This window comes from Rubritalea spongiae, from assembly GCF_042652385.1.
Lineage (GTDB): Bacteria > Verrucomicrobiota > Verrucomicrobiia > Verrucomicrobiales > Akkermansiaceae > Rubritalea > Rubritalea spongiae.
In genome coordinates this window covers 2,761,180-2,818,850 of the sequence record NZ_JBHSJM010000001.1, presented here as the reverse complement: position 1 = coordinate 2,818,850, position 57,671 = coordinate 2,761,180, and the positions used below count along the sequence as shown (strand labels likewise).

Below are 57,671 nucleotides of genomic sequence, written 5' to 3'. Positions count from 1 at the left end.
CAACCGACCAAACAACTTTTCCAAGGAACCGACAAAAAATACACCTCCGACGGCTTCGCCCTCACTCCAGCCGGCGCGAGCAAAGTTGGACAAATCCTTGCATCCAAGCTCTCAGAACAGCCAGATAGCCTAGACCAACTCACTACTCAAAAAGGCTTTGCTTCACTCAAAAAACTTGTTTCACGCAAAGCCCGAGAAATCGCCCAAGCCTACCATCCGCAAAACGGTATCAGCTACTACGGCATCCGCGCACGCACCTACGAATACCTACCGGAAATTCCTCACTACCTCAAGCTAGGTAATACTCTTGATCAATCCATCTGGAAACAAGCTGCCAATCTTACTAAGGCTCAACCCATGCCAGAACTCGAAGTCCTCCGCATTGACGTGCCCGACAAAAAGCCGAAGAGAGGTTTAGGTACGATCAAAAGCTCAAATGAAGACCTCAAGGACTTCACCCTCGCTGATGGCTTTGAAGTAAACTGCTACGCTTCTAGTGAAGACTACCCGGAACTCATCAACCCACTCCAGATCAATTTCGATACCCATGGACGACTCTGGGTCACCTGCTTCGCTTCGTACCCGCACCCACTCCCTGGTGAATTACCCAAGGGCAAAATCCTCATCTTTGAAGACACCAACGGCGATGGCAAAGCAGATAAGAAAAGCATCTTCGCAGACGGACTCGATCTACCAGATGGATTTACGTTTTACAAAAATGGTATCATTGCCTCTGTTTCACGTAAGATTATCTACCTCGAAGATTCCACAGGAGATAACAAAGCTGACTATATGGAAGAAATCGTCCGTGGCCTCGACAACACCGACACCCACCATGGTGGTTACCTCTCCAGAACTCCACAAGGAGACCTCCTCATTTCTGAGGCGCTCTTTCACCGCGGCCAATTCGAAACTCCACATGGCGTCTTCCACACCATCGATACCGCCGTCGTTTCCTATGATTTAGATACTCGCAAAATGACCACCGAGCGTCTCAGTGCCGATCCCAACCCTTGGAAAATAACCTTCAATAAATGGGGGGAATCCATGCACTACTTCGGCGGCGGCCAACTCCAAGATGCTGACATTTATAATATCTGGATTCCCATGGCCAGCACTGCCCCCACTAGCCTAGGAATGCCATTCCGTTACGATAAAGGTTGTGGAGCGCAATATGTCGAAAGCCCACATTTCCCTAAAGAGTGGCAAAATGGTCTCCTAACCACTCACCTACTCAACACGAACGAAGTAAACTACACACCTCTCAAACTCGTCAACGGCACCTACAAGGCTGCCAATAAAAAGACGACACTGATTGCGTCCAACAATAAAGTATTCCGCCCCACCGACCTAGCATTTGGTTTCGACGGAGCACTTTATATTTCAGACTTCTATTATCCGATCATTGGTCACGCTCAACACTCCGTCCGTGACAAACAACGCGACTACGCCAATGGACGCATCTGGCGAGTCACTCATAAAAAGTCTCCACTCGTAACCCCAGTGGTAATAGATGGTCAATCACCAGATAAACTTATCGAACTCCTCGCGCACCCGCATCTCAAAATTAGACAAACTGCTCGTGTCGAACTCGAGAAGCACGATGATGACTCCATTCTAAAAGCCATTGCTCGACATAAAGCAGCTATCGAAAGTAACGAAGAACTCGCCCTCGAAGTACTCTGGCTCTACGAGCGCATGAAGCACTTCCAAGACACTTCGCTTATCAAAAAACTAGTAAATAGTGACAACATAAACGTGGCTCGTGCCGCCACACGATCCCTTCGCTGGTGGAATGATGCTCTCGGTAGTGAAGCCATTTCGATCGCGACTAAACTCGCTTCGCACCCAGACGACCGTCTTAAAATCGCACTGGTAAGCGTAAGTTCACACCTCCAGCTCACCGACGGTAAATGGACTAACATCATCAACTCCATCCAAGACACATCCAGCAAGCAACTGACAACAGTCAAGAAAATGGCGGGATGGAAAGACCGCCCAGGCTTAGCTCCAGAGTTTCCTCTCCTAGACATCGCTAAAGATTCCTTCATTGCAAAAAATCAATGGCTAAAAAGCAAGTCAGCTAAGTCAGGCACCGTATACTTCAAAAGTGAAACGAAAGGTGAGTTAGTCATCGGTCACGACAACAACCCTGGTATGAATCTTACTACCAATGACACTCCCCTAGTCATTGCCACAGGCAGTCCGCACACCAAAGATTCACAGAATACTTTCAAAGTCCAAAAAGGTCTTAACAAGATTGAGTACACCATCACCAAGGCACCACGCGCTAGCGCCTCAGCTAACATCTACCTTTGTGATAAATCAGGAAATAAGCCCAACTCGATCAGTTATGCCTCCAACGCAAAAGAGCAAGAAGTATGGGCGCAAGAATTCGAAAAACAACAGAGCGCCAACTGGAAACAATTCGCCACAAGGACTTTCCAAGCAAACTGTGCAAACTGCCACGCCATCGACACCAAAGCTGTTGGCCCCGCTCTGCGAGGCCTGTTAGGCAAGAAGCAAACAGTGATCTTGGCCGATGGCTCAAAGAAAGAAGTCACCATTGATCATGACTACCTCGTCACTGCGATCAAAAAACCGATGTCGATGTATCCAGAAGGCTTTGCCCCAGCAATGCCCCCGATGCAGCTCTCGGACAAAGAAGTCGACATGCTCGTTAAGTGGCTGGAATCACTCAAGTAAACACTGTGGATAACCATTAAACAACAAGGATAATGAAATTCAAAAAACTCTACTCCGCTATTGCGGCGAGCTTGGCATGCACATGTCTGCTACAGGCTGAAAGCGATAAGAAACACCTCACTATCGTCGTCGGAACCCACCATTACTCACCCCAGCGTACCATGCCTGAGCTCAAAAAAGAGCTTGAGCGACTTGGCTTTGAAGTATCCATCGTCAACCCAGACTGGGATCCGGAAAAGGACAAGCGCGGACTCCCAGGGCTCGAAGTCTTAGCAGACACTGACCTCGCGATCTTCTTCACCCGCTTCCTTAAACTCGAAGGTGAGCAATACAATCAATTCATGGGCTATGTCGAATCTGGGAAACCCGTCGTCGGGCTTCGTACCAGCGGCCATGGATTCAATTACCCAAAAGACAGCCCGAAGTCCGAACTCAACAACGGCTTTGGACGCGACGTGCTAGGCTCCCCCTACCTCATTCACCTAGCTGGAAAAACGCAGCTCAATGTCATCGACAGTGAAAAGAACCACCCCATCCTAACTGGAATCTCAGGCACGTGGTCATCACCGGGGACCCTCTATCTCAGCAAAACTGAGGAAGGAGTCAAACCACTTATCCTCGGTACTGGCAGCCCAAAGGGTGGAAAAGCGCACACCCGCACCAACCAATTCGGCACCCACGAGCTCCAAGCTGAAATGACCGACAAAGTCGCTTGGACATGGAACAATAAGTACGGAGGAAAAACCTTCTACACCTCACTCGGCCACGCAGGAGATTTCTCCGAACCCAATTCCATGCGACTCATCGTCAATGGTATCCACTGGGCAGTTGGAGTACCAGTCCCATCCGCCGAAACCGAAATCAAAACCTTCACGCTCTCCTCTTCGAAGAAAGCTAAGAAATAAAAACACCAGTGTGAGTCTTCTCCCAGCCCAGAGCGAGCATAGCACGCTCTGGGTTCGTAGCTACTTCCTCATCGAAGTCTGTAAAAACAGATGCTACCCTCTACTCACTCTTTTGTGCCATAAACTCAACACACATCGGAGAAGGGATCTTGACCTTGTGCCCAGTGAATTCCAATTGGCCAGTTTCCGTATCGATCGAAAAAACGGTCACTAGATCCGACTTTTGCCCAGCCACAAGCAGCCATTTACCATCTGGGCTAATATTAATATTTCTTGGTATCCACACTTCAGCACCGACTACCTGAACTAACTCCAGCCCACCATTTGTCTTCACTTCAAAGACACTAACACTGTCTCTGTTTTTATTGGCAAGATCACGATTCGCTGCATACACAAATTTACCATCCTCAGAGACACGGATCTCGGAACACGTCATCTGAGATTTATCTTTTCCTTCCTCAAGATTACTCACCGAGTCGCGCGCTGTGAGTTTACCCGTTTCCCGATCGCGATCATAAATCACTGTCTCAAGCGTCAACTCACTCAGCACATAGGCCTGGTTTCCATCTTTACTAAACTTCATATGACGCGGTCCTCCCCCATCTGGATGCTTTGCCTTATCTATTAAATTGAGTTTTCCTGAGCTGAGATCAAAGCGATAGGTCCAGATCTCATCCGTCCCCAAGTCGGGCGCATACGCATACTTATTTTCTGGCCCATGGTACATCGAATGAGGATGAGGCCCCTTCTGCCTACTTTCATGAACACTCGAACCTTCATGCTCGGCCATGCTCACAGTATCACTGAGTGAACCATCTTCCTTGAGTGCTATCGCACCAACACTCCCACCGGAATAATTTGCAAAGAATAAAAGCTTCCCACTCGCATCAAGACTCACATGACAATTCCCTGCAGCGTTCGACGGCTTTTCATTCATCAAACTTAGGCCTCCATCCTCTGCCACTTTCAATGCAGCAATGCCACCCTGCTGCCCAAACTTATTAGAAGTGGAATAGAGCACTCCGTCACCCATCGTGATAAATGAAGGACGAACGACTTCTACCATTTTTTCAGCATCTGTTAGTTTACCTGAATCCGTGTCGAACAACGAGCTATAGATCCATTCAGCCCCTGTCCCGAAGTAAACTCGAACTTGGTCAGCTTGGAGTGGAGATACAGAAAACAAGAGCAGTAGAAGTTTTTTCATCACTCACTACTACCCTCTCTGAGACGTCTATGTCTAGCCCATCTACTGCAAGACCATGTGATTGAAGAGAAACCACATACATTTTATAAATATCTCCAGAACGAAGCTGATGCATTGAGCCAATTAATAACAGAATTTCGATTCTCCGATTTAGTTGGCCTGAGACCGCATTCGCTACACATTTGAAGTCACTCCCCCCCTATTTTAAGGGGATAGTGATGTCGCAATTTCTGTATATAGATGGCGTGCTTCAGTAATGACATTCCTTAGTAGAAAAGAAAGAATCCTGAAAACTTCTTAGCTCGTGGTTTGTAATTAGACTCATCGAGTTTCTATCGGATATACGCATCACAGAAACAACTTTCCTTCGCCTAAAAATTATGACTCGCGCTCTCACTATTCTCAGTTTCACTGGCTCAATGCTATTCTCTAACAGTGAGGTCATAGCCCAATCAGAACAGCAGCCATCACCAAGCTCGGAGCCAATAGCACTCCAGACTCTAAACAAACAGGGCTCCGCCTACTGGGTAAATGGATTCCGCAAAAACCCAGACGACACATCGGCGGACCAACTCGCTTTCGAGACGAACAATTACGGTTTCATCGTCGACATTGGGAACCTTACAAAAGCCCACTTCGGTCGTATCGACAAAGCATCTAACACCAATGTCATGGAGCAGCTTCCTGAAGCGGAACTCCTTATTCAAGTTGCTAGAAACAATCAAATTTTTACCGCCACACACAGTCTCACCGGTGCAGCAGGTAACCCAAGAAGATTACAAGACACATGGATGTGGGAAGCAGGTCGCTATGTCCAACACTATGACCTTCACAATCTCATTTTTGAAGACAAGGAAGGAAACAAGCTTAGCTGTGCAGGCACACTCAAAATCGTGTCCTGGCCAGACTCACTCACTCTCACCAGTGAGATCACACCTGAGCCAGTCTTTAAAGATGGCCCCTCTCTAGGAGTCTCAGGGAATGGTCACACAGTCTCCAAGACTCCACACGCACTGCCTGGGTCTGATGTCCCACTCGGTGAAGCCTTCACCCTCGAGACCTGGGTCAATGTCCCTAACAACCCACAGCAACAGAACAATGGCTGGCTTCTCAGTAAACAGGTAGGTGTGGTAGACGATGGCCAAGTCGGATTCTACATTCGCGGCAACCGTATTGAAGCACGTATGAATATCGGTGCCGGACACCACAAGCTTCACAGACTTTCAGAAACTGGCCATAAACATTTTAACTTCGATGGCTGGCACCACCTCGCGCTCAGCTATGACGGTAAAACCATGCGCTACTATGTCGATGGACACCAACAAGGCAGCAAAGCCGTCAGCGGTGCTCTCAAAGCATTCCCACGAAATTTCCAACTCGGCTCTAACGATAAAAAATCAAAACTCTATTCCTACGGAAGTTTTGACCAAGTACGTCTCTGGAACAAAGCTCTAACAGCTAAAGAGATTAAAGCCCACCATGCGAAACCAGACGCTCTAACAAATAAAGGCGGGCTCGCATTCGAAAAAACATTCGACACCCCCGCTGACCCGAAACCATCAATCGACCAATGGCAAAACTCTTCTGCTCGCATTCAATTAATAGCAGCCGACCAAACCTGGGAAGCTCGAAGCCCTGTGCTCGAACAGTGGAGTATGAACGAGGAGCAAAAACTCACGCTCACTTGCAACCTCAATGAAAAAAAATCAAATCAGCAAGACCTCTCAGTGACTGTACACACCGGCGACGGCCAAGCAATCGAGGCTGATTTCACTCCTGAACTAAATTGTCACTTAGCCGAGGTAAAAAACCTCAAACGCGAGTGGAAGACCGGTTACACTGACATACGTGACTACGATGAATTCACGCTAGAACTGGAGAACAAAAGCGACACCACGCGTGAAATTCCCTTCATGCTCTATCTGCGCAAGGTCGCTAACATCACCGGACTCGTTCCCATCCTCTGTCATCCAGACGGAACCCCAACTGGCATCCATGTCCAGCTCAGTAAAAATTGGCACTATCCCAAACTCGGCTCCTACCTTCGCGCCTACTCACTTCTTCCAGTTGCTCCAGGCAAGCACAGTTATAAACTCAGAATCGCCTATGGATTCTACGGCACACTCCCTTCAGCCTCACACGCTCAGCTCTCACTCATCGGATACGGCGGAAATAATCGCTGGGATCAGCTCGCGATCGGTTGCTGGGGCGAAACCATTTGTTTTGACACCGACCGCAGCCTCGTCGACGTCGCAGTGACCGACGTGCGTATGCTCATGGCACGCAAGGGGAAAGAGGGTCAAAAATGGAGCTGGACCGAAGCTGGTTGGGGGGGGGACTGGATCCGCATCAATAATGCTCAAGGGAAACGCCATCATCCTAATAATTTAAAAACAAGCTACCACGCGCATGGCCCCTGCCTAACAGATGCCCGCTACACTGGCAACTATGGCATCCAAGACGAACTTTCCTTTGACGCCCAAATTCAAACACTACGCACCGACGATTACGCTCGAACCTTTCAGAAGTTCTCATACACCTTCGATAAGGAAGTCTCTGTAAAAGACTCTTGGCTATTCAAAATGGGCCGTAGTTTCCACTACACGGCTCCGAAGCTCGCCTACGGAAATGCCTCTGGCCTCATTCAAGAACTCGAGGTTCCTAACACCTTAAAAAAAGGAGAATCGCTCATCGAAAAAACGGAGCTTCAAGGACAAGCTCCATGGTGGATCAGCTTCCCTGGCTCCCACCCTAGTGACGATCAAATCAATAAAGGCAACGGCTACCGTGCACTCGTCATTCGTAGCTACAGTGCCACACTAGGAGGTAAAACCTACAGCCGACCTTCCATCTCAGCACCAGTTCATCAAGTAAACTCAGATGACACCATCAATCTAGATCTAACTCTCACTGCTCCAGCTGGGGTCACTAGTTTTCAACCAGGTGACACCATTAAAATGGATCTCGAGTGGGTCACGCTCCATCGCAAGGCCGATGACTATTATGGGCCAAACGAGCTCTACCGTAAGCACCTCACTGAAAATCCAAATTCTTGGAAAACGATCTATCGTGAAGCTTTAGGCAATGACCTCACCGTAGACGTCGAAGGTGGGGAGTTACACCGGAATTACCCAATCCAAATCCAATCTCAAGCAAATGAAGTGAAGGTGAAAATCAAAGGCGGCGTAGGCTACGTCCCGATCCATTTCAATGGCCTTAAATCCGCCACCGGCTACACACTCTATCAGATCATCGACGGAAAATCAGTTCCACTCGACCAATCTGTGCACGGCAATGACTTCTGGCAGACTGACTATGACGCAGCTAGCAATAGCTTTAGCCGAGTCTATAACCTGCCACTCGATCAGCTCCCAACTTCCGAGTGGGTGCTGAAGAAGGAAAGCAAACAACTCTCCTTTTCCCCGCTTAACTCAACATCTGAGAAACGACACCACTACTCTCGTTGAACTGGTTTACTTCAACTCCAGCTTCTTGCAGCAGAGTTAACCAATAATTCGATGTGGGCGTCAGCTCCGGAAGCACAATGTGACTACCATGCTTGATGTTAGTCACGCCTCCGCCGGAAAGAATTGTTGGACAGCCACGGAGAGTATGGCCGGTACGCAAGTTCGACCCGTAATTCACAATCGTCGAATCGTAGAGCGTTCCGCCATTCCTATCCTCGGTCGCCTTCAAGCGATCAATAAAATGTGCGAACAGCTCCATCACAGCTTTGTCACGTTTCTCTGAATCTTGTCTCTTGGTCACCGAAGAACTGTAGTGACTCATCACATGCCCAGAAATACTGACCTCGATACTCTTCAATAATGACTCCACTGGGAATCGGTAAGTTGCGACACGCGTAGAATCCGTTTGGAGAGCGAGTATGATCATATCGAGCATGATTTTCACCTCCTCGACACCTGTGAGGTCCTGCGATGGCTCATCGAACGGGGCCTCCGGCTTCGGCACATGCGCCCACTTGGCCTGACGCTCGAGACCAAGTTCGATATCGCGTACACTCTGAAAATATTCTTCAAGTCGTTCTTGGTCGTGCTTGGCTAGTCTGCGCTTCATCGTAGTTCCATTAGAAGCGATTACGTCGAGCACACTGCGCTTTTGTGCTAACATTTTCTCCACCTCCTTCGGCGACTTCTCACCATCGCCAAACAATGTGTAATAAAAATCAATTGGACGCTTAATGCCATCCATCGGTTTCCCCTGAGTACTGCACGAAAGCGTGAGACCACCTTTGCCGTGCCCACTCGTTCCATTATCACCCATCGCGGTCAAAACCAGAGACTGATAGCGAGCCTGACCACTAAAATATTGAGCAGCCACCTGGTCGCACGAAACCTTATTCTTCGCGCCCGCTAAGTAACCTGCAGTGCCCGCGTGAGGATCTGTAATGTTCGGGTTAAAGAGCTTGTCGACCATCGTAATGTCATTGATGTGACGCTCCAGTGGCTTCAAACCTTGGGTCAAACCAATGTCAGCAAATCTCCCAGCTTCTTTCGGGTAAAAGGATTGATGTGTGAATCCGTAACCACCACCTAGAAAAACCAACCGCTTAGGAGCCGCAGAGGCCACTGAAGCACTCGTCCCTTTTGCCATTGCAAATGTCTCTAAAAATGGAAGCGCGAGAATAGAACTTCCCATCTTTAAAATAGAGCGGCGGGTTTTCAGGTTGGTTGCTATTGGGTTCATCACGATTGTCTGATTATTATCATTTACCTTGAACGATCCTTTGGATACTTCAACTACTTATCTTCCAATAGGTTGAATCAGTCACATTTTTACATCTGTAAGAATAGTTACGAATAGAATCCATGCCATTTTTCTTCAAAAATATCCGCATCATTTTTTGCGCAATAGCTGCTTGTACGCTGCAAGCCGCAGAATCCCCCACTGCAACGATCAGCCAACAACACACCGTTCCATTCCTCAAAAAATACTGTATCGATTGCCACGGCCCGAAAAAACAAAAAGGCGACTTCCGTGTCGACACCCTCCATTGGACCATTACCAACGACACTGCAGCTCAAGAATGGCAAGATATCCTAGACGTACTCAACGCTGGAGAAATGCCTCCAGAAGACCGCGCCCAACCTCGCAATGAGGAATTTAAAAATGTCCTCGCCTCACTCTCTAAAGACCTTCACATCGCTAGAAAAACACTCGCATCCACTGGCGGCAAAAATATTATCCGCCGAATCAACAAACGCGAATACGCCCAAACAATTAAGCACCTTTTCGGACTAAATATCGAAGCCGACCTCATACCTGATGATATCAGAAGCGAGCATTTTGATACAGCGGGCAGAGATCAATATTTTGATGGAGCACTGCTAGAACAATACATGCGCATCGGCACTGCGATCGCCAAAGAAGGCTTCAAATGGTCTGGTGAGCCCTACGCTGATCCAGAGACCATCCGAAAAGAAGCAGATCTCAAAGACCCCGAAGTTACCGACAGCTCACTCCCCATGTACGACAGCGGCCAATACCTCTATAGAGGAAGTCGCACCAGCCGCTACGTCGAAATCCCACACGGTGAAGACCCTAGAGCAAGTTATCTCTATCGCGTACGTGGCGGCGCCATCGATCACGACATCCCAGTCCGCAACTTCGTAGCAGTCAGTACTCCTACTGGTATTTTCAGCCACCACACACAAATCGCTTCTCTCATTGGATTTACAGGCACTCCAGAAGAGCCATCGGCTGCAGAATTAAACCTCCCTAGAACGACGCTCGGAACGGATGTCGCAGACCAAAAAACAAAGATCCGTCTCTACGAGCCACTCCCCAGAGGCATCACTAACCCCGGCCGTTGGTACCCGATTTATCTCAAACACATGGGAGCTCCCGTCGAATCTAACATCTGGATCGATTGGGTAGAGCTTGAGGGCCCATTCTATCAATCCAAGTATAATATCTTCGGCGACCTCATCAGCGAAGACGGCCAAAATCTAGCCAAAACAAATACAGTTGGTGAATTCCTCGAAAAATTCTGCTTCGAAGCATTCCGTAGAGTGAATCCCGGGCTAGAGTATCTCAATAATCTAGAAAACTACTTTAAATCAAGAATGGAGGAAGGTCTCGATTACGAAGACGCAATGAGCGAAACTATCGGCCTCGTGCTTTCCTCCCCTGGCTTCCTCTATCTCGAAGAAAACAACTTCGCCCAATCCCAGCACCTCAGCCAGCGCGCCTTCGCCACCCGCCTTTCGTATTTTCTCTGGAGTGCCCCACCAGATGAAGAACTCTACAAAGTGGCAGATTCCAGAAAGCTTTTCCAGCCTGCAGAACTCCGCAAACAGGTCACCCGCATGCTCGCGGACCCACGTGCGGAAGCCTTTTACCATGGCTTCATGAGTCAGTGGGCCGACCTTGACCGACTCGAAGGAATCTCGGTTAATTGGGAAAAATTCGGCCCCTTCAGCCGAGCCAACGAATTTGCCAGCTACCAAGAACCCATCGAGTTCTTCAAAGTCCTCGTCAAAGAAAACCTCGGCGTCGACCAACTCATCGACTCAGACTTTGTTGTCATCAATTCCTACTTGGCTGACTTTTATGGAATCAAGGGCAACAAAACTACCAGCCAATTTGAAAAAATCCCCATTAGCAAGAGCACCCAAAGAGGTGGCCTTATCACCCAATCGGCCTTCCTCACCATTGGCTCTTCTGGCGACCGTACATCTCCAGTAATCCGAGGTACTCTCATCATGGAAAAATTGCTCAACGATCCACCGCCTCCTCCTCCACCAAACGTTCCAGAGCTCGAAGCCGCATCTACCAAACCACTTAGCAATCGCGAAATGGTCGAACTCCATCGCAATCAAAAAGTTTGCGCTTCCTGTCATGATAAAATCGACCCGATCGGTTTCGGGCTCGAAAACTTCAACCCCATCGGTCGTTGGAGAGAAACTGAGCCAGTCGGCAGCGATCAGGTTGACATCGATTCCAGCGCCAAACTCGTCAGCGGAATGCGTTTCAATGGTCTAGCAGAACTCAAACAACTCCTCCAAACCCAGAAGCACAGACTCGCAAGAAACTTAATCGACTCCCTGACCTCCTACGGTATCGGACGCCCAGTAGAGTTTTCTGACGAAGAAGAAATGCTCAAGGTTCTAGAATATGCGAAAACAACTGATTATAAGCTTCAAGATCTCATCTACCTTGTCGCTAATAGTCGCACCTTCCGCTCGAAATAGCCTACTAGAAAAGATCAGACCTTATGGAGAGCTCAGTTGAAGAAAATACTTGTCGCTAGCAGTCGTCACCTTAATCCGCACTCGACTCAAACCGGGCTTACCATCGACAGCAGTTGTTGACTCAATCGTGTAGTCTTCATCGAGTGTCAAGGTGCTAAACTCGGTGCCGAGCGTGGTGTTTCCTTTCACGAGGTAGTCCACATCAGCAAGCAGTGAATCACGCATCACCCACTCAAAGTAATAACCATCATTGGGTTTAGAATCGACTCCCTCAAACACAAAGCCATCACTCGCATCAAGCGGATCAGAATTCCCCCAATACTCCAGAATTTCTGCCGCCCCGTCCTGATCACTATCAGCAAACGGATTGATCGATGAAGAACCAAAATGAGCCAATGCCCACTCGTCAGCAATCCCATCTCCTTGACTATCATCATTAGGAATATCATTCACCGCTACAGCAATCACCGCTGATGCTGTACCAGGATTTGCACTGAATCCATCCGTCACCTGAATCGTCAAATTGTGCTGACTCGCTTCTTCATAATCTGGCCCATCTTTCGCTAAGCGAATCACACCAGTATTCGCGTCAATGGTGAAAATCCCATCCGCATTGCCGCCGATGATAGAGTAAGTCAAAGTACCTCGATCTACTTGTGCGGCATCTGGATCACTCGCATCTGGACTTCCCACTTCCACTTGAGCAACAGAATTTTCAGTCACTGAAAGTGGCGTCTCTGGCTCAGCAATCATGGGCTTCGCATTGGCATAATTCTGAATCCATTCAGTGATCAATGCCACCCCCTCTGAATCCACCACATTCGACCCCACTGGAGGCATACGTCCGTAATCATTCGTTGCAGATGCGCGACTTAGAATGATCGAATTGGCGGTATCTCCAGGGACGATCAAGCGGTCAGTATGGTCAACTACCTGCGCTCCTATCGCCTCTCCATGGAGCAAGTTCATTTGTTCTAGCTCAAAATCCGCCTGCCCACTCCATGAGTCAGGTACCGCACCATTCCCCTCATAATGGCAATACGCGCAGTTCACCGCTAAATACGACTTCACTCGCTCTTGGATATTAATACTGTCATCGCCCGGTTGGTGATGCACTGGCAGAGTTCCCGGATCTGCTCCGACAGCACTCAAGTAACCAGCATTTTCAAGCAAGCTGAGGAAATTACCTGCTTCTCCCTCAAGTGAGCCGAGATGATTCAGCTGACGCGAATTGAAGCCGAGCATCACATTGTTCCCGTCATGGTGACATTGGTAACATTGACCACGCGATGGAATACGCCATGTTTGATTACGCGTCAAACCTCCTTCAGTAATTCTGAGCTCTACATCCACACCATCTTCACCAACCAATGTCGCTTCCGTCCCCTCATCATTCCATTGATAGGTCATTCCGTAAAAACCATCTGAAGACTTCACTAAAAATCGTGTCTCAATACGCTTCACATTTGTTCCAGGATTATCCAAATCGAGATCCATATCGAAATGCTTCATCGTCACCATCCCCGTTGGAAATTCCCAAAAGTCGTCAGCAGAGTAAGTCATCGGTTCACTTGTATCGACCATATTGAAATAGCGACTCTTCGATGCACCATCCGACCAAAAAGTCAGATTCACATCGTAAGGCAGCATTTTTTCAGTAACCTCAAACGTCTCTACATCCTCAAAAGCACCTGTCTCAGTCAAGGTCTGTGGTAAATGACTATCGAAATCTCCATTACTGAAGACCAACTTTCTGATAATATTATTACTTCCCCCACCGTCACTGTCTGCAAGAAGCATCTCACCAGTCGTCGGGTTGGGCAGCATCGCTGTAATGCCTGTCTGTACCCCAAGCCTCTCAACTGTTGCATTATAAGCACCGAAAGCAAAGACTCCTCCAAGCGTCGTTTCTGTAATACCTACATCATCAAGCGCATAGTTGCCATCTGACTGGAGTACTGGATCCACCATCTGAAAATCACTGTGATCCTCTCTATGTACCGCCCATATATCACCTCGATTGTAATCACACATGATATAGGCACCAGTCAAAGTTGGAATGTCTGATGATTGGTAAAACTCCCCCCCGATAATCGACTTATTCTGAGAACCACTATCATTATCAGTAACGTAATACTCCACCACTGGCTGCACGTACTGCACCCCAGTTGGGGCAGCCACTCCATAGGTAGTCTGTAACCACTCAACATCACTCGTACCTGAGTAAAACGCCCATCCAGCATTTCCCCCTTTAGGTATAATCATGTAGCGCTCTTTAAGCGAAGCCATTACATCGGCGACCCACAGATCAGAAGTCCCAGGTACAAAACCAATTTTCCAAGGATTACGAAAACCAATTGCATACATCTCAGTACGCACTTTGGTCGGATCGGTTGCCTTATTAAAAGCGGAACTCACTCCTGAGCCATCGGCTGCTACTTGATTAAGAAATGGGTTATCTGCTGGTATAGAATAATACGCTAAGCCATTCCCATCGGTCGGCACTGTCCATTTCCCGTTTGTATCGTCACTTACAAGATTCTGCGGCTCGTAATTTCCCGGCTTCTTATCCACATCAATCCGTAAAATAGACGACCAGAAGCCTTCATCAATTGTCTGAGTGAGGCGATCCGCAGGACGGTTTTGGTGACTCACTTGCTTACCATCTCCAATCGGTACATAAAGATAACCATCTGGCCCAAACATCAAGCGATTCCATCCATGTGAACGATGAAACGTCTCCTGAATAAGTACCTGCTCAGTTGCATTATCAATAAGTGTTATGTTACTAGGGTCAGATACGGTGAAACGCGAGAGACGAGTCCAATTATTCTGGCTTGGATACGTAACATAAATATAGCCATTCGTATCAAAATCAGGATGAAAAGCCACGCCCCCCATTCCGTTAAGGTACTTATCAGTATTCACAGAGGATCTATTTAAAACTTGAACCTTTGTCGGAATCTCAGCCGTCACATCAGGAATCATCCAAATCACACCACGAGTCTCGACAACAAACAGCTTTTCAGGATGACCGGGGAGCGATTCAAGTGACGCAATCTCAGTAAAACTCAAATTAGGGAAAGCATTAGGAAAAGTATAAGCATTCTCTGGAGTTTCTAGAGGAAAATTTAAACTACCATCTGGATTTGTATAATCAACAGCCTCAAGCACAAAGCCAGACAGAGCAACATGTTGACCATTCAACTCTCCCGCTCTAATCACATTAATCACTAAATTTCCACTGCCATCTGTAGAAAGGTCGGTCAGCGTGATATAGCCATCAGCCGTAGAATCAGTTACTGCATTTTCGCCATCAGATTGCCAAATCGCATTAAAATTCGAGTTATTATTATAAAAACCACCTGTCAGGTTATAAGTAACGTCATCATCTAAGCCAGTGAAAGTGAGAACAAAATGCGCACGATCATTAGAATCATCAATCTGTGCATCACCATCAATAAGGCGGATTGCTAAGTTATCGTTGGCAATCAATGCATCACTATAAATACTAGAATCACTGATTTCTCCCGAACCGCTTGTGCCGCCGCTCAAAGAATAAGATGTCTTACCCGTTTTATTAGTAACACTAAACCCCACCCCACTAAGCGGACTTCCTTCGGTATCCTTGAGATATCCAGCACCTAATTCAACAAAAGATTTAGTAACTCCATCTTCAATTGCTGTATCCGAAAAATGATTAAAATTTGACCATCCCACTGGAGGTGTATCACCAAAGTCGATCCCTAGACTACGTCCAGCCAATAACTTAGTACCACTCACTGAATCAAATGTAATTCCGCCAATACTAGGACCGTCATTTCCATCTATACGCTGTGTGCCTGAAATCGTATATGTTCCCGCAGCGTTCACATCAAAAAACACCCAGCCAGCATTCACTCCTCCAGGATTAATCGCTAAAGCTGAAGTAGCATGGTCTCCTACTGTCGCACTGTTTACACCATCAGAAAGAGTCAAAGATGTCGGATCCCAGCGCCCATCAACGTTACCTTCAACTCCCGCTAAAACCCCGATTCGGATCACTTCTCCCTCAGCCACGGAATCAATCGTAAAAGACATTATTTCATGTGTCGCACCAGCTGTATCTGCTCCACCATTTGCAATTGCGATTCCCGCCACCTCATCCGTACCATCAAGAGCCAAGGGACTATCAATAGATCCATAGCTACCATACTCATCTACCACAGCGCCAAAATCCCCCCCTGACTGGTGACTACTTACATAACTAGGTAATTGCCCCACATGCTCGGTATAACTTTGCCCCCCCTGCGCAGACCCATTGAAATTGCCGTAAAAAAGATAGCCGTCAGAACCTAGTTGTCCGTCACTGCTAATGTCATTACTGCCCATTGACATCCAGTCGCCACCCGTTTCGGTGTAGGAATCAGAATTTCCATGAATACTAATCCCAGCTTCCATCGAGCCGAGTAAGAAAATGTAACTTAGGAAAAAAAGCCTAGCAGAGAGTGGTGCTGTCATATGTGTGGGGTCTTAAACCATAGGTTTTTGACTAAGCACATTGCCTGATGGGGAGCACACAAGGGGACAGGATGTAGCCTAGCCAGTCAAAAGTGACTAATAGACTTTAGCCAACTTTGGCTACTATTCATATTCTAGCCCCTCTCCTAAACAAGGAGAAACCTCCCCGCTGATACACAACAAGATATGCGATATCCACAACTTATCCCGATTTAAGTAACGACAATCACTTAACATTCGTAAACAGCTCCACACGACAAAGGTGTGACACAACCATCAAACACTAGATCTAGCTCAATTTAGGAGCCGCCCACAAAAACATAAGCACGCTGAACTAATACCATGATCTAGCTGCGCTATATGAGTAAACACATCTCCCCAGTATCAACGATCATGAACTATCGCCAATAAAAAGGGTTCTACCTTCTGCGGCGTAACAAACCAACAAGTAAAGCACTCATACCAAACGCTGTAGTGCTTGGTTCAGGAATCGCATCGATATTGATGTTGTCGACTCGGAAATCCACAGTCGCCGAAGACACATCGATGTGAAATCCTAATTTACCACTCTGATTGTTACCCACAGCATTAGAACTTTGAAAATCGACGCCAGAAGTACTCACTGAACTTCCTTGAACCACTCCAAATGTATCCACTTCAGCAACAGAAGCTGAATACGTTCCTCCAGTAGGATCTACAATATAGGAAATATGGTAAATAGAACCAACCTGTGCAGTAAGCCCCAAATTCACCCAACTTCCACCATCATTCACCTGCCACTCCATACCTGCGGTACTATCCACCTTCAAATTGGCTGTAGATGACCCATAGTCACCATCAAAAACCTCAAATTTCCCACTTCCACTCGACACATCAAACTGATCAAAGATCAGATACATACTCATCTCATAGGTATCCGTAGAGACCACCAATCCCTCTGTGTTATTCTGAAATGACCGCGAATAGTTTTGAACATTGTGATCTCCAAATCCTGAGCTAGAACCTCCTATTGATGAATCTAAAAATGTACTCGCAGTAATTCCTAAACCAGACCAAGTAGAACCTGATCCCCAGTTTGAAGTATCTTCTCCCGTTTCAAATGTCTGACTAATCGCGGCATGTAAAATAGCAGCTTGTGCGAAAAACAAGGAACTAAGGACTAGTGAAGTCTTCATACAGCCTTTCATAACATAGGTGAAAATTTCAGTTCAAGAGCATATTCTCCTTGTGACGAAAATGTGTGAAACATGCATCACTCCCCACCTATTCATACACCTCGTGCGCTGTGTACCAGAAGCGATTGTAGGACAGATTACCGATCTTGGATTTGATCTTTCTTGGAATCGTAATGTCATACACCCGATCTTTGATCAGTGGCTCAGTGAATTCCAATGTCAACGTATTTCCGTCGACTTTAAATGAGGAACACGGCATCTCTTTCTGCTCATACTTCTTCGAACCATAACTATCGTGGTAGGCGATCCGGTAACTATCTACAAACACATCCTCCGCCGATTTTTCAGTCGAAATGTCTGCATTGAAAGTCAGCTCGAAGCCCTTCTTCGTCAGTTTCACATTCTCTACGAAGAGAAACGGCTTGCCTGTGTAGGTGATCTTACGAATCCCCTCACGCCCCGGCCAACTCAAGTGAGTCTTCCCGATGTATAGCGATTTACCGTCTTTCGAATACAATAGACGATTATTCCCGCTATCGATCATGCTAGTATCCAACAAATGCGTGGCGGTTCCTTGCTCCACCCCATTCACTGAATCAGGTAGATAGCGAATCAAGCGCGGATGATTCATCTCTCCCACCAGCAAATGCCCCTTCTTACTCTCTTCGCTAGAATAAGGAATGAAGTCTCTTTCAATTCCTAACATCTGAGTAATCGAGTTTCCACAATCACCTTGTGGCAATAACACTGGAGCCTTCGTTCTACGAGCTTCTAGTTCTTCTACTGGTAACTCTGCAGGTGTCACCTCTGGTGGATTTTCCGCCCAAAGTAAAGACGCCGCATGTCCGTGAAAGCCACCCTCTTTGATTTTATGAATCTTAGAAGCACCCACCCAGTCACCTTGGTTATCGCTCACCCATAATTGGTCATTTTCATCCACGTAAAGCCCATTGGGAGTTCGCACCCCAGTCGCATACACTTCCGCTTTTTTGCTATCTGGTGAAATCTTCAACACACAGCCCCGATACGGTACTCGTGCATACATTCTAGGAATTTCTTCCCGCATCACTTTCCATTCATTTCCATCCTTAGGAAGAAACTTATCATGGCTCAGTCCGCCGGTGTCATTCCATTCACCACGAATTTGCTCGCGCGCACCCGCCATATTAGATGCCGTCCCCAAGCTGATATAAATATTTTTCTTCGAGTCTTTGACTAAGCCAAAAGTAAACTCGTGGTAATTGCCAGAAAGCCCCCAGTCATTACTCACATTTTCATAAAAATCGGCAACTCCGTCACCATCATCATCGTGTAAACGAGTCAACTCACCACGCTGAATCACTAAGACATCTCCGTTCTCTTCAACATAGATCCCGAGAGGCTCGTGTAAACCAGAAGCGAACAACTTCCATTGCTTGGAACCTTCATTATAAGTTCTCACCTCGCCCCTATGAAAACAGGCGATAAGATCACCATTCTTGGCATAGTCCAAACCACCAATCTGATAATCGGCTCCCTCCGGAGGATCGATTTGCTCCACTTCATAATGACGCTTCCAATTAAACTGCGCTGATGCGCTTGAGCTCAATAAAAGCAGCCCAGAAAGACCCGACAGTAATGTTTTTTGTATAGTCATTGTCTCAATAAAATTATGCGTTCTCTTTGTACTTAATGACGATCGTGGAACCTTTCGCCTCAACAGAAACCTCCATTTTAGAACCTTCAGCACCCTCAGGCTTATTAAACTTCGTAAATGCCCGATCTGCAGTAATGGTCCGAACGATGGTATTCCCCTCTACTGAAAAGCGTTCAGTCACCTTCACCTCACCCACCATGTATTCCAAGGTCGGGAAACCTTCTTTGTCTAGTCGGTAGCCCACATAATCTTTTTCTGCCTCAAGCAGCGGCTCTTTCACATCAAAGACCTGCTTGCCAACATTAGCTTCAGAATTGCCATTACTCTTCCAGTACTTGTAATTATCAACTGTGCCTTTTGCAATATACGACACCTCACAGGTATCCGTGTCCCATATCACATTGTGTTCCTCCGAAGTCGGTAATGCGATAACCATCGATGCCGGGCCAGTTCCAGGAATAAAAGTCCTCTCAACTCGAGGACGCTTACGGTACACTTCCGTCTCAATGTAGGGGTCAATCCTTGGCATCTTAATCTTCTGCTGACCTTTCGCAGCTTCGAGGATGTACTTGTGGACTTCGATGAGTTCCTCCTCGGGAATGTGAACCATTGCCGGCATCTGAGCCATATCAGGATTGCGCTTCCCCGGATTATAACACCACTTAATAAACTCCTCGCGCTTCTCCTTCGGGTACCATCTTGCGACATCTACCAGCGCAGGACCGACAAGATCTTTATTCATGTCATGGCAAGCGATGCAATTCGTTTTAAATGCCTGCGGGGCTTCCGCCGCCGATGATTTATGCACCATACTTCCTCCCACCAGCATCACTCCCAACAGCCCAAATGTTATGCGTCCATTTCTCATAATATATTTTTCTAGTAGTTTTTACACCGAGCGATTCGCAGAGAATCGTCAAATCCTCCTGTTCTGAACACCATTACCCTAGCTCTAGTTTAAAACTATCTGGCTAAAAGCATTGGACGCCATCATCCCATACGTCAACTTTTAAGCCAAAATCCCTGCGTACACATGATTCACAAATCACGACAGTCCAGAACCATTCACACACTTGGAAAACCGCTCAAATTCGCCCCTTTTTCATTTCCCAAGCTGAGCTCTTAGCCTAAACACAGCTCACAGCAAAACACACTGTTACCTATGAAAAAACTGATCCTCTCCTGCGCTATAGCGCTATTTTCTCTATGCACGGCACAGGCCGCCACCTCAGATAAACCAAACCTCATCTTCATTTACGCAGATGACTGGGGCTACGGCGACATTGGAGCTCACGGCAGCACCTTCTGTAAGACTCCACAGCTCGATAAAATGATCGAAGAAGGTACCGACTTCCAGAATTTCTCCGTGGTCAACCCAGTCTGCTCTCCAAGCCGAGTCGCCATTATGACCGGCCACTACCCAGCTCGACATTCCGTCCACCGTCACTTTGCCACCCTCCAACACCACAAGAAGACTGGGATGCCTGACTGGCTAGACCCAAAAGCAGTCATGCTACCGCGCCTCCTCCAACAAGGTGGCTACAAAACCGCTCACTACGGCAAGTGGCACCTCACCAATGTTGATATCGATGACGCCCCACTGCCTGACCAATACGGCTACGATGATTACAAGGCCTTCAACCTTCCTGGGCCAAACGCTCCTGCAGACTCCCCTATTCCAAACGCACTCAAATTCATCGAAGAAAACAAAGAGAAACCATTCTTCATTAACCTCTGGATTCACGAGACCCACACTCCACACTACCCAAAACCAGAATTCGAAGCGCTCCACCCAGAGCTCAACGATCGTCAAAAAGTCTACGCAGCCATCGTTTCCGAAGGTGATACCGGCGTTGGTAAAATCCTCGCAAAGCTCAAAGAACTCGAGATCGATAAAAACACCCTCGTCATTTTCTCCTCTGATAATGGCCCTGAGCGCACTGGCGCGAAAAAAATCACTGAAGACGCCTCTACCGGTCCTGGAAAAGGCAGTTACTACAGCGTTGGCGAAACCGCTGGACTCCGTGGTCAGAAGCGCTCGCTCAATGCTGGTGGCGTCCGCGTCCCATTTATTGCATGGTGGCCTGGTACGGTTCCTGCCGGAAAAATAGACAAGACTACTACGCTTGCTGGCACCGACATTCTTCCTACATTCTGCAGCCTCGCAGGTGTTACTCTTCCTGAAGATTATCAAGCTGACGGGGTCGACATTACCTCAGCACTTAAAGGTGAAAACTTCGAGCGGAACAAACCCGTCTACTGGGATTGGCGTGCAGCTACTGGTAAAAAAGACTTCTGGGCAAGCTCTGGCATCGCCGAAGGCAAATGGAAGCTCCTCCACAACAAAAAACTTAAGCGTACCGAACTGTACGACATGACCGTCGACTTCAAGGAACGCAAGGATCTCTCTAAGCAGAACCCAGAACTCGTTGAAAAACTCCTCGCAAAAATCACAGCTTGGCAAAAAACACTGCCAGATGCACCTCCCGCAGACTGTATCTCTAAACATAGAAACTAAAAACCAACAGGCGAGCCACTCTCACTCGCCTTCAAAAATGATGAAACGTACTTTCCTAGCACTTGCCTGCACACTTTCAATACCACTCACCTACGCCGCAGCTCCGCAAACCACCACCGATACTCCCACCGCCAAGGATCGTACACTCATCATTAGTGATGGCTCCCGCTTCACACCAAAGGACTTTTACCCAGAATTTAGCTGGGACGTCACGCCTCGCTACTTCATGTTTGGCAATCGATACAAGTTGCTAACACCTGAACAAGTTCAGTTCATTTCTGAACAAACTAGCTTCCTCTGCATTGAGAAATCCCATGGTCAAAAACCGCTGGGAACCGCCGAACTCGGAGCCAAACACGAAGCCGCAGCCTTCAAGAAAATCAATCCAAAAACCAAGGTCCTCTTTTACTTCAATGCTGCCTACGCATGGCCTTATACCTCCTATAACCAGATTTTCACCAAAGAAGGGATTGAGCAGAACCCGAAACTCAAATCAACTCTCATCACCCACCCTAAAACGGGTAAACTCGTCGACCGCTACGGAGCACTTTGTTACGATGTACTCAACCCATACCTCCGTAAGTGGTGGGTGGAAACTGTTGCGAAAGCAGTGCAAGACTCTGGCTGCGACGGCGCATTTATTGATCAAATGCACGGCAATGTCGATTTTCGCAAAAACAAACGTGCAGAGGTTGAAAAAGCCATGGATCTAATGATGACAGCACTCAAAGAGGCTCTAGGACCAGACAAAATCCTACTCGCCAACAATGCTTACACCCCTTCCACTGAAAATATTTTAGCGGTCAGCGACGCTGTAATGTTCGAGAACTACGCACGACAAAAATCAAACAAAGAAAGCCTTCTAGCTGAATGGGAAGATATGCTCAGAATCGCCAAGGCTGGTAAAATATCCGTTTTTCGCCTCGGTGTCGAAGGCACTTGGCGCGGCCACATGCAGCCCAACATGCCTCAGCTTTCAAATGAGAAATTAGAATTCGCTCACGCCTGCTACCTTATTGGCGCCCAACCCTATTCTTACTTCATGTACAGTTGGGGCTGGAAAGTCGCTACTGGACCGCTCGTTGACTATCCAGAACTCAGAAAACCAATCGGACCACCCAAAGGCCCCTACAAGCGCACCACACCAGATGGCTGGGACTTCACCCGCGAGTTCGAACACGCCAGTGTCTGGGTGAATACCGAGACTCGCAAAGCAAAAATCACTTGGCACTAGAGACTCCACAAAAAAAGCTATCAAAGTTGTAGGTTTCACCCACAACTAAGACAGCCTCTTAATCTAGCTCATCTTCTTGAAATATATAGCAACTAGCTGCGGCGGCGACGTATGCACAGCATACCCACAGCCCCTAGACCTAAACTCAATGTAGTACTAGGCTCAGGTACAGCATTCATCTCAGCAAACGACTGACCCACGATAATATCACCACTGATCAATCCCAATGCTCCCCCCAAATCTACAGCATCAAGCTCAATCCGCATAGCATTCGTCACTAGCGAATAGCTCTCGGTCCCAGTTCCTGTAACAATTTGTTCATTCAAATGTACGCTGATACCAGCCAATCCCGCTGCAGATACATCCAGCAAAGTATTGGCAGCATAACTTGTGGCAAGGTTGAAATCTATACCAGCAATCGATAAAGTCACATCTTCGAGTTCACTCTCACCAAGTGTAAATAATGACCCATACGATCCCGTCACAGAAGATGATGAGCTAATAGCGGTCCCTGAAGTACTGCTTATAGTTAAAATATTCGGTGCAAACAACACCCCAGAAACAAGAGATAATTCCAATCCTGTCACACTGGATGAACCTACAGTGTTTCCCGAAGCTGACACCCCATCTACATTAGATAAAGCTTCTGCGTCGATTACCGAGGCTTCTACATACCCCAACGCCCCCAAAGTGCCGATACCTACAGATAGATTTGATACAGTCCCTGTATCAGTATCAGGAACTGGGGATGAAACATAAGCCTGAGCATACGGACCAACCCCTACATCTACAGCTAATATGCTGAGGTCCACATCAAGACCGAGTCCTGATGCAGTTCCAGACGTCACCATAGACGCCCCATTGACCTGACCTAACAAAAGCACAGGCACACAATAAAACAATTTTTTACACACCGACGGGAGTTTATACACACTTTTCATTTTCTAATTTTTTAGGGTTTTTAGCAATACAACTCATGAATCAAAATCAACGACAAATTGAAACAGATTCACAACGTAAACATCTAACTATCATCTAATTAGATTCACATCAAGATCATATGAGAAAATAACGTCACAAAAGTTAGATCGCCCAAGAAAAAAAACGAAATATGCTTCATGCATTTTCGTGGCATCCACGATGAAATACCATCAGCTAAGCTTAGATAGGACACTAAAAACAAAGTTACTTTAAACTTTCCTATCTCTCATCAGTTCGAAGGCTTCAGCTAATTTTGCTGCGCCTAATCAAAAAAAATAACCAGCTTTGAGTTTTGGTAATGCCATTTCCCACTGATCTGAATGGCTACTCCAGCAAATCACATGCTATTGGTTACTACCAATCTCAGGACGTGGAACAGTTTGAGGAAGGAACTTTATGTTAACACGACCCGAGCCATTATTAGGAGGCATGATGAAAACAATCTCCCGTCCGGAAGGTTGACCTAGAAGCCGCGTTTCATAAAGCATCACTCCCTTGACTGTACGAAGGTAAAAGGGGTGAAAGCTTCCTCCCGTGAGCTTTTTAGTTTTTACTACTGTCGTCTTGCCAGGTTGTAGTCTGAATACATCTCCACTAAAAGCCCCTTCTATCGGAACTGATGTAAAGTTCAGAAACCTAAAGCTTCCAGCTGGAAATACATCGATAGAATCATTAATACCAAACATCGATAGCGGCAGGCTCGAAGCTTTCTTATTTGCAACGACAACATAAAGCATTTTCTTGGCTCCTTGCATTATCGTAGCCTGCCCGATCATTTTGTATTTATCCTTACCTTCTGGATCTTTTTCACTAATGAACATTTCCAATTTACCATCTGAAGGCAGTGGATACGACTCCGAGCGACGACCAACCTTAATCTTCACCTTATTCATCGTACTACCATTACGGTAATAAACTGAATCATATGGGAGTTCCTCCCACGAGAGTAACGAAAACGCTCGCGCTGATTTTGCGTTTTGCGCTTGAACACCCGATGGTACTAAGATCAGCAGAAAAAAGCAAAGGGCAGAAAAGAACATGTGTTGATATTGAATTCGCATAATATTAGAGTGATTTTTATTAAATTTCATCAGGTGACAGCCAACGGAATCGCATGACTTTAAACTGACGTCCGAAAGTTTTGTTAAGCTCATTAAAATTGCTAAATCCAGCAAGTGTGATGGGGTCAAGTGCCTGATCCCAAGGTTCATTGTCGGCGGCATTATTGCCCGAGTCCACATACTCTGGCACTCTCTGCACTACCATCTCACAGACTGCACTTGCAAGGACTCGGCTGCCATCAGCTGAAAGAGCCTCACCGTATGAGCGGATACGAAAGGTATCTGTTCTAGCAGTCAACCGTGGAGCTATAGGCAGAAGAAGGTCTGCCTGAGTAAGGTCTCCAGCTATATTGGTCGTGCTACTCTTTAGAGTGCTTAGCGGTGGTCTACCTGGAGCTTGAGCACTCGAATAGTCAGGGGCAGTTCCACCTGCACCAGATTGAACATCTTCGTTAATAGATGTAAGATCAATAGCCGCTTGTAAAGCTCCAGTGTATGAGGTGGCAGGGTCGAGTGGTCCCATGCGGTGATTCACAAAATCTGAAAGACTCATGAAGGGGCCACGCAGTTTCACCTGTTCAACGATATTCGTTGCTAAATCAGCGATTTCCCCATCGTCAAGTCGTGCGAAGCCTGCCCAGTGCGCCTGAGTAATGAGCCCCCCAGACGCAGCCGGATCACTCGGCGACACGCTGCTGGGGAATGGTGTATCATTAGAAGGAACATCAGTTCCCCCCTGTGCATACTTCACAGCTAGATTTCTATTGGCTCGAAGAAATGCTTCCCATGCTTGAGTCGAAGTGGAATTTACATTGAACACGCCATCGATAAGGCTGTAAGCTCCCATTTTCATGTAGCCGTCATCCGCGACGAGTTCCGCCACAACATCTTTAGTACTTTTTCCAGCTGGCAAATAAGGTCGAAGCACAGGATTTGCTTGAGCATCTCGATAATCTTCACCATAGAATTTTGTTAATGTCTCTTCTATCGATCCTGTTTGTGAATACCCTCCATTCAGAGTGAAATCAGGAGCGATTCCGGAAAGATAATAACGATCAAAAAGGGCATCGTTCATCAGCCACGAGTGATCAGCTGCTGTATATACATTACTACCGGCAGTCAGTTGTACTTTTTGATACGCAGTTGTAGGTGTCACAAGTGGACTCGACCAAGAGTTACCCACCGCATGAAATGGCTCTGTTGCCTGAACGCTTAGATTCGCATGAGAAAATTCAGCCAATGAATTTAAAGGAGTCGAAGGGATATTAGACATGGGGACCGAAGTAGAGCCTCCAAATTGGTAGGTAGAGCCCCAGAACGCATTTCTGCCAGAACCTGTAAAATTAAACCCATAATTATTGAGTAAATTATTAATATTATCATCTGATATATGGCCAAAAAATTGATTCAGGCCACTAGAGGAGAAACCAAAATCTTTGTTCATCAGCATCGGCGCAGGATTAAACCGTGAGAATATTTCAACAGGTTCAGCAACTGAGTCGACTGGCCCACCTTTCCCTCCTCCAAACAGGGCTGGTTTCATGAGATGGATCAACAAACCAAAGAAATTTTTCTCTCCACTCAGTAGCACACTGGCATTCACTTCGGAACCGGGAATGATAAATCCATCGGCGCTTGTACCTGGAGTTTGGTATCCGTCTTTAGTTGTGTTAGAAAGCTGGTAATGTACTTGCTGTATCTCTTCAGAAACGGCTGGATTGAGAGGGTTCGCAATACTTGTGTTTAGGTAGTATCGATTGGTGTTAGCCGCGCCTACTGCTGAATAACCAAAACTAATCTTGTTGTTAGAAACACTAGCGGTATCAATAAGAACACTACTACCATTACCGTTGATCTCAGTCATGATTAGGCCGCTGTTATTAATATCATTCTCTTCAAAGTAACCCGGTTTGGCTATCCCGGAATTGGCTACGGACGGCGTCACAGCCATCACTTCGCCAGGTTCCATCGTAATCGTTGTAGAACCATTTGTATCTTGAACTTCAAAACTGGCCTTCCGCCCAGCGCTATTTACATTCCATTGAAAAAGATCGCGAACTGTTCTGTTAATAATCATCGAGTCAGTCCCTGTAATCTCGATAGTGTATTTACCTGGAAATGAGTTTTGTAAGTCTATTTTCAACCCCTCGACTTGCAACTTCCTATTATAAGGATTCCATATGTAGAAGATAGGATCCACAGCAACCGCCAATTGAACCTTACTCCCCTGCGGTATACCCTTTAAGCTGAGCAAGGCTGTCGTTCCTAAATTCACTGGCGCATAGGTGGGTTGCGCTGGACGGTAGATGTAGAAATTAGAGCCTACGAATGGGTCTTGCTTTTTGGTTCGCTGTTCGTGATCCCAATGATCAGCCCAAGGAGATACCGTATCAAACATGTGACTGTAGTTACTGCCCTCAGAGCTGAAATTGGGGTAGTGTGGCCTAGATTTTAAAATGTAGTTTCCTTCTGAGCCAGATAATCTCTTGTATAGATTAGCGTAATCACGTAGTGCCCACCAATTTGGTCCGCGAAGTGTGACACCAGCATCCCCACTTGCAATATCACTAGAGAACGGAGTTGCAGGACTGGCCGACCTATAATCTCTATACACAAAGCGTTCTTTGACAGGTAGGCCACTAGGTTTTCCTGATGCGGTGAGACGGTCATTTCCTTCCACAAACTCACCATCCTGTTGGTTAAATTTATCCGCCTCTGCCGCCTCTGCATCGTCGTCCATTTCAAATGCCAGACTTAAGTCACGCCGCAAGCCACCATATTTTACATCAGTCATCACCCCTCGGCTGCCAAATGTAATATCGTGACGCTTTTCTCTGAGCCAGTCCTTCTGATTATCCGAGTCTCCCGTCACTAGAGGCATATCTGCCTCACTAATAGCTTTCTGAATATTGCTAACCAAATCTGAGTCGTTTTCGATGGGGTGAGTGACAACTCCATCAAAGGTGCCTTCAAACACAGCATAATCTGGTCCAGCTATGGCTGAAAGCCTCGCATGTAGCTCTCTAGTCTCATCTGGAGATTCTCCACCCGACCATCCGAGATCAGCTTTTACCCCCATATCTTCCACCCAATAGGCATAAGAGCTTAATCCTCCACTGCCATCCGAAATATTAACCTTGGGTACTATTACATCTCCAGAAGCATTGTTCCCTTCAAAAATTTTGATCGCATCTGAACTGGGCTGAATTGCAACTATGCTCAGATTTTCTACCATCGTAGAGTCGGGAGACGAAACCAACCAACGGACAAACTCACGCGTGTCAGGCTCCTTTGGATTATAACTCGCTGTGCTGCCGTTTGCTGCTACAGTATCAGATTTCCAAACTCCCGCCCAATGGCGTTTTCCATCCACAGGCGTCACAGAGGATGTATAGGCGTTACTCGACTCTCCTAAAATCGAGGCTGTCGCAGTAATACGTTGGTCAGGACCCGCTGCCTTCTGTAACTCTCCTAAAGCAATCATTAAGGCCATCCGAGCATTCGCCTTAGCCTGTTGCATCGGAATTGCATGTTCGGTGGCTTTTGTCGTAACCGACGAAAGGCTCAGCATACCAATAGCCACCATCACGAGCAATGAAAGCACGGAAATCGTTGCAATAAGCGCGAAACCCTTAGATAGAGATTTTTGATGAGTTTTCATATGGTTTTTTCATTGAGCAATTCACACCACCAGAAGACTGTCGCCACACCGATAATGTATTTACATATTCACTACATTTGAGTGACTTATGGGTAAAAACCTCCTCTCAGCAGAATATGTAATACAATGTAAACACATATCAAAAAAATGATCGACCCCCAAGAATTAGGGGGGTCACCACACCAATAACAGCCACCACTCTCCCTCTCATACAGGGAAACTACGCCTTTTGGCTATAAACTCTCAGCCAAATGTCCAATAGTATAATCTATGAAAGATCCCCTTAAAAGTACGGTTCAACTTTAGACTACTGACACTACGAAATAGGAAAATTGAGATAAAAGACATTGAATCACGCCTTTCACCGATCACCCCTTCACACCTGCTTTTCAACAATAAATTTCAACTCCACCGGCCCTCTCGATCTATCCTTGGAGGGAATAATAAAAATCAGTTTGCGTTCATTCATTTGATGCTTCCATACTGCCGAGTAGAGTTTCGATCCCTTCAAATCTTTTTTTAGTAGCAGAGCCACTCCCACATTACGTGCTGCCCCCCCTAATTGTACAGAACTTGGCTTCCAACCAGCAGGAATGAGCTTCTGCTTTTTATCACAGCGGAACACCAGTTCCTCATTAGTGAGATTTATAAACCGCAGAGATCCCCATGCAAAACCCTCAACATTATCCTCAACCACTAAAGTTCTGATCCCTGACGGGTCGTCTTTATCAGGAATAAGCAGGAGGAGAGGCTGCTTGATCGAAGACCCCAAAGCTATAGGCACCGCTAGAGGCTTCCCTTTCTCGGAAAGCCGGTCATTCACTTGTAAGCGCAAACTCTCAGAATCAGCCTTCACTTTAATCGGAGCGCTTCGCGCAAAGTGATGCATTCCCGTGATCTGCTCCGCTTTCGAGCCATACGCTATCGATAAATCTCGCCCTGCGATATTTTGATCCCATGCCAAAACACGCATCTCCACCGCTTGAATGGGCAAAGCAAAAAAACAGGTAAAAATAACTGAAGTAATAAATTTATACATAACCTAATTTCTATTGAGCTAGAGCGAGCGCCTCATTGTCATTGAGGTAGCGGAATGAAGTGATACGGAACACGCGACCAAACTGACGGTTTATCTCTGTTAAATCTGCAACTGGATCACTAGCTGCATTGGTCGAATCCATGTAGTCAGGATAACGCTGAACAGTGGCTTCTATCCAAACTCTCGCTGCGACCTCACCATTTGATCCTCGCGCCTCTCCATAGCTACGAATGACAAAAGAATCCGAACGCACAGTAATCACAGGAGCCAGCGATTTTAGAACATCTGCCTGCGTCAAATATCCAGGTATTCCCGTGCCTGTATGCGCTCCAGCGTCATCGATATTTGCTTGATCCTCGCTCTCATACAGACTCGAATCAATAGGTACCTGAACACTCTCTTCGTTAATTGCCGTCTTATCGATCGCGGCTTGAATCGCCCCGCTGAGTCCTTCGTCACTATCTTCAACTCTCCGGTTGATAAATTCAGAAAGAGAAAGAAATGGTCCGCGTAGTTGCACTTCTTCCACAATCTTTTCAGCAAGCTCTTCCACTTGGTCATCAGTCAAACTTCTAAAGCCATGCCAGACATCATCCCCACTTCCCACTGGAGCACTAAAACGTGGAAATGGTGTCTCTGAGCCAGACTCTACTACCTCCGAATCTTCTGGTACACCTCCAAGCTCAAAGCTAGCCCCGCGAAGCCCTAGTAACACAGCCGTCCAGGCCTTGACACTCGTGGAGTTCACATTGAAAGCTCCATCCACCATCAAGTGCCCTGCCGATTTGACACAAGCTTCAGGTTCTAGCATTGACTGAACAAACTCCGACTCACTCAGACCTCCGAAGGTATCCTTAAGTAGACGCATACGGCCGTTGCGCAGCGGATTAGCTCTAGGATCGTCAACATACTCAGATAGGACGCTTTCTAAACTACGTACCTCCTGTGCCACTGGTGTATCCCAAACTGACTCATTTCCTCCACCCGTCCCTGGCTCTATTTCGGGAGCTAAACTACTGAAAAAATACCCATCCCATAGCGCCTCATTTACCAAATACGAATGATCCACTTCAAGACCGTCTCTCGCATCATCCACTACCTGCCCCCTCTCCACATACGCACTTGCCCAGCTATTTCCAAACTGATTTGCAGGAGAAAAGGGCGTGCAAGTAAGATCAGCATGCTGAAAGTCAGCCATCGAAATCAATGGCGACTTAGGCAATTCAAAAAAGGACAAATGAGTACGTCCTTCGAAAGGAGATTGTGAAGCCCCATAATATGCGGCAAGCGGCACTTCCCCAGACGTGTTAATTAAACCATTCGCAGAAGAAACTTCACGCATTCTTAGCTCATATTGAGGGCCGTTTTCAAATTCCGTATGTGTGACATAAGGGTTCATCGATGACTGACGTGGATTTCCACTAAAAACTAAATCTGATGACTGCACTCCATTCTCACTCGAATTGGCAACCCGATGGAAAACCTCAATGGAAGCTACTGGCAAGGGGGCCTGCTTTAGACTTTCAAAACTCACTGTTGGTGACACATAAGTCTCCCTTGATTTATTATAATAATTCGTAAGCACATTAGCGATTACCTGCCCACGCGTACCTACTGCAGGATCAGCACCCTTAGCTAAGGTCGCATCAGATAGACCAATCATAAATGGCAAATGAATGCCTAATGATTCTTTATAAACCAATGTTCGAAATGTCATCGAAGCCGTATCTCCACTCTCTAATGGAGTGCTCCTGGCCCCTCCATTTCGATGAGGCTGTATCACAAAACCTCCTGAAATGTTATAATCTGCCATGTTATCCACTGGCTTCATGAAAATCGTTTTATCTCTGGGAGGATACGCATCTATCTGATCGTGATCCATTCCAGTGAAGTCTAAAGTTTTCAAATCAGGTGACGCTGGACAAAACACACGCACCTCACCAGGTTTAAAACGAATCGATTCCTGAGCCCCCATTATCGGTCCACCGCCTGGCGTAATCGCTGCAATAAAATAGGGATTAATTTGCCTTGAGGAACCCGCTACATTCGCCATTGGAGTACTCCATTCAGCTCCACCTTTCGAACTATTAATAATCACTTGCCAAGGTAAATCTAACCATGGGTAAGCCACAGCCCCCTCGATTTCCAACGCCACATTATACGGATTCCACAAAGTAATCACCGGGGTAAATGCAAATGAGGGCTTATCATCTTCAGTCAACGCGAGACTGACCAAAAACATCACACGGTCTAAAACTGGTCGTACGCCAGTTTGAGTTTGGTCAGCCACTACCTCAAAATGCGGCGGCCTTTCGAAACCCGCTGCAAGCTCACCCTCTCTTGCCGCAACATGATCCAGACCGCGCTCAAAGACAGTCACACCGTCAGCTGTCTCATAAAGGTGATGCGCAATTCGATAATGCGATCTCAATGTGTCAAATGTTGGAACTGAAGTGACTGGAAAGTGAAAATGAACATTGGCTAGATCCCACTCCCGCTCAAAGTTATGATACCCGACATCATTCAATGGCTCATAAAGAGGTCTTTGGCTTCCGTAGCTACTCGGCGTCGTGAACTCATTTTCAGAAGCTGCTACAAACGGATTCTTAATACTCCCCCATGACGCCTGCGAAAAATCAGCATCATCCATCTCAAACCCCAAACTCAAATCGACCTTGAGCCCACCATCCACCACATTGGTCAACAAACCGTAGGACGAAGTCGTGAAATGGCCGCTTCCATTCTTAGAATCACCAGTCGCAGCGAGCTCGTCATCTAGCATCGCCTGACGCAGATCAATCACGCGAGATGCCCGATGATTCCACAGTTCTGTAGGATTCGAAAAATATTCTGAAAACTCTAAATTCGCTCGCGGCTGAACCTGAAGATCATCATTGGGTTCTCTATCCTCAAGCTCTGGACCAGCAATATTGATTTTAGCCTTAGTCCCTTCTTGCGTAATAGCCCAAGCATAAGCGCCCTCTCCTCCAGCGTTTGAGTAAGTCACTAATTCTCCATTCAGCTCAATACCCTCTTCATCCTTAAACAAGGTCACTAAATCACCAGAGCCTCCATTCAACACCCAATCACGGTCTTTGAGCTGCTCTTCATCACCTGAAATCAACCAGCGCAAAAATCCAGATTCTTTAGGAGCATCATAGTCTGGCGTAGTCGCAGTTTTTGTATTTTTACCCAATCGGGCTGACCATGATTCCCATACACCTAATGCGTACGGTGAGCTGACCGCACTCCCTGAACTACCTCCCGAGGCCTGACCGAGGATTGAACCATCAGCTGTAATACGCTGATCAAGACCTGCAGTTTCTTGTAATTCACCTAGTGCTATCATCAAAGCCATCCGCGCATTTGCTTTGGCTTCATGCATCGGGATCTCACGTGCGCTTGTTCGGACCGTGACTGCCGACAGACTCAACATCCCGATAGCTATCATTACCATTAACGAGAGCACCGAAATAGTGGCTATAAGAGCAAACCCTTTAGATTTAATATTTTGCTGGGTTTTCATTGTATGAGTGGATTGAAAGCTTTTGCCACAAACACTTTCCTACTGGTGGATGCAACAAACTCGCTGAATTACGTTATTATAAACCTTGATTACGCAATAACGTCATATGAAGAGATATACTCCCCAGTGAATACAATGTAAATTTAATTGAGCCCAAATTTCGCAATAACGAACCAAGGTAACGTAAATAAATCACCAATAAGGTAGAAGCCTCCAATTGTAACACCATGTATCCACCACCAAAATACACACCACGTAACAAACTGTAGTAGAACTACATTGCTCAATCTGGCCTGACCCCGTAGAACTGTGCAGTTCATAAATGTAGATTTGGTGATATAACCAAATCGAAAAACATGAAAAGAAGCCGTTTTAGCGAAGAGCAAAAAGTCAGAATCCTGCAAGAATTGCGAGCTGGTAAGAGTCGTAAAGAAATCTGTGCCGAGCATAATGTGAGTCCTCAAACAATTTCCCTATGGAAGAGTAAATATGGGGATATGGATGTAAACGAGGCTCGAAAGCTTAAAGCCTTAGAAGAGGAAAATGCGCGGATGAAGCGCATCATAGCTGATCAGGCGATGCAGATCGACATACTCAAGGAAGTGAACTCAAAAAAGTGGTAAGTGTGGCAGCCAAGAAGACGGTGGTTCGCACACTAGTAGAGTCTGGGTTTGCGAAAGTAAGTGAAGTGTGTAGAGCGATAGGCTTACAGCGATCTAGCTTTTATTGGGTTAGTCAACGTAGCCCTGAGAGTATAGAGCTTGAGCGAGAGGTTCTGAGGCTCAGCAAGGATAACCCTCGTTATGGCTACAGGCGCATTACCGCTTTGATGCGCCGAGAAGGCCATAAAATCAACTCTAAGCGTGTACAGGCGATACGTCGCCGTCACGGCCTACAAGTACGCAAGAAGCAGCGCAAGAGTAGACGAGTAAATGAAAATGAACCCAAACGACTCCGCGCCAGTGCAAAAAATGAAGTCTGGAGCTGGGACTTTGTTTACGATTAAACAGAGCATGGGTCGAGCTTCCGCATTTTAAGCGTGTTAGATGAATACACTCGTCAATGTCATAGCTTGAATCCTCGTCATAGCTACCGAGCCGAAGACGTAATTGAAGTTCTAGAAGAGCTCATTGTTGAGCATGGGCCTCCTCGGTTCATTCGTAGTGATAATGGTCCAGAGTTTATAGCCTACAAAATTCGAGACTGGCTCAAAGAGCAAGGCATCCAAACACACTACATTACACTAGGTTCACCATGGGAGCAGTGCTACATCGAGAGCTTTCACGACAAGCTACGCGATGAGTTCCTGAATCGTGAAATCTTCTACTCTCTAGCAGAAGCTAAAATTTTGCTAGAAGGATGGCGAAAAGAGTATAACGATGAACGCATCCATAGCTCGTTGGCTTATCTCACACCCAATGAGTTCGCGCGCAGCGTACAGACTCCGTTACGGGCTACGCCCTCCACTCCGTCTGTACGCGAACTAATCCCTAACCTAATAAGAAACAACATCTTCACTGAATCTACAGTTTAGATCTGTCCAAAGCGCGGGGTCAGGCCACCCCCAATTTACTGGATGGAAGATCTCCCACTAGCCTGCATATTTCATAATAGCTTCTTGAATAGCCCTGAAGGGATAGTCATTTGAGCTTTCACCCGATCTCGGGTGAAGAAGTTGCCCCGTAAAACGGAGCCGTTGGCGAACGATGAAACGACATCTTCCAGACCACCTGCCCTACGAAAATGGCAGATGAGAATAGCAAATCACTTGACTAAAAATTTTTTATCTGTGTCGCAAAATATTTCATCGTCGTGCGCCCATCAGGAACATAAAAGAAAACCACAGTTCTTCGGTCGTCAAGAACTCTCCATCCTTGACGAACCATCCACCTTTGTTTCTTATTCTGAGGCTCAACATAATTTAGCTTCACATCAAGGAACTGCCCCATCGAATCACTCATGTTAGCCACTTTGAGTTTCATAGGAGCCACATTAACTTTCTTTTTGCCAAAGGTCCCTAATACATAGTTAGGTGTGAAATTCACAAACATAAAATCTCCATTGCTAAAATAATTATCCGTTGCGTTCAATGAGAGAAGCTTCATCGGGAAAGTCGGATTTTTAGTGTCTGTGACAGCAACAATCAAAAACTTCTCCCATCGTGCATCCACTTTTGTCGAGGGAAGCCCTTTCGGCATAACTTCACCCTCATCATAAATTTTAGGGGCGAAGACTATTTCTAATTCATTTTCACCCTCAAATTGGAGGTCTTTTCCAAACTCATATTTTGGCATCTCCACGTCACCATGGAGTTTTCCATTCACATACACATAAACTTTATTAGGGGCGTTAGCCGGCTTATCATAGTATAAAACCCTTGCAACACTCGCTGAACCTTCACAACAAAGCAGCAATAAACACAAGCACGTATATTTCAAAAAAATCATATAATTAAACTTCATCTTTATTCAACCATCGAAAAGAGACTACCTTAAACTTCCTACCATGTAATTGGTTAGTCATACTCAAATTGGTGTAATCTGTACTTATATTGTTTGGATTAACATACTCCGCAGTTCTGACTACAGTAGCCTCACACCATGCTTGCACTTTATTTCCTGTAGAATCAAATGCCTCACCATATGCCCGAATAACAAAGCTATCATCGCGCACACTCAAAAGTGGAGCAATAGGCCTTAACACATCTGCCTGCCTAGGCCAACCTGGCGTACCATAAGCCACATGTCCCTCAGCTGCTTTTGGAAATGAGTAGTAGGTATCATGATCTGAAAATTTTCTAGCACTGTACTTAGCATAGGTAACGGTCTCTCCATCTGCATTCGTATAGGATTCTTCCTCATCAGGCGGAAACGCACTTAGAAGTTCACCATATGGGTTTTTGGGATTGCTTGCGCCAAGCTCAGACAGAGCGATCAATGCACTCTCCACAGCGCCAGCCATCGCCAAGTCTTCATCATCAGAGAGCTGCCTGTTGATGAACTCAGAAAGAGATAGAAAAGGCCCTCTCAGTTTCACCTGCTCTACAATTTGCTCCGCAAGCGCTTCGAGTTGTACCTCAGTCCAGTCATAAGGCTGAGCTACTAATTGCGAGTCACTCCCTGCTGAAGATGCGTCACCAGCAAGACTCGTTCTGCTCATAGGATATTGATAAGCTGGTCCCTCATTTAGACTTGCTCCCCCGTTTACCGTATCAATAGTTTGATGAGGCACTTTAGTTTCCTTCATATTAGTGAGTAATGCTTTCCACGCTTCAACTGATGTAGAATTCACATTAAACATTCCCTCCACTTCAAGCTCTGAAGCAATTTTATTCCATGAAGTCCCTGAATTTTTAAAATTTTCTTCGATGTAACTCGTAACCTCATTTTTAGAAATAATCTTCGTAGGTCTGTATGCTGAATTTTTTAACTCACCCGCACCTGTAAAAAACTCTTCGAGAACTTGGTCCAAGCTCTTTTCTTCTATTGATGTGAATGGTTCGAGCTCTGGTGAAATTGATGAGACAAACCAATCATCAAACATTAAGTGATTAAAAACATAGCTATGATCATAACCCTCAGTACCAGTAACCTGAATTCCACCTTTTTCTATGAAGGCCGAAGCATGACTATTTCCTAACACATTTGCCATCCGTGGTGCATTGGGATTAATAAAGGCTGGGTCAAAATGCTGTAATTCTATCAGCGATAACAATGGTTGCGTTGGTAACTCAGCGGTCACCCAACGCGCCAAACCATCTAAAGACGTGTATGATGTTCCAACAAAGCCGCTAACATCATCCCCGGCTGATAGATCCCGTGCAAATGATATCAATTTAGGATCCACTTGGCCATTAAGTCGGTCTATATTCCACTCATACAGCTGTTGCTCAATCCCCCCACTACCGCCACCATGATGCATTGGTCTTAGTATTTTATTATTAAGGTACCCCTTTGTAGGGGCATGAGTCTCAAATAGATTACGCATCGTCATAGACATTGAAACGAAGGGTTCAAATTTATTTGCACTCCATTCTACATCCTCGATGTTCACAGCCGTAGCCTCGCCATCCGTATTAGGTGAGGACTTCTCTTCAAATAATTCCGAGTCATCTGAAACATGAAAAGGCATTGAACGAGTGCTGCCTACCCTTCCAGCTCCTGTTCTTAACCAAATCGGAACACTATTATTGTTCCCTGTACTAAACCAACTTGCGGAGTATGCTGTACCCGCTGGATAACCCTCCGCTTTAACCGCGCCTATTGCATCGCGTATCCTAACAAAATAAGGTTGGTCAGTAACACCTGTATTTACTTCTATACTCTGCACTTTATCAGCATTTGACTCTAACAAGCCAATATATGCTGATTTCCCTATCACCTTCGACTCACCAGGTTGAAATAACTGATGAGCAAATGACGAAGGCTGTGGTATCACATTAAAAACGTTTCGCCTACTATTATTTTTCGTGCCAAGAAGCAATGACATTCTCTGAGGCACCAAATTTTGGTCATCACCAAGACCGAATCTAAGATAAAAAGGGAAATTCGTCTGATTGGAGCTTGTGGAATTAAGTTGCAAATACTCTCTATTAAAACCTGTATTATCTATGGCTACGTTATAGGGGTTATAGTAAGTAAAATAGGGATGAACTCCTATAAGCGGCCGATAGTTAGAGTCATCACTCGCGTCTATTTTTTCAGAGGCGAGACTAAAATACATCTGCCACCTAACCAGCAAAGGCTCTATGATAGAGAACCTCTCACCATTCATAGCATTCGATTGACTATTTAGAGAGTTGTAAAATTTATAGGTCGGCGCCCCACCAGCGTTAGTCTGTAAATTTTTATAAAGTGAAGCAAAGTCGGCTAGACTATTCCAAGTCATCGATGTTTTATCATTGCTTCCCCATCCATAAATTAAAGCCTTTTGCCCAGAAGAAGCATACTTCAACCCGCCTAGATGCTCCACTCCAGGGGTGATATTATAAGTCGAATAGCCATTTTGTGGTACCCTTTCTCCCCATGCAGAACGGTAATCAGGATTAAGATCTTGGTAATTATATCCTGAAGTTTGCCACTTTTCTGCAAAGAGAGAGAGATCTCTCTTCCAGCCTCCAGTAGCGGCATTAGTCAATAAACCTGTCGAAAAATGAGTGATAGCATGATAGTTCTCCTTAACGATCTCTTCTATGTCAGGAGTTCCTTCTACAAGTTCATATGACCCAAATGAAATTGCCTTCGCTAGAGTTGGATCATCATTGATTTCAAACGCTTCAACTTGATATTCTAAATTCGAATTCTGCTTGTTAGCCCACTCCGCAAACTCATTTGCATCGGGTGCTTCAGACATAGGCTTGATCAAAGCTTTTGAATTTAAGCCTTGAATCCACCATGCATATCCTCCTTTCTCACCCTCCTCACCATCGATGCTGGTTGGCCTCATGTGTACTTCAAGGTCTGAATCTATGTCGGTGGAGAGAGTACCGGTTGAAAGGATCGGCACTGTTTCTGCATTTTTAATGAGTGTAGGTGTATTATCTGGGTCAGAAAGACTCTGGCTTTTATCCGATATCAACCATCCCAGAAATCTACCTCCTGAAGTACTTTCCTTAAACTTTTCGTCATATTCAGGCTGACGTGGTTTTCCCTCTGAATCATGATCAGCCCCCTCCCAAGAACGCCAAACTCCAGTCAACTGTTTAGGCGCACTACTATTCCCCTTCACAATATCCGCAGGAGCAGTAATACGCGTATCCGGCCCAGCCATCTTCTGCAGCTCTCCCAGAGCCATCATTAACGCCATGCGGGCATTCGCCTTAGCCTCTTGCCGTGGAACCTCGTGGTCCACCGACCTCGTGGTCACAGCAGAAAGGCTTAACATACCTATTGCAATCATGACTAACAGTGAAAGCACTGAAATGGTTGCAATAAGAGCGAACCCCTTTGAGAAAGTAGATTGTTGAATTTTCATGAGAATGAGTGGATTTAAGACTGACGTATTGCAGGAATACGTGTGGCGCATGGTGTATATTCCTAAGACTAATAGCGCACCATATGGCCAATTGTTTGCGCTACTGGCACAGAATATACATAAATGTAATTACATTGTAAATAACTTTAAGGGAAGATTGAATCATCAGAGCTAAACACTGTGCAATAAAATACTGCAACTTTCGAACTATTCAGCTGTTCAGTATCACGTACTTAAAAGGATTTGACCGAAGCTAGGAAAGCGCTTGCACCGTACCTGTTACGCATTTGGGTAAATCTGGTGCACGAACTCTGTACGCACACTTCGGTAAACATCCCATTCAATAAGGGACGTGATTGATAAATTTTCATTAGAGAGTGGTTTTTGACTTAAAGACATCAGACCTGTAATACATCTCTGAGAAAATGCATCCTAAAAAAATATTTTTTTGCCGTCATTCGACTACGAATTAATTTATTTCCTAACAACGACAACTTTGGTCACCAACTCAATAACCCTTAAGCACTCATTTAAAACTGAGCGCTTAACACTCGAACTGGCAGGATGCCTAAAGCCCCCATATTCAACGCCACAATCAATATGCGACAACCTTAGAAACTCCTCAGAGTTGTAGCATGATACTTAGGGTATTTCCCCCAACGGCAGGGAGAACAAAAAACACTAACCTATCATTAGTTGAACATGGCCAAGATCTTCTGGCAAATCTCCTAAGTGTATTTTCTTCAGGAAGAAACATATCCAGCTCAAGTGAGGCAGACCCATTTCTGGACATCAAGTTATCAATAGTCAGATTACTTTTTGGCTTTAGCTTTACTTTTTTCTCCCCAACTGAACCTATGTAGCCTAACGCTGAAAAGTTCACAAACATCATATCATCAGGCCCAAATTTGTCGTCACTAGCATCTACTATATTCAATTTGATTGGAAGAATGGTGTTAGAGCTATCATTCGTGAGAACAATAAGCACTTTACTCCAATTTTCAGGTATGCGGACTGATGGCAATTTTTGCTTCAATCCATCTTGCTTGAGGTCAACTCCCATCGGAGCCAAATAAATTCGCTCAGTGCTTTTCTTAATCTTAATGGAGTCAGAAAAGTTTTTAGTCAGAACATCGATTGTATCAGACTGCCGTCCTTGGAGTAAAAGTAATTTCCTTGGCACATTAGATGGCGCATTGAAATAGATACACCTAGCCAAGCATTGCCCATACACTGGGACACATACTGCAAAAATCGTAAATAAAGTAAAAATTAGTTTCATAGCTCGTTTAACAATTTAAATTTCATCATCAAACCGCCCACTCCCCCCACAAGAGAATATGTAAAAACCACATATAGATTAAACTCCACTTCATTTAATAAATGAATGAGTATTCACAACTATTTACATTACAGCGAATAACAATAACACCGTGATTTATACGTCATGAAAAACCACCGATCACTCATCATATCTCTGATCTTTCTCACCCTCTCTGCCGACAACCTAAAAGCCTTCCCTCCTGCCGAAAAAGGCATGCAGCGCTAGGTTCTGGAACTACCTCTTAAAGATAACGAAAACTCACATCAAGTCGAACTCATCGTCGGTAAAACCGTCATTACCGACGCCACTAATCACTGCTATATCGGAGGGGACATCGTAAGCGAATTCATCCAAGGTTGGAACTTCCCTCGTTACATAGTCAAGGAACTCGGAACAATGGCTGGCACACTTATCACACCCGGCACGAATATTAAAAAAATAGAGCGCTTCATCACCCTCAGAGGAGAGCCCTACCTCATCCGCTACAACAGCAAACTGCCAATCGCGTCGTCTATGTCCCAAATGGAACCGAAGTTCACTACCGAATCTGGCAAGCGGGTGAACAATTCCCCATGCAAGTCAACTAATGAACAATAACTGCTATTTTCAAAATCCTGACCGCTTTCGCATCCCTTAGCTTTTTTGCCCTATCCTACGAGACTAAGTCGACCGAACCTCAAGCTCCAACTCAATCCCAGCAACATTGACTCCGAAGGCTTACGCGCCTCTTGAGTGCCATTTTGAATAGCTCTGCAACTTGTTAGCTCCTCATTTCTTCAGCACAATCCTATAGTGCGCCTTGCCCTCGCGCAAATGATCTAATGCTTTATTAATCTGCTCCATCGGAAATTCCTCCACTACAGGCTCGATCTTGTGTAATTTCGCAAACTCGAGCATCTGAGCAATGGTTCCCGGAGAACCCACTGGCGAGCCAGAAATCTGCCTTTGTTGGCCAATTAGCTGCATAGCACTCACATCAAGAGGCTCCAATGTTGCCCCTACAAAATGTAACCTGCCTTTCGGAGCCAAAGTTTGCAGATAACGATTCCAATCCAACTTAACATTCACCGTCGTGAGGATCAAATCGAAGCTCCCCGAAGCCGCTTTCAACTCAGCATCATCACGTGAATTTAAGGTAGCATGCGCACCTAGTTCAAATGCCTCCTCGCGCTTTTTCTCACTCGAAGTAAAGGCGGTGACCTCACATCCCCATGCATTCAGAAACTGTAAGGCCATGTGACCTAAGCCTCCAATTCCCACCACTCCTACTCTCGCTGTAGGCTTCACATCAAATTGCACCAAAGGGTTAAACACGGTTATTCCTCCACAAAACAAAGGCCCAGCTTTCGCCAGATCCACCCCTTCCGGAATAGCCACCACTGCCCTCTCAGACGCGCGTACCTTATCTGCAAAGCCTCCGCGATTCATAATAGTAGGAATCCCCTCCGAACACAGATTCTCATCACCCGAGTTACAACATCCACAATGACCACAATATCCAGCATGCCAGCCGAGACCCACCGCTTGCCCCACTTTTAAATCGACAACTCCCTCACCTACTTCAGCAATTTTCCCTACCACCTCGTGGCCAGGCACCAAGGGATACTCAGACATCCCCCATTCATTATCAATCATGCTAATATCACTGTGGCAAACACCACAATACAACACATCGATCTCCACCTCGTAAACTCCAAGCTTCCCAGGATCGTATTCAAAACTCTCTAACTGCCCACCAACTTCTTTTACTGCATATGCGTGAATCATAACACACCACCCATACACCAATTACTAGCACTCTACTAGAACTCATGCAAAAGGGCACCAAAAAAGCCGACCTAATCACAAGTCGGCTTCTTCAAAACAATTTGATTAACTAAAATGCCTTACTCCGCCCACTCGACTTCCTTCGCGTCGCCCCAAAGGTTTTCAAGATCGTAATTCTCGCGCGCTTCTTCACTCATCACGTGAACCATCACGTCAAAATAATCGAGCACCACCCAGCTCGTCTCAGCACGACCTTCACCACTGTACGGCTTCACTCCGTATTTCTCTAACACGATCACTTCCGTGTCACGCATCAACGCTTTAAGATGTGGCATCGAGTTACCAGAACAAACTACGATGAAATCGCAGAGCGAAGAAAGCCCAGTCACGTCGAGCACACGAATATCTTCTGCTTTATTATCGTCAGCTGCGCGTGCGCATGCTATTGCGAGTTCCTTACCTTCTATTTTCATCGATTTATCTTTGATCGTTCAGTCACATCTCTGGGCAAAAAAAAAGCCCCATACGGGCTCATCCTTACCAGTCAGTAGTTAATTCTACCAGAATGAAAACCATCCCTCCTATTGAAGTTGGATGGTGGAGCATAACGGAATCGAACCGTTGACCTTCTGCATGCCATGCAGACGCTCTACCAATTGAGCTAATGCCCCGTTAATCCTTCGAGTGCGCGAGGGATTTACCCTCAGTCGCACGCGCTGGCAAGTTCTTTTTTATTTCCCTGCCTCACCAGAAAAGCTGACACATCTGCCATCGGGATACTATTGCAAATTCCTCCCATTCATTTCTACTCGGCTCGAAATGATCATTTTAGCGCTAAATGCCGGGAGCTCGTCTTTAAAATTTGCAGTTTGCTGCACAGATTCCAACACCTTCCCGATGGAAGGCATCATAGAAAAAATAGGCACCCCTGACATCTTCGGAGTTCTCAAGAATAATGGCGAAAAGTTACTACTCACACTCGGCGGAAAAGACCACCAAGCCGCCATCCAAGTCGTACTCGCCACCCTCTTTCACGAGCTAAAACAATCCGGACAAAGCATCGAAGCCATTGGCCACCGTGTCGTTCACGGTGCAGATATTTTCCATTCCGCTACGCTAATTGACGACTCAGTCATCGCATCTATCGCCCAACTTTCTCCGTTAGCACCACTACACAATCCACCCACACTAGAAGTTATTAAGGCGGCAATTGCCCTCTATCCATCGCTCCCTCAAGTAGCTATCTTCGACACCGCCTTCCACCAGAGCATGCCTGAAAAAGCATTCCGTTATGCTGTCCCTGATGCTTGGTTTGAAAATCATAAAGTGCGTAAATACGGCTTCCACGGCACTAGTCATTCCTACGTCTCAGCAGAAGCGATTAGACGTTTCAATCTCTGTCCCGACACCTCTAACATCGTCGTTGCACACTTAGGAAATGGCGCCAGCGCGACCGCCGTAAGAGGAGGGAAAAGTGTCGACACCACCATGGGAATTAGTCCACTAGATGGCCTTGTGATGGGAACTCGCAGCGGCACTGTCGACCCCAGCCTCCACTGCTACATGAAAAATGAAGCAGGACTATCAGTGGAAGAAGTAACCGACACACTCACCAAAAAATCCGGCATGCTCGCACTTTCAGAAACCAGCTCGGACATGCGCGACATCTGGGCCAAGCACGACCAAGGTGACTCAAAAGCGCAAATGGCACTTGAAGTCTACAGCTACCGGCTCGCCAAAGAAGTTCTAGCCTTACTCGCCGCCTTCCCATCAAAAATCGACGCACTCATCTTCACTGGAGGAATTGGAGAAAATGACAAACGCGTCCGCGCGCGGCTGCTAGAATCACTCGCTTGGATCGGATTCGAGATCGACCACGAACTCAACCAAGTCGGCGGTGACACCAAGGGTCAAATCACCAAAAGTAATGGTCCAATCGCGGCTGTCATCGAAACCCAAGAAGAACTAGAAATCGCACTCCAAACAAAAGCTCTTTGCCAATAAACACAACGCCACTCGATTCCCATGAAACACATTTTCCTCACCGTCCCCATTGGCAGCGAACCCGGCCTGACATCTGTTAGCATCGGCCTTGTTCGCACATTCGACCGCCTCGGTAGTAAAGTCAGCTACTACAAACCCTTCTCCCAATCGCACGACTCCAAACAGGAAGACCCCGCACCACTCTACATTCAGGAAGTCACTTCGCATGTCCCACCAGCTCCCATTCCAGCCTCTACTTGGAGTCGCGCCAATGACCAGCAACACATCGAATCGCTGCTCCAGGACATCATAGAAAACGTTAACAACCTGATGGAAGACCACGATGTTCTAATCATCGAAGGCCTCATCGCTCAGGCTGAACTTTCCAGCGTTGCTGAAATCAACACCCTCCTTGCACGCTCGCTCAATGCCGAAACCATCCTAGTAATTAAACAACGCGACCAATCACTCGAAGAGCTAAAACAAGTACTCGACCGCGAAATCCAGTCGCTCTCACTTCCTCACAAAAATGCCAAACCGGCCGTCGTCATCAACCGCTATAAGCAAGCCGACGATTCTCACCAACTCACTCAAAAAGAAGCCTTCCAAGCACTCAAAGCTCAATTCAATTCAGTTAACTACGATCTCATCGGCGCCGTTCCTAACACCCCAGCCATGGGCGCCATGCGCATCAAAGACTTCCTCCACTCTGTCCAGGCCTCTGTCATTCACGAAGGTGACATCGAAAACCGTCGCATCCTCGACTTCTGTCTCTGCGCCCGCCAGGTCGAAAACCTCCTTGGCGCATTCCGCCACGGTTCATTGATTGTAACCCCCGCCGACCGCAGCGATGTCATTACAGCCGCCGCTCTCGCCGCCTCAAAAGGAATCCAGCTCGCCGGCCTCGTCCTCACTGGAAACACTGAAGTAAACCCAGACATCTACGAATTCTGCCAACACGCCTTTAAAAATGATGGAGGACTCTCCGTCTTACGTATTCCCACAAGTTCGTTTGAAGCCACCACGGCCTTCCTCGCCCTCAATAACGAAGTCCCTGTCAACGACACCGCTCGCATCAACCTCGTCATGGACACAGTGGCACGTGGGATGGATACAGACTGGCTGCGCCAACGCTGCTCCCAAACCATTCAAAAACGCCTTTCCCCCGTCGCATTCAAACATCGTCTCTCACGACTCGCCGCAAAGGCGAACAAACGCATACTTTTGCCAGAAGGTGAAGAACCACGTACTATTGAAGCAGCGATTGAATGCTCACGCCGTAAAATCGCCCGCTGTGTGCTGATCGGAGATCCACTCATCATCGGCAACAAAATCGAATCCCTCATGGGCACCGTAGGCGAGCACCTCGAAATTCTCGACCCAGCTCAAGCACGTGACAACTACATCGAACCGCTCGTCGCGCTAAGAAAACACAAAGGCGTCACAGCCTCGGCAGCCAAAGATGCACTCTTAGACAACATTACCCTCGCGACTATGATGGTCACCCTTGGTGAAGCAGACGGCCTCGTCTCCGGTGCCACGCACAGCACCGCACACACTATCAGACCTGCACTCAGTCTCATCAAAACGGCACCCAACGCGGCTCTCGTTTCCTCGATTTTCTTCATGTGTCTGCCCGACCAAGTACTCATCTACGGAGACTGTGCAGTCAACCCGAACCCCAATGCTGAACAACTCGCCGACATCGCACTGCAAAGTGCAGCCTCAGCCAGTGCCTTCGGTATAGAACCTCGAGTCGCCATGATCAGTTATTCGACCCTCGGTTCAGGCTCTGGATCAGACGTAGAAAAAGTCACTGAAGCCACCCGCATCGCCAAAGAGCGCATGCCCGAACTCATCATCGACGGCCCCCTTCAATACGATGCCGCTACCAATGCCTCAGTCGCCGCCACCAAAGCACCCGACAGCCCAGTCGCCGGTAATGCCAACGTCTTCATCTTCCCTGATCTCAACACTGGCAACACCACTTACAAGGCAGTTCAACGCTCCGCTCAGTGCGACTCCATCGGCCCTATGTTGCAAGGCCTAAACCGACCAGTCAACGACCTCAGCCGCGGCACCTCAGTCGAAGACATCATTTACACCGTTGCCCTCACTGCAATCCAAGCCAGCCAATAAAACACTCGGTGAAAACCCTCATCTTACTCACTCTCATCCAAGGCTTATTCCTGCAGGTAATCAATGCCGATGGCATTCGCCCAGCCTCACTCGAGTATGACACTCTCCAGCTACCAGAAAACCTCGCCCGCGAGCGCACAGACCTCATCAAAAAGGGTCTAGCGCTTTCGAAAGAGCACGGATGGCTTCGTTACACCTTCGGATCCGCTGACCCAGAAAAAGGCGGATTAGACTGCTCCGGAGCACTCTATTTCCTGCTTCGAAAATCTGGTCTCGAGCCACCAAGAAGCTCCAGCGCACAGTATCTCTGGGTGCGTGAGAACAGCACATTCACCGAAGTCGGAAAATCCATCACCAGCCTCGACAACCCCATCTTTGAAAACCTCCTCCCTGGCGACTTGCTCTTCTGGTCAGGTACCTACCATCCCACCGACCACCGAAAAACCCAAGTCAGCCACGCAGCCATCTATGCTGGGAAAGATGCCAATGGCACCCACATCATGCTCAATTCGAGCGATGGCAGAACCTATTTAAGAAAAAAGCAGTCAGGTTACGGGATCTTCGAATTCCGCCTCCCGAGCGCTACCTCCAAATCTACTTTTGTCGGCTTCGGCACCCCTCCCGGACTTATCGCAGAGCCTCAATCAGACTCGAACTCTTCGCCCCAGGAAGAACAGAAAGATCCATCTGGTTCATAATGTAAGCAAAAGACACCCCAGTTTCAGGATCGCCAAATGCGTGGCTCCCACCTGCCCCTGGATGACCAAACGCTTGCATCCCCTTGCCATAATTCTGCCGAACCTTAGCGCCATCAGCATCAAGTGGATCTAGCTGGAATCCACAACTAAAGCGTGTCGGAGTCATTAAAATACGGTCATCCCCCGTCACCACCGGAGTCTTCATCCACCCTAACACATCCTCAGAGAAAAACGGAATAGCTCCGATCGCAGCCTGGTAAAATTTTGCTAAGCTGCTGGCTGTCCCCACACCACCCATCGCCGGCAAACCCGATTGCCATGCTTTCGGCTTATTCATTTCGTGCACCCCTTGCAATCCACTCGGTGAGGAAAAGGCCTGCCGCACCAACGTTCCTTGCTGGTTAAATTCTTTATAAAACCCACTCTCCAAATCGCTTTTCTCCATCTTCCCAGGATACAGAGTCGCTACGCGATCAAACTCACTTTCAGGCAAGCCAATCCACAAATCTAACTCCAGCAGTTCTGCAATCCGCTCATGAAACACCTCACCCAGTGGTCTACCTGATAGAACCCTAACCGGCTCTTCTAACAAAAAACCAAATGTCCTTGGATGATAACCATGGCCATCACCCAGCTCCCAATTCGGCTCCTGCGCTTCAATCGCCGCAATCACCGCATCGTACTCAAACACGCTCGCCTTCTGGTCTAGTGCGGCCAAGCCACACTGATGACTCATCAGCTCCGCAAACGTTGCCGAGCTATTTGGGAAATTTGGCCAAACTCGACAAACTAAATCCTCAGGAGTCAGCCCGTTTTCATCTAACAACATGAGCAAAGTCGCCGACGCCAGAGCTTTCGTCGCCGAGTAAAATGGCACCATTGTCTCAGCAACCCACGGCTTTACTTGCTCTCGCTCACACCAACCCTGCGCGAGATTGAGAATTTCTTCACCATCTTTCCACACCGACACGGAAGCCCCTAGCTCCCCACGTTCTGCAAAATTCTTCTTAAAAGTTTGTTCCAGCACATCCAATTGCATGGACACAGGCAAGCCATAGCATGCAATAAGTAGCAACTCGAAAACGCTAACCATGTGGACATTCCGACCATCATTTTCATCGCAAATACATTCCGCTCGTGCAGTGAAATCATTTGCCCATACACAGCCGAATCTTACCCACGCTTAAGAAGACCTTTGAGAATGTGATGCACATCCTCGTTCTTCAAATAAGGTGGGAAACGCTCAGCTCCTGCACCATAGCTTAATAAATCCACTAGCTCCGCTGTGTGCTCGTGGGATGTCCACCCCACCCCCGTCTTAGCCAAGTACTTTCCAGCACAATGCTTGCCATACACTCGTGCCAGCAAATCTTTATCGATTCCCAATTTATCATTCACCTCTTGCTCTATCTCAGGCCACGCCTCCCAGCCCATGACCTGCATAAACAGCTCTGAACTAAAAGCTCCTCGCCCTTGGGCATCCTCCGCCATAAACTCAAAACTCCCTTGCTGATCAGCTAAAGCCGCCAACGCTTCTCCAGTGCCACGGTACGCATTCCCAACACCATTTAACTGACAACCAGCCGTACCGTGATCAGTAGTCACTACTAACAAGGTGCCAGGATTCTTCCTTACATACTCCATCGCCACAGGAATACATGCATCAAACTCGAGCTGTTCATGCACAATCGTACCAGGGTCATTGGCGTGCCCCGCATGATCAATCCGTCCACCTTCTATTTGCAAAAGAAACCCATTCGGATTTTTTTCTAAAGTCTGCAATGCTGCCTCGAACATCTCGACTAAGTTTGGCAATCCAGAATAAAATGCCTGATGCACACGATCAATTGCATAGGGAATATGATCGTGAGAAAAAACACCAAGGAGTTTGTCCTTACCTGCATTCAGCTTGAGTGATTGCTTATTATCCACAAAGGCATATCCCTTTTGCTCAAATTTCGTAATCAGATCACGCTCACCCTGCCTGAAAAACTTCATTCCTCCACCGAGATACACATCAGCCTCAGCTACCAAATATTGATCCGCTATCGCTTCCTCCATCTTCCTGTGCTGCACACTCGCCAAAAAAGCTGCAGGAGTCGCATGTGTCAGACGCGTCGTCGTGACTAAGCCCACTGACATCCCCAGCTCCTTCGCATGTACCCCTATCGGCTTCAGCTCTTCCCCCTCTGGCGTAATATTAATCACCCCATTATTCACTCGCTTCCCACCTCCCCATGCACTGCCAGCCGCAGCAGAATCAGTCACCATTGAATTTGCAGATGCCGTATCTTGTTTACTCACCACCACTCCTGCCTGAGTATAAAGCTGCACCCACTCGAGTGACTGTGACGCACGAGTTTGATGCCAGCATTCCGTCAGTGAAAGCGTCCCCACACCCATGCCATCAGCAACGAGAAAAATCACATTCTTTACCTCCCTCTTCTCCTCCTCAGCTATTGCTCCTCCCCCCATGAATACAGTACCAGCAAGTGCACCCGTGCTTTTAAGAAATGAACGACGATTAGTTAACTGTGCCATACCACAAGAGTATCTCACTGAAAACGTCCCACCGAACGACTTTATTTACGTCGCAATATCTTCACAAACAAAGTCCTCCAGAGCAGCCCTTAAATACCTACCCCCACTAAATCAGGGTCATTCTCAGCCGTCTTTCGCAACGCAGGATCGAGTGCAAACGCCTTTCGTAGATAAGAAAGCGCCTCTTCGGGGTCGCCAAGAACTGCAGAATAGCATCCCATATTGTAGTGGAATAAAGCATCCTTCATTAAAGAGTGAGGACCACTCATCAAAAAACTTTTTGCCGCTAAAGTATCCCCCGTTTCATGCAAACAAAAGGCCGCATGCAGGTAATACGATTTTTTATTCGGTCTCAAACGGCACAAAGCTCGAGCAAGCTCGACGCCACGATCCCAACGCTTCTGCATCATCTCAGCAGCCAACTCTAGCTCCGCTGCGTGTTGGCTTTGTCTTACTTGGTTAGATAAACCTTCTAACTCACGCATCGCCTCATCAGGCATTTCTAGCTGCAAGTAACCCTCCGCAGCACTCAAGCTTCTCTCCTCGTTCATATCTTGTGCAGTCTAACATTATAATAAAGCTCCGAGCAACCACTGAGCGTCAGAACCTATCGCTAAGCAAAATGCTTCTGTGCAAAACCGACTCGATCCTCTACCAAAGCCAGCACACGCTCGCGTCGGCTCAGCTCTTCAACACGCTTTAGCCTCGGTAACAAACCCGTACTATTCGCAACCTGAATCGCCAAACCCGGCCGAGCATTCAACTCCAAAATTAATGGCCCGAGTTCCTTATCTAACACTATGTCAGCGCCCAAATACCCCAACTCAGTCATCTCATAAGTCTGCGACGCCAAATGCATCACCTTGTCCCACTCAGGAATTACTAACTCATGCAGGTTCCGGCCAGTATCCGGATGCTCCGTAACGGGGCGACCGTGTTGAACCGCCGACCGTGCCCGGCCAGTCACCAAATCAATCCCCACGCCCACGGCACCTTGGTGCAAATTCGCTTTCCCGTCAGACGCCTTTGTCGACAAGCGCATCATCGCCATCACAGGAAAACCTAAAAAGGTAACCACTCTCACATCAGGAACGCCTTGATAAGAAAAACCGTCAAACGCATCACTAAACTTGATAGCATACTCGACCATCGTTTTATCCCTGCGCCCACCCAGTGAATACAATCCACTCAGAGTGTTACTCACGTGCCGGTGTAATTCAGCATAGGTCTGCACATCACCACTCGCTTTGTAAAACAGATCATCCTTGCGGTCGTGAATCACCATGATCCCCTTCCCCGCACTTCCCTGCGTCGGCTTGATTACAAATTGCTTATGATCACCCAGCACCTTCGACAGCCGTTTAACATCAGATTGACGCTCCACCACTCCATAGAGCTCTGGGACGTTCAAACCAAAATCCTTAGCTAGTAGTTTTGTTTTTAACTTATCATCCACCCTTGGGTAAAATTCACGACGATTATAGCGCGCAATGTACCGCGCATTCCGTTGATTCATCCCCACGACCCCTGCGCTGCGAAGCTGAGAAGGAGTGCAAAAAGGAAAACCAAACAAGCTCCTCACAACTTTCCTCCTTTCTCAAAAAAGGGTGCAAACCGGAACAGCTCAGAAAGTCGGTATCCAGCATATTGTCCGAGCGCCAAAATCACCGCCAGTACCACAAATAGTATCTCAGGGAAAATGAACACCTGATATCTCAGCATGTCATTATCCATCACAAAGTACGCCAAAATCGCCACAAACAAACTACCACAAGTCTGCTTCGAAACCTCTCGAGCTCCATCTTCCTCCCATAAAATGGATAAACGCTCCACCGTCCAAGCCAAAATAATCGTCGGGAACAAAGTCACGGACTGCATCAACCCAATATCAAACTTCGATCCATAAATACCAAAGCTCACCATGATACCAATCACCACCACAACCACCGCTGAAATCCGCGGCACTAACAACAAATCTAGCTTCGACAGATAACTGCGAACTAACAATCCAGCACTCACCACAATCACAAACAACACGATCCCTGTAAACAACTCAGTTTTTAAAAACGACATCGCCAGTAGAATGGGCATAAACGTCCCCGAAGTGGAAATTCCCACGATGTTCCGCATGATCACTACAACCAAAGCTCCAAACGGAATCATCAATAGCAAACGATACGCATTCTGCTGCTCAAGCGATAACGAAAGCAAAGAGAAATCCACCAAACTATTCCCATTCCGCTCAGCCGCTTGCTGCTGGATAAACTCAGTCGGCAGCTGTTGCTCCATACTCGAGAACTCAACTTTCGCATTCTTGCCTCCTTGGAGCTCCACTAAACCAGGTCCGCCACATTGCCACGCCAACAACTTATCAGTATTTAAAAATTCAGCTTCCCCATACGTAGTAAAAACCTGTTGATCTCCATCAAAAACCAATACTCCAGAATTTAAAGGCACCCTGTTAGTGATCTCACCGAGCTCTAAATAGCGAATCAAATGCGCTTCGTACCCAGCCTTGAGCATCAAGTTTAGCAAAATTTTATTCTTCGACAGATCGGTACTATTCCCCGCTAGCAAAGTTTGCACATTCTGGTTATTTGCAGCACTTAAAATCTCGTTTAACTGACTCGTGAATGTCTCCAAATCAGAAGAATACTTTCGAGCTTTCGTGATAACCTCATCTGCTGCCACAGCTACCGGCCCCTCAAAATACGCTGGATCCAAGCTCACTGGCTTCACGTCAAACGCATTTGACTGATCAATCGTACTGCGAAAAACATTCACACGATAATACAGCTCTTGATTGCCCTCTGCATGCGCTTTCGCCCACGTCACAGTACGTGACAAGTTCTCATTCTCAGAAGGTAAGGGCGCGGGAACAAACCCATAATCGCTTGAAGCTCCACTTTCCTCTAACACTCTTAACTTACCGTACTCACCTGGTACCGCAAACTTGACCTTTACTGGGCCACCTTCGGCCTGAAAACTCAATTTGGCTTCAATCGCCCATACCTCAGTTTGCTCCTTCGGAAAAAATGGATAACCAATACTAATACACTTATACGTCGCAATTCCAACCCCAAGCATTAACAAGATTAGTATTACGGCACGTAATTGAACTCTCCCCTTCATGCTGCAGTAAGTATGTACTTATATAGTCATATCAAGCCTTATTCCTTGTCCTCTAACTTTTCCTTTTTGAGAGTATTCTTCTTACTCACATCCACCACAGCAATACCACGTAATAAATTTCGACCTACCAATAAGGGATATTTGTAGCCGCTGCGATCAGTCAAAGTAAACTCAAGCAACTCATTTTCTCCCCCATAATACACATGTAACTTGACCACATAACGCCTTTCCGAATCGTCATCGTGCTCCTTAATGCGCACTTTGCGTTCTATCTTCCGCTCTAACTTTTCTTTCTTCCCACTCTCTTCGTTCACCAACTCAAATCTCACCCATTGCACGCCATCGCGCTCAAATGGTTCAATTTTCTCCGCGTGAATCGAACTCGTTGTAGCCCCAGTATCAATACGCGCTGAATAATACCAATCCACATCGAGAACACCTATCGGTTCGACCTCACCTAACACCCTCAGATCACTTTGTGTTAAAGAGCTCTCAGGCTGAGGAACCGATCTTTCTTCTATTAATTTAATTTGTGCCTGCGCCTCCGCGACTCGCCGTGCAGCTTCCTCTTCCACCAACTTTCTCTGCATCTCAGCAGCCTCTAGTTCTCGCCTCGCCTCGAGCTCTGCTAAAGCCTTCTGAGTCTCTATTTCCTCAATCTTCTTCTGAGACTCAGCTTTGATTAAAGCATTCTTCGCCTCAGCTTTAGCCAGCTTCTTCTTTGTCGCCACCAACACTCGCTCAGGCACATAGTCCTCACCATCAATAGCCACAGGTACAGAGCACATTGGCAAGGTCACCACACAGAGAAAGGCAAGAAGTTCTTTGTTCATATTTGCGAATAACTAGCATGCCCTTACTAGCATTCCAAGACGAATTAGCGTACTCACTTTTCAGCTCTTACTTCGACCATCGCCACCTCTTCACTCCAATGGGAAGCTAAATCACCATAAAAAAGAGCCGTTCCAAAACACGCTAAAAGTATCACCAAACAGATTAATGGGAGAATTTCAATTTTCATACAGACAGCGATTCTAGCATACAGGAAAATGCTCTCCAAGCGAGAATTGCTCACTTTTCTCACTGTAGTCACCGGGAAAACCACGCGAGGATTGTTTCCTAGTCTTGCATAAGAGAAATTCCCTTAGCAGACTTCGCCCCATGCAATCTGAGCACCGCAAGCCAGTTCCTAACGAATTCATGCCGGACGACTACTTCGCCCGCTTGAACCCTAGTACTATTTTTAACAATGACCAACCACTAGAGATCGACCTCGGATGTGGCGATGGCTCCTTCCTCATTGCAATGGCGCAACAATTCCCAGAACGCAACTTCCTAGGCGTCGAACGCTTGCTAGGGCGCGTCAAAAAAGTTTGCCGCAAGGCCGAAAGAGAAAATCTCGACAACTGTAAAGTCCTTCGCCTCGAATCTAAATACGTAATTGAATGGCTTTTCCCAGAGAACTCCATTGATCGTCTTCACTTACTTTGCCCAGACCCTTGGCCAAAAGCGCGCCACCACAAAAATCGCCTGGTTCAGCAAGATTTCCTCGAAGCACTCTACAAAGCGCTCAAACCCGGTGGCGAATTTTGCTTCAAAACAGACCATCCAGAATACTTCGAATGGGTCGAAGAAGAAATGAACACCTTCCAGAAATTCGAACAACTCGAGTGGCCAGAAGACGCCTTCTTCTACCCGAAAACCGACTTCCAACTCCAGTGGGAAGCCGAGGGTAAAGTCGTCGAACGCGCCCGCTTTCAGAAGCCAGAGTAAACTCTGGTTGCACTTCTCTCCTTTTTGCGTAACACGTAAAACATAACACGTAACTCCGTTCGGCACCGCCGAGCACCCGTCATGAAACCAGACAACATCAGTAAATATCGCCCGTTTCCACCCGTACAATTGACCGACCGCACATGGCCAGATCAGCAGATCACGTCTGCTCCGATCTGGTGCTCAGTCGACCTACGCGATGGTAACCAAGCGCTACCCCAGCCGATGACCGTGGAAGAAAAGCTCGAGTTCTTCGACCTTCTCTGCCGCATTGGTTTCAAACAAATCGAAATCGGCTTCCCATCCGCCGCAGATACCGAGTTTAATTTCTGCCGACGCTTGATCGAGGAAAATCGCATCCCTGAAGATGTGACTATCCAGATTCTTGTGCAAACTCGCGAGCACCTCATCCGCCGATCCTTCGAAGCAATCAAAGGCGCCAAGCGTGCCATCGTCCACATCTATAACTCGACATCTCCACTCCAGCGCCGCATCACTTTCAATGACGCATCGCGCGAGCAAATCCGTGACATAGCCGTTGCAGGTGCCGAACTCGTCAAAGAGCTCACACCCACCGTCCCCGAAACAGAAATCGTCCTCCAATACTCACCAGAATCATTCTCGGACACCGAACTCGATTTCTCAGTCGAATGCTGCAATGCAGTCATCGACATCTGGCAACCGACTCCCGACAAAAAAATGATCATCAACCTGCCGGACACCGTCCAGTGGGCCACCCCTAACATCCACGCCGACCAAATCGAATGGATGTGCCGTCACTTGCACCGTCGTGACTCGCTTGACGTCTCATTACACACCCACAATGACAGAGGCACTGGAACTGCTGCCACCGAACTTGGACTCATGGCTGGCGCCGACCGCGTAGAAGGAACACTCTTCGGAAACGGCGAGCGCACTGGCAACCTCGACATCGTCAATGTTGCCCTCAACATGAACTCCCACGGCATCCCCACAGGTCTCGATTTCAGCAACCTCGCTGACATCCGTGCCGTCTATGAACGCGTCACTCGCATGAGTGTCTCAGAACGTGCGCCCTACGCTGGCGAACTCGTCTTCACAGCTTTCTCTGGCTCTCATCAAGATGCCATCAAAAAAGGCCTCGATCGCCGTGAAAAAGAAATCTCCGGAACTCCCGATCTCGCATGGGGAGTCCCATACCTCACTATCGACCCCGAAGACATCGGACGATCTTACGAAGCAATCATCCGCATCAACTCGCAATCCGGCAAAGGCGGCGTCGCCTACATCCTCGATCGCGAGCACGGCTTCGATTTGCCAAAAACGATGCACCCACAAGTCGGCAAAACCATCTACGACCTCGCCGACTCGCAAGCGAAAGAACTCGATTCCCACGAAATCCGCGATGCTTTCTTCCACCACTTCGTCAACCTCTGCAGCCCACTGCAATTGATCGAATACGAACTCGACCACCTCAATGTCGGCGAAGTCAAATGCCACGCCACTATTATCTATAATGGTGAAGAGAAACGCATCGAAGGAACCGGTAATGGTCCGATCAACTCCTTTGTCCACGCTCTCGAAGTCGAAGGTATTAAAAACTTCACTCTTACAGATTACCGCTCCCACGCTATCCGTGTCGGATCAGACTCAGACTCTGCCGCCTACATCCAACTTCGCTTAGATGACGGCAGTAAGACACTCTGGGGCTGCGGAGTCGAGCCATCCATCGAAATGGCCGGCCTCAAAGCACTCGTCAGCGCTTTCAACCTTCTTCAAGAATAACAGCATATGGTCGAATTCAAACTCTTCGGCATCCCAGTAAAGGTGATGCCCATTTTCTGGATTACCCTAGGTATCATTGGACTCATCGGATCGGACATCCGAGACGGACTGGGCTTGCTAGAAGTCGCCCTTTTCGTGCTCGCTGGATTCCTCTCCATCCTCATCCATGAAATGGGCCACGCTCTAATGATTAAGAAATACAAACTCCCGACCCAGGTTGTGCTCGCGTCCTTCGGTGGCTATGCAGTCTACCCTGCTGGAGTACTCAATCGCCTCCAATCTTTTCTCGTCACAGCAGCTGGCCCAGGACTCCAGATCCTTGGCGGCCTCGTCGTGCTCGCGGCCCTCAACTTCATCGAACTCCCAAACTCGATGATTAACCTCTTCTTCTATAATTTTCTCTGGGTCAGCTTCGCTTGGGCAATCCTCAACTGCGTGCCTATTCTGCCACTCGATGGAGGCCAAATGCTCTCTGCGATCATGGGGCCGAAGCGCCAAAATGCTGTTTTTATTATCAGCTTCTCAGTTGCAGCACTCCTCGCTATCACTGCACTAGTTTATCAGCAAATCTTCCTCGTCCTTTTCATGGGCATGTTTGCTTACCAAAACTTCCAAGCGTGGCAACAATCCAAGGGTAAATAAAAAAATGCTCCACCAGCGCGAGCCAGTGGAGCATAAATTCGTTTAATTTGACTGTTCCAAGTTAAGAAGCTTGGTGCATGTAAACATCCTGCTGCGGGAATGGAATAGAAATACCTTCCGCGTCGAATGCCTTCTTCACATTTTCAATCGTTGTGAAGTTTACATCCCAGTAGTCTTCTGACTTCACCCATACGCGCACCGTGAAATTTACCGAGCTGTCAGCAAGTTCACCCACTTTAATAAATGGCTCACGTCCCTCTTGGTTAGTGATGATTGCACTTTGTTCAGCAAGCACCTTTTCTATAACACTACGCGCTGTATCAATAGAATCACTGTAACCAATACCGAAAGTGAAATCCACGCGACGCTCCGGCATAGTTGAATAATTAATCAGAGAATCATTCGACAACTTACCATTAGGAATGTGAATCATCTTATTATCTGGGGTAAGTAAGAGAGTCTGGAAAATTTGAATTTCCTTTACCACGCCAGCATGCCCTTGAGCATCGATATAATCCCCCACCTTAAATGGTCGGAAAATCAACAACATCACCCCACCTGCGAAATTCTGC

General features: G+C 46.9%; 39 protein-coding genes, 1 tRNA gene and 1 pseudogene (2 of these 41 only partly in view). 16 read left to right on the top strand and 25 right to left on the bottom strand.

Going from position 1 to position 57,671, the window contains the following annotated elements; translation table 11 throughout:
• Both ACFPK9_RS12505 and ACFPK9_RS12500 read left to right on the top strand, forming a co-directional pair.
• On the top strand, positions 1-2,706 hold the 3' portion of the coding sequence (locus ACFPK9_RS12505; protein WP_377095245.1) for a DUF7133 domain-containing protein. The gene continues 609 nt to the left of window position 1, outside the view; only the last 2,706 of its 3,315 coding nucleotides appear in the window; its start codon lies beyond the left edge, outside the window; its stop codon occupies positions 2,704-2,706.
• Positions 2,707-2,738: 32 nt separating this feature from the next.
• A complete protein-coding gene (locus ACFPK9_RS12500) occupies positions 2,739-3,611 on the top strand; it encodes a ThuA domain-containing protein (RefSeq protein WP_377095244.1) in 873 nt (290 codons plus the stop codon).
• A 100-nt stretch (positions 3,612-3,711) separates the two neighbouring features.
• Here the strand turns inward: ACFPK9_RS12500 and ACFPK9_RS12495 are convergent, their stop codons facing one another.
• The gene (locus tag ACFPK9_RS12495; protein WP_377095243.1) at positions 3,712-4,818 is read right to left on the bottom strand and encodes a lactonase family protein; all 1,107 of its coding nucleotides are present in this window, start codon (positions 4,816-4,818) and stop codon (positions 3,712-3,714) included.
• Positions 4,819-5,198: 380 nt separating this feature from the next.
• Between ACFPK9_RS12495 and ACFPK9_RS12490 the strand changes: the two genes are divergently transcribed.
• Positions 5,199-8,285 carry a LamG domain-containing protein gene (locus ACFPK9_RS12490; RefSeq protein ID WP_377095242.1) on the top strand — a complete coding sequence of 1,029 codons (3,087 nt, stop codon included), beginning with the start codon at positions 5,199-5,201 and terminating at the stop codon, positions 8,283-8,285.
• On the opposite strand, the gene ACFPK9_RS12485 is transcribed toward ACFPK9_RS12490, so the two are convergent.
• A complete protein-coding gene (locus ACFPK9_RS12485) occupies positions 8,245-9,525 on the bottom strand; it encodes a DUF1552 domain-containing protein (protein ID WP_377095241.1) in 1,281 nt (426 codons plus the stop codon). The genes ACFPK9_RS12490 and ACFPK9_RS12485 overlap by 41 nt on opposite strands.
• A 122-nt stretch (positions 9,526-9,647) precedes the next feature.
• Here ACFPK9_RS12485 and ACFPK9_RS12480 point away from each other — a divergent pair, with 122 nt between their 5' ends.
• A complete protein-coding gene (locus ACFPK9_RS12480) occupies positions 9,648-12,032 on the top strand; it encodes a DUF1592 domain-containing protein (RefSeq protein WP_377095240.1) in 2,385 nt (794 codons plus the stop codon).
• A 21-nt stretch (positions 12,033-12,053) separates the two neighbouring features.
• Here the strand turns inward: ACFPK9_RS12480 and ACFPK9_RS12475 are convergent, their stop codons facing one another.
• From ACFPK9_RS12475 to ACFPK9_RS12460, 4 genes are all read right to left on the bottom strand, one after another.
• A complete protein-coding gene (locus ACFPK9_RS12475) occupies positions 12,054-16,532 on the bottom strand; it encodes a PQQ-dependent sugar dehydrogenase (RefSeq protein ID WP_377095239.1) in 4,479 nt (1,492 codons plus the stop codon).
• 419 nt (positions 16,533-16,951) lie between these two features.
• Positions 16,952-17,707 (bottom strand): hypothetical protein, encoded by a 756-nt coding sequence (locus ACFPK9_RS12470; protein WP_377095238.1) that lies wholly within the window; start codon positions 17,705-17,707, stop codon positions 16,952-16,954.
• Between the two features lie 88 nt (positions 17,708-17,795).
• Positions 17,796-19,343 carry an Ig-like domain-containing protein gene (locus ACFPK9_RS12465; RefSeq protein ID WP_377095237.1) on the bottom strand — a complete coding sequence of 516 codons (1,548 nt, stop codon included), beginning with the start codon at positions 19,341-19,343 and terminating at the stop codon, positions 17,796-17,798.
• Positions 19,344-19,356: 13 nt separating this feature from the next.
• A complete protein-coding gene (locus tag ACFPK9_RS12460) occupies positions 19,357-20,211 on the bottom strand; it encodes a c-type cytochrome (RefSeq protein ID WP_377095236.1) in 855 nt (284 codons plus the stop codon).
• 294 nt (positions 20,212-20,505) lie between these two features.
• Between ACFPK9_RS12460 and ACFPK9_RS12455 the strand changes: the two genes are divergently transcribed.
• A complete protein-coding gene (locus ACFPK9_RS12455) occupies positions 20,506-21,861 on the top strand; it encodes a sulfatase-like hydrolase/transferase (RefSeq protein WP_377095235.1) in 1,356 nt (451 codons plus the stop codon).
• Between the two features lie 37 nt (positions 21,862-21,898).
• The gene (locus ACFPK9_RS12450; protein ID WP_377095234.1) at positions 21,899-23,095 is read left to right on the top strand and encodes a putative glycoside hydrolase; all 1,197 of its coding nucleotides are present in this window, start codon (positions 21,899-21,901) and stop codon (positions 23,093-23,095) included.
• Positions 23,096-23,187: 92 nt separating this feature from the next.
• Here the strand turns inward: ACFPK9_RS12450 and ACFPK9_RS12445 are convergent, their stop codons facing one another.
• The 5 genes from ACFPK9_RS12445 to ACFPK9_RS12425 form a co-directional block, all read right to left on the bottom strand.
• Positions 23,188-24,027 (bottom strand): PEP-CTERM sorting domain-containing protein, encoded by an 840-nt coding sequence (locus ACFPK9_RS12445; protein WP_377095233.1) that lies wholly within the window; start codon positions 24,025-24,027, stop codon positions 23,188-23,190.
• 393 nt (positions 24,028-24,420) lie between these two features.
• Entirely contained in the window at positions 24,421-25,137 is a 717-nt protein-coding gene (locus ACFPK9_RS12440; RefSeq protein ID WP_377095232.1) for a hypothetical protein, read from the bottom strand.
• A 19-nt stretch (positions 25,138-25,156) separates the two neighbouring features.
• A complete protein-coding gene (locus ACFPK9_RS12435; RefSeq protein ID WP_377095231.1) occupies positions 25,157-28,798 on the bottom strand; it encodes a hypothetical protein in 3,642 nt (1,213 codons plus the stop codon).
• Positions 28,799-29,174: 376 nt separating this feature from the next.
• Positions 29,175-29,837 (bottom strand): hypothetical protein, encoded by a 663-nt coding sequence (locus ACFPK9_RS12430; protein ID WP_377095230.1) that lies wholly within the window; start codon positions 29,835-29,837, stop codon positions 29,175-29,177.
• A 10-nt stretch (positions 29,838-29,847) separates the two neighbouring features.
• Complete coding sequence (locus tag ACFPK9_RS12425; RefSeq protein ID WP_377095229.1) at positions 29,848-33,363, bottom strand: hypothetical protein; 3,516 nt, start codon at positions 33,361-33,363, stop codon at positions 29,848-29,850.
• Between the two features lie 356 nt (positions 33,364-33,719).
• Here ACFPK9_RS12425 and ACFPK9_RS12420 point away from each other — a divergent pair, with 356 nt between their 5' ends.
• From ACFPK9_RS12420 to ACFPK9_RS12410, 3 genes and pseudogenes are all read left to right on the top strand, one after another.
• Complete coding sequence (locus tag ACFPK9_RS12420; protein ID WP_377092531.1) at positions 33,720-33,986, top strand: transposase; 267 nt, start codon at positions 33,720-33,722, stop codon at positions 33,984-33,986.
• Positions 33,987-33,988: 2 nt separating this feature from the next.
• Entirely contained in the window at positions 33,989-34,369 is a 381-nt protein-coding gene (locus ACFPK9_RS12415; RefSeq protein ID WP_377095228.1) for an IS3 family transposase, read from the top strand.
• 21 nt (positions 34,370-34,390) lie between these two features.
• A pseudogene (locus ACFPK9_RS12410) lies at positions 34,391-34,897 on the top strand (integrase core domain-containing protein); the annotation flags it as partial.
• Positions 34,898-35,135: 238 nt separating this feature from the next.
• Here ACFPK9_RS12410 and ACFPK9_RS12405 read toward each other — a convergent pair.
• The 3 genes from ACFPK9_RS12405 to ACFPK9_RS12395 form a co-directional block, all read right to left on the bottom strand.
• Complete coding sequence (locus ACFPK9_RS12405) at positions 35,136-35,687, bottom strand: hypothetical protein (RefSeq protein ID WP_377095227.1); 552 nt, start codon at positions 35,685-35,687, stop codon at positions 35,136-35,138.
• A 127-nt stretch (positions 35,688-35,814) separates the two neighbouring features.
• Positions 35,815-39,336, bottom strand: a complete 3,522-nt coding sequence (locus tag ACFPK9_RS12400) for a hypothetical protein (RefSeq protein WP_377095226.1) — start codon at positions 39,334-39,336, stop codon at positions 35,815-35,817.
• A gap of 622 nt (positions 39,337-39,958) precedes the next feature.
• Positions 39,959-40,618, bottom strand: coding sequence for a hypothetical protein (locus ACFPK9_RS12395; protein ID WP_377095225.1), 660 nt, complete (start codon positions 40,616-40,618; stop codon positions 39,959-39,961).
• A 270-nt stretch (positions 40,619-40,888) separates the two neighbouring features.
• On the opposite strand from ACFPK9_RS12395, the gene ACFPK9_RS16140 reads away from it, so the two are divergent.
• Positions 40,889-41,257 carry an ecotin family protein gene (locus tag ACFPK9_RS16140; protein ID WP_465269280.1) on the top strand — a complete coding sequence of 123 codons (369 nt, stop codon included), beginning with the start codon at positions 40,889-40,891 and terminating at the stop codon, positions 41,255-41,257.
• A gap of 171 nt (positions 41,258-41,428) precedes the next feature.
• Here ACFPK9_RS16140 and ahr read toward each other — a convergent pair whose 3' ends face one another.
• The 3 genes from ahr to ACFPK9_RS12370 form a co-directional block, all read right to left on the bottom strand.
• Positions 41,429-42,427, bottom strand: coding sequence for an NADPH-dependent aldehyde reductase Ahr (ahr, locus tag ACFPK9_RS12380; protein WP_377095224.1), 999 nt, complete (start codon positions 42,425-42,427; stop codon positions 41,429-41,431).
• A gap of 119 nt (positions 42,428-42,546) precedes the next feature.
• Complete coding sequence (gene rsfS / locus ACFPK9_RS12375; RefSeq protein ID WP_377095223.1) at positions 42,547-42,900, bottom strand: ribosome silencing factor; 354 nt, start codon at positions 42,898-42,900, stop codon at positions 42,547-42,549.
• Between the two features lie 122 nt (positions 42,901-43,022).
• Positions 43,023-43,098: transfer RNA gene (locus tag ACFPK9_RS12370), tRNA-Ala, on the bottom strand.
• A gap of 148 nt (positions 43,099-43,246) precedes the next feature.
• Here ACFPK9_RS12370 and ACFPK9_RS12365 point away from each other — a divergent pair.
• The 3 genes from ACFPK9_RS12365 to ACFPK9_RS12355 are packed head-to-tail and all read left to right on the top strand — an operon-like array spanning position 43,247 to position 47,247.
• The gene (locus tag ACFPK9_RS12365) at positions 43,247-44,431 is read left to right on the top strand and encodes an acetate kinase (protein ID WP_377095222.1); all 1,185 of its coding nucleotides are present in this window, start codon (positions 43,247-43,249) and stop codon (positions 44,429-44,431) included.
• Between the two features lie 21 nt (positions 44,432-44,452).
• Positions 44,453-46,549 carry a phosphate acetyltransferase gene (pta, locus tag ACFPK9_RS12360; RefSeq protein ID WP_377095221.1) on the top strand — a complete coding sequence of 699 codons (2,097 nt, stop codon included), beginning with the start codon at positions 44,453-44,455 and terminating at the stop codon, positions 46,547-46,549.
• A gap of 8 nt (positions 46,550-46,557) precedes the next feature.
• Positions 46,558-47,247 (top strand): C40 family peptidase, encoded by a 690-nt coding sequence (locus ACFPK9_RS12355; protein ID WP_377095220.1) that lies wholly within the window; start codon positions 46,558-46,560, stop codon positions 47,245-47,247.
• Here ACFPK9_RS12355 and ACFPK9_RS12350 read toward each other — a convergent pair.
• From ACFPK9_RS12350 to ACFPK9_RS12320, 7 genes are all read right to left on the bottom strand, one after another.
• On the bottom strand, positions 47,177-48,340 hold the full coding sequence (locus tag ACFPK9_RS12350) for a serine hydrolase domain-containing protein (protein WP_377095219.1): 1,164 nt from the start codon (positions 48,338-48,340) through the stop codon (positions 47,177-47,179). The genes ACFPK9_RS12355 and ACFPK9_RS12350 overlap by 71 nt on opposite strands.
• Positions 48,341-48,420: 80 nt before the next feature.
• A complete protein-coding gene (locus ACFPK9_RS12345) occupies positions 48,421-49,788 on the bottom strand; it encodes an alkaline phosphatase (RefSeq protein WP_377095218.1) in 1,368 nt (455 codons plus the stop codon).
• 89 nt (positions 49,789-49,877) lie between these two features.
• Positions 49,878-50,339: a tetratricopeptide repeat protein gene (locus ACFPK9_RS12340; RefSeq protein WP_377095217.1), complete on the bottom strand. Its 462-nt coding sequence runs from the start codon at positions 50,337-50,339 to the stop codon at positions 49,878-49,880.
• A 62-nt stretch (positions 50,340-50,401) separates the two neighbouring features.
• On the bottom strand, positions 50,402-51,370 hold the full coding sequence (locus ACFPK9_RS12335; RefSeq protein WP_377095216.1) for an alpha-L-glutamate ligase-like protein: 969 nt from the start codon (positions 51,368-51,370) through the stop codon (positions 50,402-50,404).
• Positions 51,367-52,875 carry an inactive transglutaminase family protein gene (locus ACFPK9_RS12330; RefSeq protein ID WP_377095215.1) on the bottom strand — a complete coding sequence of 503 codons (1,509 nt, stop codon included), beginning with the start codon at positions 52,873-52,875 and terminating at the stop codon, positions 51,367-51,369. Before ACFPK9_RS12330 ends, ACFPK9_RS12335 begins: the two co-directional genes overlap by 4 nt.
• A gap of 83 nt (positions 52,876-52,958) precedes the next feature.
• Positions 52,959-53,753, bottom strand: a complete 795-nt coding sequence (locus ACFPK9_RS12325) for a putative ATP-dependent zinc protease (RefSeq protein WP_377095214.1) — start codon at positions 53,751-53,753, stop codon at positions 52,959-52,961.
• 53 nt (positions 53,754-53,806) lie between these two features.
• Positions 53,807-53,941, bottom strand: a complete 135-nt coding sequence (locus ACFPK9_RS12320; RefSeq protein ID WP_377095213.1) for a hypothetical protein — start codon at positions 53,939-53,941, stop codon at positions 53,807-53,809.
• Between the two features lie 140 nt (positions 53,942-54,081).
• Here ACFPK9_RS12320 and trmB point away from each other — a divergent pair, with 140 nt between their 5' ends.
• The 3 genes from trmB to ACFPK9_RS12305 all read left to right on the top strand — a co-directional run bounded on the left by trmB (position 54,082) and on the right by ACFPK9_RS12305 (position 57,099).
• Positions 54,082-54,693 carry a tRNA (guanosine(46)-N7)-methyltransferase TrmB gene (gene trmB / locus ACFPK9_RS12315; RefSeq protein WP_377095212.1) on the top strand — a complete coding sequence of 204 codons (612 nt, stop codon included), beginning with the start codon at positions 54,082-54,084 and terminating at the stop codon, positions 54,691-54,693.
• A gap of 81 nt (positions 54,694-54,774) precedes the next feature.
• On the top strand, positions 54,775-56,457 hold the full coding sequence (gene leuA / locus ACFPK9_RS12310) for a 2-isopropylmalate synthase (RefSeq protein ID WP_377095211.1): 1,683 nt from the start codon (positions 54,775-54,777) through the stop codon (positions 56,455-56,457).
• Between the two features lie 6 nt (positions 56,458-56,463).
• Positions 56,464-57,099, top strand: coding sequence for a metalloprotease (locus tag ACFPK9_RS12305; protein ID WP_377095210.1), 636 nt, complete (start codon positions 56,464-56,466; stop codon positions 57,097-57,099).
• 61 nt (positions 57,100-57,160) lie between these two features.
• On the opposite strand, the gene ACFPK9_RS12300 is transcribed toward ACFPK9_RS12305, so the two are convergent.
• Positions 57,161-57,671, bottom strand: the 3' portion of a protein-coding gene (locus ACFPK9_RS12300) for a mechanosensitive ion channel family protein (protein WP_377095209.1). 323 nt of this gene lie beyond the right edge of the window; 511 of the gene's 834 nt are visible here — the last part of the coding sequence; its start codon lies off the right edge, out of view — the gene reads right to left on this strand; its stop codon occupies positions 57,161-57,163.

What these genes read in the sequence shown, in the direction of transcription:
- ACFPK9_RS12495 (WP_377095243.1), bottom strand. Translation starts at nt 4,818, where the DNA reads ATGAAAAAACTTCTACTGCTCTTGTTTTCTGTATCTCCACTCCAAGCT.
- ACFPK9_RS12330 (WP_377095215.1), bottom strand. Translation starts at nt 52,875, where the DNA reads ATGCTTGGGGTTGGAATTGCGACGTATAAGTGTATTAGTATTGGTTAT.
- ACFPK9_RS12455 (WP_377095235.1), top strand. Translation starts at nt 20,506, where the DNA reads ATGAAAAAACTGATCCTCTCCTGCGCTATAGCGCTATTTTCTCTATGC.
- ACFPK9_RS12435 (WP_377095231.1), bottom strand. Translation starts at nt 28,798, where the DNA reads ATGAAAACTCATCAAAAATCTCTATCTAAGGGTTTCGCGCTTATTGCA.
- ACFPK9_RS12395 (WP_377095225.1), bottom strand. Translation starts at nt 40,618, where the DNA reads ATGAAACTAATTTTTACTTTATTTACGATTTTTGCAGTATGTGTCCCA.
- ahr (WP_377095224.1), bottom strand. Translation starts at nt 42,427, where the DNA reads ATGATTCACGCATATGCAGTAAAAGAAGTTGGTGGGCAGTTAGAGAGT.
- ACFPK9_RS12400 (WP_377095226.1), bottom strand. Translation starts at nt 39,336, where the DNA reads ATGAAAATTCAACAATCTACTTTCTCAAAGGGGTTCGCTCTTATTGCA.
- ACFPK9_RS12350 (WP_377095219.1), bottom strand. Translation starts at nt 48,340, where the DNA reads ATGGTTAGCGTTTTCGAGTTGCTACTTATTGCATGCTATGGCTTGCCT.
- ACFPK9_RS12440 (WP_377095232.1), bottom strand. Translation starts at nt 25,137, where the DNA reads ATGCGAATTCAATATCAACACATGTTCTTTTCTGCCCTTTGCTTTTTT.
- ACFPK9_RS12470 (WP_377095238.1), bottom strand. Translation starts at nt 17,707, where the DNA reads ATGAAGACTTCACTAGTCCTTAGTTCCTTGTTTTTCGCACAAGCTGCT.
- ACFPK9_RS12485 (WP_377095241.1), bottom strand. Translation starts at nt 9,525, where the DNA reads ATGAACCCAATAGCAACCAACCTGAAAACCCGCCGCTCTATTTTAAAG.
- ACFPK9_RS12425 (WP_377095229.1), bottom strand. Translation starts at nt 33,363, where the DNA reads ATGAAAACCCAGCAAAATATTAAATCTAAAGGGTTTGCTCTTATAGCC.
- ACFPK9_RS12460 (WP_377095236.1), bottom strand. Translation starts at nt 20,211, where the DNA reads ATGAGAAATGGACGCATAACATTTGGGCTGTTGGGAGTGATGCTGGTG.
- ACFPK9_RS12465 (WP_377095237.1), bottom strand. Translation starts at nt 19,343, where the DNA reads ATGACTATACAAAAAACATTACTGTCGGGTCTTTCTGGGCTGCTTTTA.
- ACFPK9_RS12340 (WP_377095217.1), bottom strand. Translation starts at nt 50,339, where the DNA reads ATGAACGAGGAGAGAAGCTTGAGTGCTGCGGAGGGTTACTTGCAGCTA.
- ACFPK9_RS12305 (WP_377095210.1), top strand. Translation starts at nt 56,464, where the DNA reads ATGGTCGAATTCAAACTCTTCGGCATCCCAGTAAAGGTGATGCCCATT.
- leuA (WP_377095211.1), top strand. Translation starts at nt 54,775, where the DNA reads ATGAAACCAGACAACATCAGTAAATATCGCCCGTTTCCACCCGTACAA.
- ACFPK9_RS12320 (WP_377095213.1), bottom strand. Translation starts at nt 53,941, where the DNA reads ATGAAAATTGAAATTCTCCCATTAATCTGTTTGGTGATACTTTTAGCG.
- rsfS (WP_377095223.1), bottom strand. Translation starts at nt 42,900, where the DNA reads ATGAAAATAGAAGGTAAGGAACTCGCAATAGCATGCGCACGCGCAGCT.
- ACFPK9_RS12365 (WP_377095222.1), top strand. Translation starts at nt 43,247, where the DNA reads ATGATCATTTTAGCGCTAAATGCCGGGAGCTCGTCTTTAAAATTTGCA.
- ACFPK9_RS12420 (WP_377092531.1), top strand. Translation starts at nt 33,720, where the DNA reads ATGAAAAGAAGCCGTTTTAGCGAAGAGCAAAAAGTCAGAATCCTGCAA.
- ACFPK9_RS12475 (WP_377095239.1), bottom strand. Translation starts at nt 16,532, where the DNA reads ATGACAGCACCACTCTCTGCTAGGCTTTTTTTCCTAAGTTACATTTTC.
- ACFPK9_RS12500 (WP_377095244.1), top strand. Translation starts at nt 2,739, where the DNA reads ATGAAATTCAAAAAACTCTACTCCGCTATTGCGGCGAGCTTGGCATGC.
- ACFPK9_RS12450 (WP_377095234.1), top strand. Translation starts at nt 21,899, where the DNA reads ATGATGAAACGTACTTTCCTAGCACTTGCCTGCACACTTTCAATACCA.
- ACFPK9_RS12430 (WP_377095230.1), bottom strand. Translation starts at nt 29,837, where the DNA reads ATGTATAAATTTATTACTTCAGTTATTTTTACCTGTTTTTTTGCTTTG.
- trmB (WP_377095212.1), top strand. Translation starts at nt 54,082, where the DNA reads ATGCAATCTGAGCACCGCAAGCCAGTTCCTAACGAATTCATGCCGGAC.
- ACFPK9_RS12325 (WP_377095214.1), bottom strand. Translation starts at nt 53,753, where the DNA reads ATGAACAAAGAACTTCTTGCCTTTCTCTGTGTGGTGACCTTGCCAATG.
- ACFPK9_RS12480 (WP_377095240.1), top strand. Translation starts at nt 9,648, where the DNA reads ATGCCATTTTTCTTCAAAAATATCCGCATCATTTTTTGCGCAATAGCT.
- ACFPK9_RS12345 (WP_377095218.1), bottom strand. Translation starts at nt 49,788, where the DNA reads ATGGCACAGTTAACTAATCGTCGTTCATTTCTTAAAAGCACGGGTGCA.
- ACFPK9_RS12490 (WP_377095242.1), top strand. Translation starts at nt 5,199, where the DNA reads ATGACTCGCGCTCTCACTATTCTCAGTTTCACTGGCTCAATGCTATTC.
- pta (WP_377095221.1), top strand. Translation starts at nt 44,453, where the DNA reads ATGAAACACATTTTCCTCACCGTCCCCATTGGCAGCGAACCCGGCCTG.